Annotated in this window: 44 protein-coding genes (2 of these 44 running past the window's edge); 25 read left to right on the top strand and 19 right to left on the bottom strand. The window is 65.0% G+C overall.

Going from position 1 to position 57,671, the window contains the following annotated elements:
• From ACZ1II_RS03490 to ACZ1II_RS03460, 7 genes are all read left to right on the top strand, one after another.
• Positions 1–158, top strand: the 3' portion of a protein-coding gene (locus ACZ1II_RS03490) for an alpha-amylase family glycosyl hydrolase (protein WP_465144411.1). Its footprint begins 1,435 nt before the window's first position; only the last 158 of its 1,593 coding nucleotides appear in the window; the start codon falls outside the window, past its left edge; its stop codon occupies positions 156–158.
• Positions 159–348: 190 nt separating this feature from the next.
• Positions 349–2,415, top strand: a complete 2,067-nt coding sequence (locus ACZ1II_RS03485; protein ID WP_465144410.1) for a glycoside hydrolase family 97 protein — start codon at positions 349–351, stop codon at positions 2,413–2,415.
• Positions 2,416–2,500: 85 nt separating this feature from the next.
• On the top strand, positions 2,501–3,295 hold the full coding sequence (locus ACZ1II_RS03480) for an AraC family transcriptional regulator (RefSeq protein WP_465144409.1): 795 nt from the start codon (positions 2,501–2,503) through the stop codon (positions 3,293–3,295).
• A 63-nt stretch (positions 3,296–3,358) separates the two neighbouring features.
• Positions 3,359–4,300: a DMT family transporter gene (locus tag ACZ1II_RS03475; protein ID WP_465144408.1), complete on the top strand. Its 942-nt coding sequence runs from the start codon at positions 3,359–3,361 to the stop codon at positions 4,298–4,300.
• 304 nt (positions 4,301–4,604) lie between these two features.
• Positions 4,605–6,128, top strand: a complete 1,524-nt coding sequence (gene proP / locus ACZ1II_RS03470) for a glycine betaine/L-proline transporter ProP (protein ID WP_465144407.1) — start codon at positions 4,605–4,607, stop codon at positions 6,126–6,128.
• Between the two features lie 138 nt (positions 6,129–6,266).
• A complete protein-coding gene (locus ACZ1II_RS03465; RefSeq protein WP_465144406.1) occupies positions 6,267–8,537 on the top strand; it encodes a glycoside hydrolase family 3 N-terminal domain-containing protein in 2,271 nt (756 codons plus the stop codon).
• 154 nt (positions 8,538–8,691) lie between these two features.
• Positions 8,692–9,615 carry a Ros/MucR family transcriptional regulator gene (locus ACZ1II_RS03460; protein WP_465144405.1) on the top strand — a complete coding sequence of 308 codons (924 nt, stop codon included), beginning with the start codon at positions 8,692–8,694 and terminating at the stop codon, positions 9,613–9,615.
• 265 nt (positions 9,616–9,880) lie between these two features.
• Here the strand turns inward: ACZ1II_RS03460 and ACZ1II_RS03455 are convergent, their stop codons facing one another.
• The 6 genes from ACZ1II_RS03455 to ACZ1II_RS03430 all read right to left on the bottom strand — a co-directional run bounded on the left by ACZ1II_RS03455 (position 9,881) and on the right by ACZ1II_RS03430 (position 16,619).
• Complete coding sequence (locus tag ACZ1II_RS03455; protein ID WP_465144404.1) at positions 9,881–11,383, bottom strand: hypothetical protein; 1,503 nt, start codon at positions 11,381–11,383, stop codon at positions 9,881–9,883.
• A gap of 18 nt (positions 11,384–11,401) precedes the next feature.
• Positions 11,402–11,692 carry a hypothetical protein gene (locus ACZ1II_RS03450; protein WP_465144403.1) on the bottom strand — a complete coding sequence of 97 codons (291 nt, stop codon included), beginning with the start codon at positions 11,690–11,692 and terminating at the stop codon, positions 11,402–11,404.
• Positions 11,689–12,954: a polysaccharide pyruvyl transferase family protein gene (locus ACZ1II_RS03445; protein ID WP_465144402.1), complete on the bottom strand. Its 1,266-nt coding sequence runs from the start codon at positions 12,952–12,954 to the stop codon at positions 11,689–11,691. Before ACZ1II_RS03445 ends, ACZ1II_RS03450 begins: the two co-directional genes overlap by 4 nt.
• A 12-nt stretch (positions 12,955–12,966) precedes the next feature.
• A complete protein-coding gene (locus ACZ1II_RS03440) occupies positions 12,967–14,424 on the bottom strand; it encodes an FAD-dependent oxidoreductase (protein ID WP_465144401.1) in 1,458 nt (485 codons plus the stop codon).
• 305 nt (positions 14,425–14,729) lie between these two features.
• Complete coding sequence (locus tag ACZ1II_RS03435) at positions 14,730–15,620, bottom strand: GGDEF domain-containing protein (RefSeq protein WP_465144400.1); 891 nt, start codon at positions 15,618–15,620, stop codon at positions 14,730–14,732.
• Between the two features lie 291 nt (positions 15,621–15,911).
• Positions 15,912–16,619: a helix-turn-helix domain-containing protein gene (locus ACZ1II_RS03430; protein WP_465144399.1), complete on the bottom strand. Its 708-nt coding sequence runs from the start codon at positions 16,617–16,619 to the stop codon at positions 15,912–15,914.
• Between the two features lie 205 nt (positions 16,620–16,824).
• Here ACZ1II_RS03430 and ACZ1II_RS03425 point away from each other — a divergent pair, with 205 nt between their 5' ends.
• The 7 genes from ACZ1II_RS03425 (at position 16,825) to ACZ1II_RS03395 (ending at position 25,092) form a co-directional block, all read left to right on the top strand.
• Positions 16,825–19,635, top strand: a complete 2,811-nt coding sequence (locus tag ACZ1II_RS03425) for a bifunctional diguanylate cyclase/phosphodiesterase (protein ID WP_465144398.1) — start codon at positions 16,825–16,827, stop codon at positions 19,633–19,635.
• Between the two features lie 69 nt (positions 19,636–19,704).
• Entirely contained in the window at positions 19,705–20,475 is a 771-nt protein-coding gene (cobA, locus tag ACZ1II_RS03420; RefSeq protein WP_465144397.1) for a uroporphyrinogen-III C-methyltransferase, read from the top strand.
• On the top strand, positions 20,472–20,768 hold the full coding sequence (locus ACZ1II_RS03415) for a DUF2849 domain-containing protein (RefSeq protein WP_465144396.1): 297 nt from the start codon (positions 20,472–20,474) through the stop codon (positions 20,766–20,768). The genes cobA and ACZ1II_RS03415 overlap by 4 nt, the downstream gene beginning before the upstream one ends.
• Positions 20,768–22,402 (top strand): nitrite/sulfite reductase, encoded by a 1,635-nt coding sequence (locus tag ACZ1II_RS03410; protein WP_465144395.1) that lies wholly within the window; start codon positions 20,768–20,770, stop codon positions 22,400–22,402. Before ACZ1II_RS03415 ends, ACZ1II_RS03410 begins: the two co-directional genes overlap by 1 nt.
• Positions 22,395–22,829 carry a DUF934 domain-containing protein gene (locus ACZ1II_RS03405; protein ID WP_465144394.1) on the top strand — a complete coding sequence of 145 codons (435 nt, stop codon included), beginning with the start codon at positions 22,395–22,397 and terminating at the stop codon, positions 22,827–22,829. The genes ACZ1II_RS03410 and ACZ1II_RS03405 overlap by 8 nt, the downstream gene beginning before the upstream one ends.
• 23 nt (positions 22,830–22,852) lie before the next feature.
• Positions 22,853–23,653, top strand: coding sequence for a phosphoadenylyl-sulfate reductase (locus tag ACZ1II_RS03400; protein WP_465144393.1), 801 nt, complete (start codon positions 22,853–22,855; stop codon positions 23,651–23,653).
• 227 nt (positions 23,654–23,880) lie between these two features.
• Positions 23,881–25,092, top strand: a complete 1,212-nt coding sequence (locus ACZ1II_RS03395) for an MFS transporter (RefSeq protein WP_465144392.1) — start codon at positions 23,881–23,883, stop codon at positions 25,090–25,092.
• A gap of 61 nt (positions 25,093–25,153) precedes the next feature.
• Here the strand turns inward: ACZ1II_RS03395 and putA are convergent, their stop codons facing one another.
• Positions 25,154–28,759 (bottom strand): trifunctional transcriptional regulator/proline dehydrogenase/L-glutamate gamma-semialdehyde dehydrogenase, encoded by a 3,606-nt coding sequence (putA, locus tag ACZ1II_RS03390; protein WP_465144391.1) that lies wholly within the window; start codon positions 28,757–28,759, stop codon positions 25,154–25,156.
• A gap of 98 nt (positions 28,760–28,857) precedes the next feature.
• On the opposite strand from putA, the gene ACZ1II_RS03385 reads away from it, so the two are divergent.
• The 3 genes from ACZ1II_RS03385 to ACZ1II_RS03375 all read left to right on the top strand — a co-directional run bounded on the left by ACZ1II_RS03385 (position 28,858) and on the right by ACZ1II_RS03375 (position 32,504).
• Positions 28,858–29,328 carry an Lrp/AsnC family transcriptional regulator gene (locus ACZ1II_RS03385; RefSeq protein WP_465144390.1) on the top strand — a complete coding sequence of 157 codons (471 nt, stop codon included), beginning with the start codon at positions 28,858–28,860 and terminating at the stop codon, positions 29,326–29,328.
• A 216-nt stretch (positions 29,329–29,544) separates the two neighbouring features.
• Positions 29,545–31,656, top strand: a complete 2,112-nt coding sequence (locus ACZ1II_RS03380; RefSeq protein ID WP_465144389.1) for a TonB-dependent siderophore receptor — start codon at positions 29,545–29,547, stop codon at positions 31,654–31,656.
• A 161-nt stretch (positions 31,657–31,817) separates the two neighbouring features.
• Positions 31,818–32,504, top strand: a complete 687-nt coding sequence (locus ACZ1II_RS03375) for an SDR family oxidoreductase (protein ID WP_465144388.1) — start codon at positions 31,818–31,820, stop codon at positions 32,502–32,504.
• 7 nt (positions 32,505–32,511) lie between these two features.
• Here ACZ1II_RS03375 and ACZ1II_RS03370 read toward each other — a convergent pair whose 3' ends face one another.
• Together ACZ1II_RS03370 and ACZ1II_RS03365 are read right to left on the bottom strand one after the other, a co-directional pair.
• Positions 32,512–33,306: a sugar phosphate isomerase/epimerase family protein gene (locus ACZ1II_RS03370; RefSeq protein ID WP_465144387.1), complete on the bottom strand. Its 795-nt coding sequence runs from the start codon at positions 33,304–33,306 to the stop codon at positions 32,512–32,514.
• Between the two features lie 8 nt (positions 33,307–33,314).
• Positions 33,315–34,493 carry an aromatic ring-hydroxylating oxygenase subunit alpha gene (locus tag ACZ1II_RS03365; RefSeq protein WP_465144520.1) on the bottom strand — a complete coding sequence of 393 codons (1,179 nt, stop codon included), beginning with the start codon at positions 34,491–34,493 and terminating at the stop codon, positions 33,315–33,317.
• A 142-nt stretch (positions 34,494–34,635) separates the two neighbouring features.
• Here ACZ1II_RS03365 and ACZ1II_RS03360 point away from each other — a divergent pair, with 142 nt between their 5' ends.
• Positions 34,636–36,273, top strand: a complete 1,638-nt coding sequence (locus ACZ1II_RS03360) for an AMP-binding protein (protein ID WP_465144386.1) — start codon at positions 34,636–34,638, stop codon at positions 36,271–36,273.
• 25 nt (positions 36,274–36,298) lie between these two features.
• On the opposite strand, the gene glpK is transcribed toward ACZ1II_RS03360, so the two are convergent.
• Both glpK and ACZ1II_RS03350 read right to left on the bottom strand, forming a co-directional pair.
• Positions 36,299–37,789 (bottom strand): glycerol kinase GlpK, encoded by a 1,491-nt coding sequence (gene glpK / locus ACZ1II_RS03355; protein ID WP_465144385.1) that lies wholly within the window; start codon positions 37,787–37,789, stop codon positions 36,299–36,301.
• Positions 37,790–37,961: 172 nt separating this feature from the next.
• Positions 37,962–38,813 (bottom strand): MIP/aquaporin family protein, encoded by an 852-nt coding sequence (locus ACZ1II_RS03350; protein WP_465144384.1) that lies wholly within the window; start codon positions 38,811–38,813, stop codon positions 37,962–37,964.
• A gap of 116 nt (positions 38,814–38,929) precedes the next feature.
• On the opposite strand from ACZ1II_RS03350, the gene ACZ1II_RS03345 reads away from it, so the two are divergent.
• Together ACZ1II_RS03345 and ACZ1II_RS03340 are read left to right on the top strand one after the other, a co-directional pair.
• Positions 38,930–40,483: a glycerol-3-phosphate dehydrogenase gene (locus ACZ1II_RS03345; protein WP_465144383.1), complete on the top strand. Its 1,554-nt coding sequence runs from the start codon at positions 38,930–38,932 to the stop codon at positions 40,481–40,483.
• Between the two features lie 33 nt (positions 40,484–40,516).
• The gene (locus tag ACZ1II_RS03340; protein WP_465144382.1) at positions 40,517–41,320 is read left to right on the top strand and encodes a DeoR/GlpR family DNA-binding transcription regulator; all 804 of its coding nucleotides are present in this window, start codon (positions 40,517–40,519) and stop codon (positions 41,318–41,320) included.
• 15 nt (positions 41,321–41,335) lie between these two features.
• Here ACZ1II_RS03340 and ACZ1II_RS03335 read toward each other — a convergent pair whose 3' ends face one another.
• From ACZ1II_RS03335 to ACZ1II_RS03325, 3 genes are all read right to left on the bottom strand, one after another.
• Complete coding sequence (locus tag ACZ1II_RS03335; protein WP_465144381.1) at positions 41,336–42,022, bottom strand: CDP-alcohol phosphatidyltransferase family protein; 687 nt, start codon at positions 42,020–42,022, stop codon at positions 41,336–41,338.
• Positions 42,023–42,286: 264 nt separating this feature from the next.
• Positions 42,287–43,075: a sulfite exporter TauE/SafE family protein gene (locus ACZ1II_RS03330; RefSeq protein ID WP_465144380.1), complete on the bottom strand. Its 789-nt coding sequence runs from the start codon at positions 43,073–43,075 to the stop codon at positions 42,287–42,289.
• Complete coding sequence (locus ACZ1II_RS03325; RefSeq protein WP_465144379.1) at positions 43,072–44,448, bottom strand: ATP-grasp domain-containing protein; 1,377 nt, start codon at positions 44,446–44,448, stop codon at positions 43,072–43,074. The genes ACZ1II_RS03330 and ACZ1II_RS03325 overlap by 4 nt, the downstream gene beginning before the upstream one ends.
• Positions 44,449–44,883: 435 nt before the next feature.
• Between ACZ1II_RS03325 and ACZ1II_RS03320 the strand changes: the two genes are divergently transcribed.
• Positions 44,884–46,929 (top strand): carbon starvation CstA family protein, encoded by a 2,046-nt coding sequence (locus ACZ1II_RS03320; RefSeq protein WP_465144378.1) that lies wholly within the window; start codon positions 44,884–44,886, stop codon positions 46,927–46,929.
• Positions 46,926–47,108, top strand: coding sequence for a YbdD/YjiX family protein (locus ACZ1II_RS03315; protein ID WP_465144377.1), 183 nt, complete (start codon positions 46,926–46,928; stop codon positions 47,106–47,108). The genes ACZ1II_RS03320 and ACZ1II_RS03315 overlap by 4 nt, the downstream gene beginning before the upstream one ends.
• Before the next feature lie 151 nt (positions 47,109–47,259).
• Here the strand turns inward: ACZ1II_RS03315 and ACZ1II_RS03310 are convergent, their stop codons facing one another.
• Entirely contained in the window at positions 47,260–47,469 is a 210-nt protein-coding gene (locus ACZ1II_RS03310; RefSeq protein ID WP_132267633.1) for a hypothetical protein, read from the bottom strand.
• A 54-nt stretch (positions 47,470–47,523) separates the two neighbouring features.
• Positions 47,524–48,432, bottom strand: coding sequence for a LysR substrate-binding domain-containing protein (locus tag ACZ1II_RS03305; RefSeq protein WP_465144376.1), 909 nt, complete (start codon positions 48,430–48,432; stop codon positions 47,524–47,526).
• A gap of 104 nt (positions 48,433–48,536) precedes the next feature.
• Between ACZ1II_RS03305 and ACZ1II_RS03300 the strand changes: the two genes are divergently transcribed.
• From ACZ1II_RS03300 to ACZ1II_RS03290, 3 genes are all read left to right on the top strand, one after another.
• Positions 48,537–49,808: an MFS transporter gene (locus ACZ1II_RS03300; protein WP_465144375.1), complete on the top strand. Its 1,272-nt coding sequence runs from the start codon at positions 48,537–48,539 to the stop codon at positions 49,806–49,808.
• 138 nt (positions 49,809–49,946) lie between these two features.
• On the top strand, positions 49,947–51,008 hold the full coding sequence (locus tag ACZ1II_RS03295; RefSeq protein WP_465144519.1) for a glycoside hydrolase family 43 protein: 1,062 nt from the start codon (positions 49,947–49,949) through the stop codon (positions 51,006–51,008).
• A 13-nt stretch (positions 51,009–51,021) separates the two neighbouring features.
• A complete protein-coding gene (locus ACZ1II_RS03290) occupies positions 51,022–51,888 on the top strand; it encodes a polysaccharide deacetylase family protein (protein WP_465144374.1) in 867 nt (288 codons plus the stop codon).
• Positions 51,889–52,037: 149 nt separating this feature from the next.
• On the opposite strand, the gene ACZ1II_RS03285 is transcribed toward ACZ1II_RS03290, so the two are convergent.
• The 3 genes from ACZ1II_RS03285 to ACZ1II_RS03275 all read right to left on the bottom strand — a co-directional run.
• On the bottom strand, positions 52,038–53,258 hold the full coding sequence (locus ACZ1II_RS03285) for an SGNH/GDSL hydrolase family protein (RefSeq protein WP_465144373.1): 1,221 nt from the start codon (positions 53,256–53,258) through the stop codon (positions 52,038–52,040).
• An 85-nt stretch (positions 53,259–53,343) separates the two neighbouring features.
• The gene (locus ACZ1II_RS03280; protein WP_465144372.1) at positions 53,344–56,283 is read right to left on the bottom strand and encodes a TonB-dependent receptor; all 2,940 of its coding nucleotides are present in this window, start codon (positions 56,281–56,283) and stop codon (positions 53,344–53,346) included.
• A gap of 135 nt (positions 56,284–56,418) precedes the next feature.
• Positions 56,419–57,671, bottom strand: the 3' portion of a protein-coding gene (locus ACZ1II_RS03275) for a GH35 family beta-galactosidase (RefSeq protein ID WP_465144371.1). Its footprint extends 427 nt past the window's final position; only the last 1,253 of its 1,680 coding nucleotides appear in the window; its start codon lies off the right edge, out of view — the gene reads right to left on this strand; the stop codon is at positions 56,419–56,421.

The raw sequence follows: 57,671 nt of genomic DNA, 5'->3' as shown, positions 1-57,671 counted from the left end.
AGGCGGAGGGGCGGTCGGTGCTGGCCGTGTTCAACATCGGTGAACGCGATGCGGCGTGGCCGCAGGAGGTGCCTGCAACGGGCAAAGTCCTCGCCGCCGTTAATGACGCCGCACCCGGCTCGCTCCCCGCATGGGCGGCCATCTGGATCGAGGAGTGACCTCCAATTCAGCCCGTCGCCCCCGCGAAGGCGGGGGCCCCGCTTCCTTCTGCCACCTTTCGTTTGGCCGCAAGAACAGCGGGATCCCCGCCTACGCGGGGATGACGGGATTTTTTGGGTGCGAGGAAGCGGTTGGACGCATCGCATCGGCCGCCGCCGCATCAGTACAAATTTCAAAAGGAGATCAGGCATGAAGCCTTTCCGCCTGCTGGCAAAAGCCGGCATCCTCGCCGCCGCTCTCGCGCCGCTTGCCGTGCATGCGCAGGACACGCCCCCCAGCGTCACCGCCGCTTCGCCCGATGGCTCCATCGTGCTCACCGTCAGCACCGACAACGACAGCCGCCCCACGTGGTCGCTGTCGCGCAAGGGCAAGTTGCTGATCGCGCCGAGCAAGCTGGGCTTCGTGCTGACCGACGGCGTCAACATGGTGCGTGGTTTTGCGATCTCCGGCAGCGAGACCGGCAAGCAGGACGATACCTGGGAACAGCCCTGGGGTGAGCGCCGCTATGTGCGCGATCATTATAACGAGGTGACCGTCCACTTCCGCCAGTCCGCCGCGCAGGGCAGCCGGTTGATGGACGTGCATTTCCGTCTGTTCGATAACGGCGTGGGCTTCCGCTACGAACTGCCCGAGCAGCCGGCGATGAAGACGATGAAGATCGCCGACGAAACCACCGAGTTCGACATCGTCCCCAAGGGCGAGGCATGGTGGATCCCCGGCGGCGAGTGGAACCGCTACGAGCAGGTCTACCAGAAGACCGCGATCGACGCCGTTTCCACCGCGCATACGCCGATCACCATGAAGCTGGAGGACGGCACCCACCTGTCGTTCCACGAAGCGGCGCTGGTCGATTATGCCGGGTACTGGTTCAAGCGGACCGATGGGCAGAAGTTCCGCACCACGCTCTCGCCCTCGTCACGCGGTGCGCGGGTGGTGCGCGATCTACCGTTCAATACGCCCTGGCGCACGATCCGCATTGCCGACAATGCGGCGGGCCTTGTCGAGAACGATCTGGAACTCAACCTCAACGAACCCAACAAGCTGGGCGATGTCAGCTGGGTGAAGCCGATGCGCTATATCGGCATCTGGTGGGGCATGATCCGCGGCGACTGGACCTGGGCGACCGGTCCGCAGCACGGCGCCACCACCGCGCGCGCCAAGCAGTACATCGACTATGCCGCTCGCCACAATTTCGGCGGCGTGCTGATCGAAGGCTGGAACAAAGGCTGGGACGGCGACTGGTTCGGCCACGGCGATTTCAGCTTCACCGAAGCGACGCCGGACTTCGATATCAAGGCCGTGACTGACTATGCCCGCAAGAAGGGCGTGGTGCTGATCGGCCATCACGAGACCGGCGGCAATATCGCCATCTACGAAAAGCAGATGGATGGGGGCTTCGCGCTCTACGAGAAGCTGGGCGTCACTTCGGTGAAGACCGGCTATGTCGCCGATGGCGGTGGCATCATCGCCGACACCTGGCACTACGACGAAAAGCCGGGCGAAACGCATATGGAATGGCACGATGGCCAGCGTCAGGTGAACCACCACTTGGACGTGGTGAAACTGGCCGCGCAGCACCACATCTCCATCGATGCGCACGAACCGGTCAAGGATACCGGCCTGCGCCGCACCTATCCGAACTGGGTCAGCCGCGAAGGCGCGCGAGGCATGGAGTACAATGCCTGGGGCGCCTTCGCCAATGGACCGGACCATGAGCCGACGCTGGTCTATACCCGCATGCTCTCCGGTCCGATGGACTTCACGCCGGGCGTGCTGAGCCTTGAAGGCGCGAAGCACGATCCGCTGGCCTCCACGCTGGCCAAGCAGCTTGGGCTTTACCTTGCGATCTATTCACCGATCCAGATGGCGGCGGACTTCGTCGAGAACCTCGACAAGCATCCGCGCGAGATGGAGTTCATCAGCCACGTCCCCACCGACTGGGCCGAAAGCCACCTGATCGCTGGTGAAGTGGGCGATTACGCGATATTCGCGCGCAAGGATCGGGGGAGCCCCGAATGGTTCGTCGGCGGCGTGAACGATGCGACGGCGCGCACTGTCACGCTTTCGTTCGACTTCCTTGAACCGGGCAAGACCTACAAGGCAACGATCTGGAAGGACGGGGAGGGCGCGACTTACCTCACCGATGCCCGCCACCGGATCGCCTATGACACGCTCACCGTGAAGAAGGGCGACACCTACACGCTCTGGCTGGCGCCGGGCGGCGGCGCGGCGATGCGTCTGGTGCCGGGGACGTAAACGGCAAGCTATCGGGGTCGTCCGATGCGGCCCCGATAGCAAATCTGTCTGTCGCTCCGCCCGCGATCGGTGATAGACGAAGGGCATGTCGTCGCTATCCCCCCTCTCCCTCGACCTGCGCAGCTATGGGCAGGACAGCACGATGGACAGCCACGGCTTCGCGCAGATCGTCCTGCCTCTGGAAGGCACGCTGTCGATGGAAATCGATGCGCGCGGCGGCGCGGTCGCGCGCGGAAATCTCGCTTTCGTCGAAACCGACGTGCGCCACGATCAGGTCAGCGCCCACCCCAACCGCGCCTTTATCCTCGACCTCGATCCGGCCATGCTCTCCCCTCGCCTGCGCGAGGAACTCGGCCGCCGCCCTTACGCCGCGCTGTCCCCGGCCGCCGACAAGCTGGTCGACTTCATGGCACTGATGGCTTCGCAGCAAGGCGCCTCCGGTGACGCTGCACAGTCCACGGTGGAGCGCTGGGCACCGCTCCTGTTCGAGACGCTTGCCGGCGGAATGCCCAAGGCCCGCCTGCGCCTTGCAGCCCTGCTCGATCGGCTTGAAGCCGCACCGGGGCAGAACTGGACTGCTGTCGCCATGGCACGACATGCCGGTGTCGGCGTCAGCCGCCTCCACGAACTGTTCCGCGAAGAACTGGACACCACGCCGCGCGCCTGGCTATCGGAACTGCGCCTGAAACGGGTACGCGATGCGCTTGTATCGGGGCATCTTTCGATTGCCGAACTGGCCTATCGCTTCGGCTATTCCGACCAGAGCGCCTTGACGCGCGCGATGCGCAAGGCCACGGGCCTGCCTCCAGCCGCCTATCGCCGCCAGATGCAGGAAGCCGTTCCGCCCGCCGAACCGGAGCCTGCGTCAAAACCGGCGTAGACGCGGCCAAGACCCCGGCGGCATTCCGGTTCAGTCTGCCACTCTTTCTGGACGGAGCCTGCAGTGTCGGATGCGCGGAATACGGTTGTCGGGGTGGGTTTCGGAGCCGCTGCAGGCGCGGTCTGGGGCCTGGTCTTCCTCGCGCCCGAACTGGCAGGCGATTTCGGTCCGCTCCATCTCGCAGCCGGGCGCTATCTTGCTTACGGCCTGATCGCCGCCGCCCTGCTCCTGCCCCGCTGGCGCACGCTGATCCGTCACCTTGGCCGGGCCGAGTGGATCGCCCTCGCCTGGCTGAGCCTGCTCGGCAACACGCTCTACTACATACTGCTGTCCAGCGCCGTGCAACTGGCCGGTGTCACCGTGACCTCGCTGGTGATCGGCTTCATCCCGGTCGTGGTGACGGCCGTGGGCAGCCGCGACGCGAGCGCGCCTTCGCTGGCCCGGCTCGCCCCCTCGCTCCTGCTCGGCTTCGGCGCAGTGGCCTGCATCGGTTGGCAGACGCTTGGCAATGTGCGGGCAGAAGCAGGCATCATGCCGCTGATCGGGCTGCTCTGCGCGGTGGGGGCACTGGCCTCCTGGGCCACTTTCGCGATTCTCAACAGCCGCTGGCTGGTCCGCCTGCATGACGTTTCCGCCCACGAATGGAGCCTGCTGCTGGGCATCGTCACCGGATTTCAGGCGGTGCTGCTGGTTCCCTTCGCGCTGCTGCTCGAACCCGCCGCGCATGATGCCGCCGCCTGGTATCGCTTCCTAGCCGTTTCGGGCGCGGTCGCGCTCTTCGCCTCGGTCGTCGGCAATGCCTTCTGGAACACCATGAGCCGATTGCTGCCGCTTACCATGGTCGGCCAGATGATCCTGTTCGAAACCGCCTTCGCGCTGCTCTACGGCTTCCTCTGGGAAGCGCGACTGCCGACCGTGCCCGAACTGCTGGCGATCGCCTGCATGGGTGCCAGCGTGGTCACCTGCCTGACCGCTCATGGCCCGAAACGCACCGCATCGGCCTGATCGAACGGGCATTCCGCACTTCGATCGAGGTCCGTTTGGGCCTCCCCCAAAACCGGAAAAAAACACCACCAGAAGCATGGAAAACCGTTCGCGTTCACTGTTGAACACAAATTCGATCCATCGCCGCAGGGCCACGGCTCGGCCATAAACTCCCCCTTTTCAAGCAAAACATGTCTATGGGGCGCCCTCCCCGCTTGATGCCCGATACGGCATCGCATCCTTTCACGGCCGTTCGACGGCCGCCTCCCGTCCGGCGATAGTGGTGCCTTCCTGTGCGCCTGCCCGGGCGTGCACGGAGACAGACATGCACAATCCCGTTGCGCCACCGGCGCAATTAGGCACCGTTGCGCAGCATGCGCAATTCGGCTGGTTCAAATCCCGCCGGGAACTGGCCATCGACGACATTACCGTAGTCGACCGCTCTCAACTGAACCGGGCAGTCGGTGCTGCGGCACTGGGCAATGCCATGGAGTGGTTCGACTTCGGCGTCTACGGTTATATTGCTGTCACTCTGGGCCATGTCTTCTTTCCATCCGGCAATCCTACAGTACAGCTCATCGCGACCCTGGCGACATTTGCCGCGGCCTTCGTCGTGCGTCCGCTGGGCGGGCTGGTCTTCGGCCCGTTGGGAGACCGCTACGGCCGCCACAAGATCCTGGCGCTGACGATGGTGATGATGGCCGCCGGCACCTTCGCCATCGGCCTCATTCCCTCCTACGATCGCATCGGCATGGCCGCGCCGCTGCTGCTGCTGGTCGCCCGCCTCGTCCAGGGCTTCTCGACAGGCGGAGAATATGGCGGCGCCGCAACTTTCATCGCCGAGTACTCGACCGACCAGAAGCGCGGAATGATGGGCAGCTGGCTCGAATTCGGCACGCTCGGCGGGTACATCGCCGGTGCGGGAACCGTGACTGCCCTGCAGATGTCGCTCAGCGATGCCGACATGCTCGCCTGGGGCTGGCGTGTGCCGTTCCTGATCGCCGGGCCGCTGGGCCTGCTAGGCCTCTACATGCGCCTCAAGCTGGAGGAAACGCCCGCGTTCCAAGCCTATAACGAACAGGTGGACGAGCGCGAAGCGGACCGCCCGAGCCTGTCCGACATGTTCCGCCTGCACTGGCCCCAGTTGCTGAAGTGCATGGGACTGGTCCTCGTGTTCAACGTGACCGACTACATGCTGCTCACCTACATGCCCAATTACCTGACGGTGACGATGGGCTATGCCGAGAGCAAGGGCCTGCTGCTCATCATCCTGGTGATGCTGGTGATGATGCCGCTCAACGTGGTCGGCGGCCTCTTCAGCGATCGCCTGGGCCGCCGCCCAATGATCATCGGCGCCTGTGTCGCGCTGATGGTGCTCGCGGTGCCCAGCATGATGCTGATCGGCTCGGGGAACGACGGCCTCATCTTCCTCGGCCTGATGACGCTGGGCATGGCGCTCGTCTGCTTCACCAGTTCGATGCCCTCGACACTGCCCGCACTGTTCTACACACCGGTGCGCTACAGCGCGCTGTCGATCGCCTACAATGTCTCGGTCTCGCTGTTCGGCGGCACCACGCCGCTGGTGACGGCATGGCTCGTCAGCCGCACCGGAGACCCGCTAATGCCTGCCTATTACCTGATGGGCGCAGCCGCGATCGGCATCGTCACGATGCTCACCGTGCGCGAGACCGCAGGCCTGCCCCTGCGCGGCTCACCGCCTTCGGTGGAGAGCAAGGCCGAAGCGATCGCTTTGCTCAGGAGCGACCAGGACATCACCGTCGACGATGCCATCCCGGCCATCGCAACCGTCCCGGACGATGCGCCGCAGCCGCGCATGGCCCTGACCTGATCCACACCGCTGGCAGCGCCGACGGCCGGTTGTCCCAAGCGGCAACCGGCCGGTCGCTTTTACGCCGCAGTGCAACAAAAAGCGTTCTAGCGACGTTTCGGGGGCGTCGCTTGTTTCACGGACCCTGTTCACGCTCTCATGACCATGCACCGCCGCGCCGTTCTGTCCGGCATCCTCGGAGGGGCCGCCGCCTTCGGCCTGCCGCGCATCACTTTCGCCGCCAGCGAAGTACAGCACGTGGACGACCTGATCGCCCGCATGACCATCGAGGAAAAGGCCGGGCAGATGACCTGCCTCGCCGATGCCTTCCGCCCCTTCAACCCGCCCAATCCGCAAGCCGGTATCCAGGACGAGAAGCGCCTTTCCGAGGAAATCCGCAAGGGCCGGGTCGGCTGCCTGTTCAACGGCATCGGCGTCGCCGGAGCGCGCCGCGCGCAGGAACTGGCGGTCAGGGAAAGCCGCCTTGGCATTCCGCTGCTTTTCGCCGGTGACGTGATCCACGGCCTCAAGACGATCTTCCCGGTACCGCTGGCGGAGGCCTCCTCCTTCGACCCCGAACTCGCCCAGAGCACGGCGCGCGCCATGGCCGTGGAAGCGACCGCTGCCGGTCTCCATCTCACTTTCGCACCGATGGCCGACGTCGCCCGCGACCAGCGCTGGGGCCGCGTGGTGGAAGGTTCGGGCGAGGACGTGACCCTCACCGCCCTGCTCTCCGCCGCCCGTGTGCGCGGCTTCCAGGGGCGTGACTTGCGGCGGGCGGACTCGCTGCTCGCCTGCCCCAAGCATTTCGCCGCCTATGGGGCGGTGGCGGGCGGGCTGGAATACGGCAGCGTCGACATCAGCGACGAAACCCTGCGCGAAACCCACCTGCCGCCTTTCGCCGCCTCCTTTGCAGCCGGCGCCCTGACGACGATGGCCGCCTTCAGCGAGATCAACGGCGTCCCCGCGACCGCCGACCGCGCCCTCCTCACCGACACCCTGCGCGGCGAGATGGAGTTCCGCGGCTTCGTCTTTTCCGATTACACCGCCGACGAGGAACTGATCGCCCACGGCTATGCCGAGGACGAACGCGATGCCGCCCGCCTCGCCGTGCTGGCCGGGGTCGACATGTCGATGCAGAGTGGGCTTTACATCCGCTACCTGCCGGAGCTTGTGAAATCCGGCGCCGTCCCGATGGGCACGGTCGATGTCGCCGTTCGGCGCATCCTCTATGTAAAGCTCGCCATGGGCCTGTTCGACAATCCCTGGCGCTCGCTGGATGAGGAGGCCGAGCGCACCCATATCGCCACCCCAGCCCACCGCGCGCTGGCACGGGAATCCGCCGGTCGCTCCATCGTGCTGCTCAAGAACAGCGGCGTACTGCCGATCGATCCCGCGCAAGGACAGAAGATCGCGCTGATCGGCCCCTTCGGCGAAGACCGCGACAACGTCTACGGCCCCTGGGCCTTCTACGGCGATCCCGGCAAGGGCGTGGACCTCGCCGCCGGTCTGCGCGCCGCCCTGCCCGATGCAACGAAACTGGCCGTCGAACACGGCTGCAACATAGACGGTCCGATCGACGGCGGCATTGCCAGAGCGGTGGAAGTCGCCAAATCGGCTGACATCGTGCTGCTGGCCATCGGCGAATCCCAGACCATGTCCGGCGAAGCGCAATCGCGCACCACGATCGAGATTCCCGCCGCCCAGCAGGCGCTGGCGGACGCCGTTGCGGCGGCCGGAAAGCCGGTCGTCGTGCTGCTGCGCCACGGCCGCGCACTCGCGCTGCACGGCGGCGTCGCCGATGCCCAGGCGATCCTGGCGACGTGGTTCCTCGGCTCGGAAAGCGGCCATGCCGTGGCTGACGTCCTGCTCGGCAAAGTCAATCCCTCGGGCAAGCTGCCCGTCAGCTTTCCCTGGGAATCCGGCCAGGAACCGTTCTTCTACGACCGCAAGTCGACCGGCCGTCCGGTCGTGGACAGCCGCACCGAGTATCGCGCCCGCTATACGACGACCGACAACAGCGCGCGCCTCCCGTTCGGCCACGGATTGAGCTATACCGAGTTCGTGCTCGATAATCTCAAGCTGTCGGATAGCGCCATGCGCTGGGACGATACGGTGGAGATTTCGGTTCGGATCACCAACAAGGGCAGTCGTCGCGGCAGCGAAGTCGCACAGCTCTACATTCACGACCGCGTCGCCAGTCGTACCCGTCCCATTCGCGAGTTGAAGGCCATGCAGCGCGTGTCCTTGTCGCCGGGAGAGAGCAGGACGATCCGGTTTTCACTGATCCGCAAGGATCTGGAATTCATCGGCCAGGGCAGCAAGCGGATTGCGGAACCGGGCATGTTCGACGTATGGGTCGGCCAGTCCTCGTCCGGAGGATTGCATGCACAGATCGAACTTTATGCTGCTGCACTGCCGCAAAACTGATCCTGCACTGCAAAAAAGTCATGACGATCTCAGGGCAATCCGTCAAAGTTCTCGATATTCCAAGGAACCTTCTTCGTATTCCCCCTTTACTTACGACTGTATTGCCGTGATGTAGCACGGACAATCGACTTTGGAATATCTGAAGGAAGATGCGATGCCTGACAGTGAACAGAACGACCTCGCCCGGCTGACGGTCGATCTCCTGAGCGCTTATTTCGCCAACAACAGCGTACCGAGCAGCGAACTTTCTGGCCTGATCGAACAGACCCGAGCAGCGCTTGCGGGCGGAACTGCATCTGCTTCGAGCAGCGAGACCGTCCACACCCCTGCCGTCTCGATCGAGGACAGCATCGCTTCGCGCGATCATATTCTCAGCCTGCTCGACGGCAAACCCTACAAGAGCCTGAAGCGCCACCTTGCCAACAATGGACTGACGCCGGCCGAATATCGCGCCCGTTACGGCCTGCCGGGCGACTACCCGATGGTGGCACCGTCCTATTCGGAGCATCGACGCGCAGTCGCGCAGCGGATGGGTCTTGGAGGCCGTCCGAACAAGGCGAAGGCATCCACAGCGAAGGCCGTAACCGAGCCGGTCGCTCCGGTAAAGGAAGTGGCTGCAAAGCCTGCCAAGGAAGCGCCCGCGAAGGAACAGGCATCCAAACCCGCACCGTCCAAGGCGAAGGCCGGCGCGGAAAAGAAAGAAGCCGTCAAGCCGGTAGCCGCAGCGAAACCCCGCAAGCGCTTCGCCCGCGAACCCAAGGCCGCAGCACAGGATGCGGCCAAGGTAACGCGTGACGCGGCAATTCAGACCCCGACAAAGACCGCTTCGGAAGCGCCCAAAGCGAAGGCGAAGACCCCGCGCCGGAAGGCCGCCACAGCACCGAAGGAAACCGTTCCTGCGGCCACCTCGGCTTCACCTGCAGCAGCCGTTTCCAGTGACGCGACTGTCAAGCCCGCGGCGACCAAGAAGGCCAAGGCGGCCAAGAACTCTGCCGGCACTGCTGGTGCCAAGACGGCCAGCGCTACCCCTCGCCCTCGGCGGGCCAAAGCTGAAGCGGTCGAAGCCCCCGGCAAGTAACGCATTCTGACGCGAAGCATCCGGCAAACCCGATCTTGTCGGGTTGCCGGATGCTTATTTGCTCGACAGGCGGACATGCGGTTCATGCCGGCCTGCGATGACCGCGCTCGATATCTCCGAAATAACCACCTCGGCTTCGCGTAGAATTACAAACACAGCTGAGGCCGGTCACAACAAGGCTGCACATTCACAAGAATTATGAAGAAGCATCGATCCCATTCCTGCGCGTGAATATCGGGTCATTACAACATCCGGACAGCGCCGTTCATAAGCCCGCACTGTGACGGCTCTTCGGATCGATCATTGCCGTGGTTGGGCAGGCCGCCTTGTCATAGATGCGAATGCGATACTTCGTGATATCGCCACGCACGGTTCCTCCTGCATCGATAACGAAGACCAGAGCCTGACCGGATCGGACCCGCTCTTCACGCTCGATTGCGAGACTTGTCCGCGTTCGTTTTGCAACCAGCAAGCGCCCGTCGATCGAAAAGCTCGCGCCGATGCCGTCTTCCGTCGCGCCTTCCAGGTTGAAATCAGCCTGAACCTTCAGGTCGGCATCGGCACGCGCAACGTACTTCAGAAAAATCGCATTCCGCATCAGATCGGGACCGGGGAGCAGGAGGTCTGCCGTCACGCGGGGAAGAATACTGTTCCTGCGTCCAAGGTACGGAGTCCAGGGCACTCCGTTCGCCTGTTGACCCGGTAGGGTTTCCAATGCGTTTCCGCGATTTGTCGCCCCCGCATAAGCAAGGAAGCCGGCGGGTGAATCGGTTCGGCCATCCGCCGCCGGATAGGTAAATCCGTAATAGCTGTCGGCGACCAAAGGCGTGCAACCCAAAGTAACATTCCCGCCCAGCTGCAGTGGTGCCTTGCCCTTGAGGATCAGCGCCCGATCCTCGCTCAGGTCCAGACGCACATCATCGAGCGGTTTGCCAGTTGCCGAGAATGCCGAAACGGTGCGCCTGTCGATCGTGACCTGTCGCGGCGCCCCCCAGAGAACCCAGGTCTCAGGCCCGAAGGCATGGAGAACAGTAAAGGGGTCCGGACTCATGTCCCGCCCCCTAAAGCCGGACAACAGTTGCGTGACGAACTGAAATGCGCGCCCCGCATCGGTCCTGCTTCCATCACGAAGCAGCAAGGGCACGAAACCATCCCCCCTTTCGCTAAGCGGATACCAGTCGAGTTCGGCCGCGCCGAGGGAGGATAGCGTTGCGTAGGCCCTCACCAGGTCATCCGCAGCGACCCTTTCATGAAGACTTCCGAATTCGGTAATGTACAGCGGGATTGAAGAAGTAGCGGGATGCCGTCGCAACACACCGATCTGAGCGCGAAGCTGATCGATCGGCGTCGTATAAGGATGAAGGGAAAGACCACTCAGATCGGCAGCTTCGGGCTCATCCAGAAGGGGCCAGAGGAATCCTGCCGGCAAGGAATGGGTGGAGCCGCCGATAACTTTCACTGACGGTTTTACGGATCGGACGGCTGCAGCGGCGCTGCGCACCATCGCCAGATGATAGCGTATCCGCATCGCCGGGTCCGCCTCTTTCATGGGACCGGTGACGAATGCGCTGGCGTTGATTTCATTCCCGATTTCCAGTGTGTCCACTGCGGGATAACGACGCAGAACTTCAGCCACGAAGCGACCGAAGGCAGCAAGACCTTCGGGAGAATAAGGGGTATATCCGCTGTCATAGAGCGGATTCCCCCAGTTTAGCGTCAGGGTAAGCCTTGCTGAATACTCTGACAGGCGCTCCGGATAAAGCGTCATCGCGGATTCGAAGGTGTATCATCCTTTCACCGTCTCCACATCGGTCCAGCGAATACTGTCGCGCCAGTTCGTCAGCGGAAGAGCAAGGGCAGACTGGAAAACTCGGGGGTTCCAACCTTGCGAGAAATTCGAGGCCGCGCCGATGCGCATGGGCGCCTGAATATCTTGGCGATCGGCCGGCATCGTGGAGACCTGCGACAAGCCGATCGGGCTACTTGCCTGTACGCGACCTTCCTGCTGCTGGAAAGATATTCGGCTGAGGCTTCCCAGGGCCGCCAATCCAACCAGAAACAGGATCAAAGGCTTCAATGCCGCTGGCCCGAAAGGGTTCGCTCGATTTCGGAGAAAAGGGTTTCAACTCCTTGGTGCGCCGCAACGAGCGTCCGGCCATGCTCGTTCGGCGCGATGCCCCGGGTCATGGCGCCTTGTAATTCGTCGATGACCGTTGTTGCCGGGCAGGCAAGAGAATCCACCAGCCACGCCGCGCGATCCACCGAACGTACAAAGGAATCCAGCTTGGGATCCCAGCGTAGCGCCAGAAAGGGGATGCGGCAGGAATAGGCCGCGATCACGGCATGCATGCGAAATGCGATCAACCCCTGAAGGCCGCCGATAAGCCTGACCAACTCTCCCGGCGTATCGGGCTCGGGAAAAGACACCGGCATGAACTTGCCAGCGCTCTCGATGACCGAACGCAGGCGCTCTGCGCAAAGACGATCTTCCGGGCTGCCGTTGGTAAAAACGGCGACATGATGCCCGGCAGCGAGCAAGCCGTGAATCACGTCGAGATACCATTGCTCCAGATCGCGCGTGTCCGGCTTGTCGATCGAGTGATAGCGCACCGCGACGGGGCTGGTAATATTGAGACCGACAGTGGAGGAGGGACCAGAAGTGCCAGCCGATGCCGCGGACACTCCATATCGAAGGCTGGCGAGAAGACCGGGATCGGGCGCGACTGCGGCGGGAAGATCGAATGCGTTACCGAACTCTTCATCCCAAAGTTGGCGGGATCGCTCGTCACGCACGAAGACTTTGCGCACCACTCCCCGATCAAGCGCCCGCGACATCCGCATCCGCCCTTGCCGGCTCCATCCGCCGGAAACGCCGCAGCCATAGAGGAAGGCGGGAAGGCCGCACCGATCGGCCTCCTCGACCGCGAGCGCGATCTTCGTGGGAAAGTTAAGGTCGAGATCGACCAGCAGATTGCCTCCGCCGATAACGATGCAGTCGGCATCCCGCAACGCACTGCGATAGTGTGGCCGCCATCGCCGGCGGGACTGGACAGCCAGCGGCAGGCTGACCGCCAGTCTGCGCGCCGGTGGTGGAAGCAGATGAAGCGTGCGGATCAGCGCCCCGCGCCCTGCCGCACCGGGACCGTAGCTGCGCCGTCCCGCGAGATCGACCGACCATGTATCTCTATCGGCTCCGCTGTTGATCAAAGCCTGTTCGAGGCATTCCGACAACAGGCCATCGCCCAGGTTGGGGCTATACTTGACGTTGAAAATGCGAACCCGAGGGGATGAACGAGGGCAGGATTCCGGCATTTCCTGAAGCGCATTGTACGCATTCATGATCAAGGCTCCTCATGCGGCGAGTTCGGATGGGTCGGCTACGGGGGTCTGCAGGCCGATGTGCCTATGCACCTGGGCGATGACGCCGGTGGAGGTCGGCAAGTATTCGAAACGCCCCTGCCGGCCCGCTGAGATGATCCCGGCTTCCAGGATGCGCTTCAACGCGGCGTCGAGTTTCGTCTGGGCGCCGACGAAATGAAGCGGATAGCAATTCTCGACAAAGTCATGGCCTTCAAGTTGCAGTCCACGAGCCAGCCCGAGGTCTTGGACATGGTGCCGAAACGCTTCGAACAATGCTTGGAGTTCATAGGCAGTGCCGGATCTCAGCGTCGTTTCGACGGCGAGAAACTCACGCGGGAGCTTGGGCGCATCGTAGATGCGCGAGTAGATGGTCGCCCGCTTCCAGTCGCCCCGCCCATGGAAGTTGAACAGCACGTTTCCGGCGTCGGGATGGAGCCATTGCGCGGAAACATGAAGCGTTGCCATGTCGAGGCATTGCAGGCCCGAAGGTTCGCCGAACAGCGTGCGATGAAGAGCGTCTATAGGGATGGTGCTTATGACGGCGACCGCGCGCCGCGTGCTACGATCCGTGCGGATGCGGAAATCGCTGCCTTCCCGCGTAACCGCGGTCAATTGCTCTCCGAAGGCGAACTCCACCCCACTTGCCAAAAGCCGCTCCACGATTGCGGAGAAGACGGTTTCGAAACCGCTTCTGGGGCGTACACGCATCGGCCATTGCTTCCGCGCTTGCGGAGCACTTCCGGAAACCAGCGTTCTTGCGGCATTGCGCGCCAGGCTTTTCATGCGCGTGAAGCGTTCGATGATGGCCATGCGGCGAAAGAAGAACTCTTCATCGATTTCCGAAGGAGGCGCATGATGGAAACGGGTTATGTAGTTCCGCAGTCCGGAATCCTCGAAGAACCCGCGCCCCAGTCTTTTGCGGCACAGGGTTTCCAAGGTGCCGTCCCGCTTCAGGCTGGCGCGTGAAACGAGCAGTTCCAATGCCGACCTGCCAAGGCGGTGCCAGGACTGCCGGAGGAAGTCGCGCGGCTCGATGGGGTAGAGCAGAAGGGAGCCGTCCGGCGCGATCCGGCGCTGGATGCTCAGAACCTGGGGGCAAAGGTCACGTATGCCGGGCGCAAGGTCGAAGATCTTCGCATCCTCTTCGTAGAATATGCTGCCTACATCGAATGTATAGGGACCTATCTGCCGGCTCCTGTGCATGCCGCCTGCGACATCGCGCTGCTCGACGATCGTGACGTGGTATCCCAGGGAGGTCAGCCTGTCGGCCGCGGCCAGCCCGGCAACGCCAGCGCCCAGAACAATCACCGCAGGAGAACCCCCGAAAGCGGCCATGCTTTTCATACAGAGACCGAGGCCGGTGAAGCGGCAGGAAAGACTTTGGCCATCGCGTTTCTCCCGGTATGCGCGGCCGTATTTCCGCACCTGCTGATCTAGCGCCATCTTCATGGATGCCGCTTGCAGGAGCAATCGGATCAGAATCCGTAGTGGATCGTGGTGGATCGATTTTGGAGGAACTTTGGGGCGCAAGCCTCAGGCAGGCCCGCGGTGATTTCCCTAACGGCACTCCCTGAGCCGCACGGACATGGAGGAACTTGGTCGATCGCGCCCCGGCATTGCCTGCGATCTTCATTTCTTCTGTAGATGAAGCCGACCGCTCAAGCGGCGCCCATCAGGCGATCTTCGATTCAGGCGACAGGATTGGCCGGAAACTGCCCCGACTTTTCGGCCCTGAACTTTACGGCCCCGAACTCTCAGGCCGTGATGCGGCGGGGCTTTTCCATCTCAAGGCGGTTGCGCCCCTTGGCCTTGGCGCAGAACAGCGCAAGTTCGGCGCGTTCGATAGTGCTGTCCATGCTGCCTGCAATCCGCGCGACACTTCCGCTGGTGGTGATCGCAAGGCGGCCGTCGCCCACTTTCTGGCGCAGATCGGCCAAGGTCGTGACGATGCGCGCACAGATCGACTGGGCCTGCTCAGGCGTGGTGCGCGGTAGAAGGACCGCGAAGCGCTCGGAACCTATACGTGAGATGATATCGTCAGACCGGAGCATTTCACGCAGCAGATCGGCAAAGACACGCAGCACTTCGTCGCCCGCGGTCTGGCCATGCCTCATGTTGATCGTGCGGAAGAAATCGATGCTGAACATCGCCAGGCAGCCTTCCATGCCCTGGGCAATCATATGCTCCAACATGGAGATGAACGCCGCACGGTTGGTGAGCTGGGTCAAGGGGTCGGTATAAGTCGCCGCGAAAAGCTGATCGCGCAGGCTGCGCCGCTCATCGATCGTGCGCATCACGGCAAGCGCGCCGTAGACATCCCCGGCATCGTCGGTCAGCGGGCGAATGCGAATTTCGAACCAGCTTTCGCGTGCATCGGCCGTAAGCGCCGGGAATTCCACCCATTGCACACTCCGTCCGCCCGCAACCGCCGCCTCCAGCGCGCCCGCCACCGCCGCGCGACCCTGCTCCGCCACGAAGTCGAGGAGATGGGGGCCGATTTCCGCGTGGAATTCCACGCCCAGCTTGCGGATTCCGGGCGACGCATGGACGATCATGCCGTCCCGATCGGTCTTGAGAATAATGTCGGACGATGTTTCCGCCAGCAGCCCGTACAGCGCGGAGCTATCCTGAACGGTAAAATTCATGCCCATCTTCGTAATGCCCCGGATCAGACGGACCGCAGAACGATCCAACGCAATTCGGGCCGATGATTCGAAGCGCGTTAGCAAACGTTCGAATGTTCAAAAGATGACATCCAAACGTCAGACTTCCGGTTTCCGGCGACCCTGACAATAACCATCAACAAGGAAAGTTAGCCCCGTTACCTAACGTTCTTTATTTCAAGTTATTGTTATCAATACATTTACCATCACTGAATTGAGTCGGAAAGCGCGTTTACCCTGTTCCTGCACAGAACCGGGCACAATTCTCGATCGTTAGAGTTCGATCATGATCCGGACCTTGTCCGGACTGGTTTCCACCGCGGCGGCGATCTGGTCCCGGCAGCGGGCGATCAGTTCGGGCAGGCCGACCACGGTGCGGCCGGGCCGCAGTTCCGCGGCAGTGACACCGAGCTCCTCGGCAATGGCATCGAGCCGTTCCTCGATCGGGCGAGCGCGCCCCTGCTCCCAGGCCCAGACCGTCGGCTTGCTGACGCCGAGGCGCGAGGCCAGTTCGCCCTGGGTGAAACCGCGCAGCTTGCGCAGGCGGTGAAGGCGCTCGCCGAAGCTCTCGCCGCCAATGGCGGCGGGCGCCGGCACTGCCGGAGCGGGCGCCAGATCGATTTCCTGCGCCGTGCTGCGCAACTGAGCAGCACTGAGGATAGCGGGATGAAGCGGCACTTCGAAAGCGCAGCCGTAGAGCCGCCCGCTGGCCCAGACCACGCGGGCGCGGGTCAGGCCGGCTTCGGGGAGCTGGATATCGAGCGCTTCGTCGATCTCCATATCCACCTCGGTTTCCAGCAGAAGGCCGGTTTCCGAGAAGTTGTGGATCGTCACCGGCGCCTCGACACCGGAAGGCAGAGCGCCTTGCGTCTCGATCATCAACCGCCTGCGCGCAGCGCGCGGTTTGCCGGCCTGATGGCCGTTATCGGGCGACTTGATGCCGTCGGTGGACTTGTCTTCAAAGTGTGCCGTTATCGGCATGGCGCATTCTCCAGGAGAATCGCAAATTGTCCGCACAGGAATTAAGAAACCGTTAGCATCTTGGCTAATTTTTTGCCGAATTCCATCCACAGAAACCCTCAGTTTGACCCTAACGCCCTGCAACAGCGCCAAATGGAACGAATTCAACGTTAATCGATTGCTAACCCGAATATCCGTAGTTCTCGTCGAAAGAATCGGGGTTGCGGTGTTCGATATCTACCTTTGCATCCGCGACGGGCACGACCTGAAATTTGTCGTGCTCGCCGCATTGATCTGCCTGCTTTCTTCATTGACCGCACTGGCCTTGCTGCGGCAGGCCCAGTCCTGCGCCGGCAAGGCACGGCTACGCTGGTGCTGCATGGCGGGTGCAAGTGCCGGATTCGGCATCTGGGCGACGCATTTCGTTGCCATGCAAGGCTATGCGCCAGAGATCGTCACCGGCTTCGAACCCGCCCTGACGCTGGCCTCGCTCGCCATACCCATCGTGGCCATCTCCGCCGCCTTCGCAATCGCCCTGAAGGGTATGAACCGCCCGGCCCTGCTGGCCGCTTCCCTCGTGGCTGCCAGCGGCATCGCCGCCATGCACTACACCGGCACCCAGGCGCTCCAGCTTCCGGCCATCATGTCGTGGAAACCGGGCTTCATCCTGGCTTCCCTGATCCTCGCCTGGCTGCCGCTCTACCCCGCCTTCGCACTTGCGCTGGAAGACCGCCGCCTGCGCGGACTGCTCGCGGCGACCGGCCTGCTGACCGCATCGGTCGTCGGGCTGCACTTCACCGGCATGACCGGGCTGACGCTGATCCCGACCCGCACGGCGCCGCCCGAACTGCTGATCTCGCCGCGCGAAATGGCAGGGGCAGTCACCGCCGTCACCTTCCTTCTCATCGCGATTTCCGCGATTTCGCTTGTCGTGAGCCGCCGCACCGCCGCTGCACTGGCCATGAGCGAGCGCAACTTCTCCTTCCTCGTGCGCGGCATTTCCGATTGCGCGATCTACATGCTCGATCTCGACGGCCGGGTGGTCAACTGGAACGCCGGAGCCCAGCGGCTCAAGGGCTACAACGAAGCGGAAGTGCTAGGCCTTCACGTCTCCAGCTTTTACACACCGGAAGATCGCGCCACCGAACTCGACCGGATCGCCCTGGGCAAGGCCCGAAGCGAGGGACGCTACCATGGCGAGGGATGGCGCGTGCGGCGCGACGGCACGCGGTTCTGGGCCCATGTCACGATGGAAACGATGCTGGACGATCTCGGCCAGCCGATCGGCTTCGCGAAGATCACCCGCGACATGTCGCGCTTCAAGGAAGCGCAGGACCGCATCGCCGAAGCAAGCCGCCAGCGCGACGCCGCTCTCGGCCACATGCACCAGGGCCTTTGCCTGTTCGATGCGGACGAGAAGCTGGTGCTCTGCAATCCGCGCTACCTGGAAATGTACGGACTGGAGCCAGGCACCCTGGTTCCCGGCATGCACCTTTCCGAGGTGATCCGCCTCAGCAGCGCCTGCCGCTTCGCCGCGGACCTGATCCCGGAGCGGATCGAGGTCTCGCAGCGGGCCATCCGCGAGAATCTGGCGACAGCGCCCCACCCGCCGATCCTGTTCGAATATCCCGACGGCACGGTCATTTCGATCGCCAGCCGGCCGATGCCCGGCGGCGGCTGGGTCTCCACCTTCGACGACATCACCCGCCAGCACGAATCCGAGGCGCAGATCGCCCATATGGCGATGCACGACGGATTGACCGGGCTGCCCAACCGCACCCGCTTCAACCTCTGGATCGACGAGATGCTCGATCACGCCTTGCGCCATGGCAAGCGCCTCGGCGTGGCCGCTATAGACCTCGACCGCTTCAAGGAAATCAACGACACTTACGGCCACGCCTGGGGCGATGTGGTCCTGACCGAACTTGCCCGCCGCCTTGAATCCATGATCGGCGAGGACGAGATCGCCGCACGCCTCGGCGGCGACGAATTCGGCATGGCCAAGCTGTTCGACACCGACGATCAGCTTGCTGAATTCCTTTCCCGCGTCGGCCCCTGCTTCGACGAACCTGTCGAACATGAGAAGCAGGAACTCAGCTTCGGCGCCAGCCTGGGCGTGGCCGCCTATCCGCACGACGGCGGCGATCGCGAGGCCCTGCTCAACAACGCCGACCTCGCCATGTACCGCGCCAAAGTGCAGATCGGCGAGCGCATCTGCTATTACGAACCGAGCATGGACGAGACCGCCCGCGCCCGGCGCCAGCTCGCCAACGACTTGCGCCTCGCCATCGAACGCGAAGAACTCGTCCTGCTCTACCAGCCGCAATGCCAGCTGCGCAGCGGACAACTTTCCGGTTACGAAGCGCTCGTGCGCTGGCACCATCCCATGCAGGGGCTCGTCTCGCCCGCCGAATTCATTCCGATCGCCGAAGAATCGGGCGCGATCCTCCAGATCGGCGAATGGGTCCTGTCGCAGGCCTGCCGCGAAGCCGCCAGCTGGCATTCGGACCACCGCATCGCAGTGAACGTCTCGCCGATCCAGCTTGTCCAGCAGGACCTTGCACCGATGGTCGCAAGAGTGCTGGAAGAGACAGGACTGCCCGCCTCGCGGCTCGAACTGGAAATCACCGAAAGCGCGATCATCACCGACAAGGCCCGCGCGCTCAACAACTTGCGTCAGCTCAAGGACCTCGGCGTGGCCATCGCCATGGACGATTTCGGCACCGGCTATTCCTCGCTGGACACGCTGCACTCCTTCCCCTTCGACAAGATCAAGATCGACAAGTCGTTTCTGCTGGAATCGGACGAGAACGAACAGGCCCGCGCCATCATCCGCGCAGTCCTCGCCCTCGGCCAGTCGCTGCGCATCCCGGTGCTGGCGGAAGGCGTGGAAACGCAGAGCCAGTTCAATTTACTCATCAGTGAAGGCTGCGAGGAAGCTCAGGGCTATTTCCTCGGCCGTCCCGACCGCGCGCCCAGCACCAAGCCCGACGCGCGAGACATGCGCTCCGAACAGCGCCTGCACGAGGTCGCCTAAAGACTCCCTTGCCCCGGACAAAGCCAATATCGCTGGCAATCCGGGGCGCAGAGGATCATCTGCGCCACCATGCAAGCGAATCCTGCCTCCTCAGGTCGAGTCTTTCTGGTCGGCGCCGGTCCCGGGGACCCCGATCTCCTGACCCTGCGCGCCGCGCGGCTGCTGATGAATGCCGCGCTGATCGTGCATGACGGGCTCGTCGATCCGGCGATCCTGGCCATGGCGAAGCCTTCGGCCCGGCTGATCTCGGTGGCCAAGAGCCGCGCCCGCCACACGATGAAGCAGGAAGAGATCAACGCCCTGCTCGTGCGCGAGGCGCTGGCGGGGCACGATGTCGTGCGCCTCAAGGGCGGCGATCCCTTCGTGTTCGGCCGCGGCGGCGAGGAAGCCGAAGCCTGTCATGCCGCCGGAGTTCCGGTGGAAGTGGTGCCGGGCATTTCCTCGGCGCTCGGCGCCTCGGCCGCCGCGCAGATCCCGCTGACCCACCGCGACCATGCCTCGATCGTCACTTTCGTGGCCGGCCAGTGCAAGGGGCTAACCGATCAGGACTGGTCGGGCCTTGCGGGCAAAGGTCGTACACTGGTGATCTTCATGGGCATCGCCACTGCCGCCCAGATCGCCGAGAAGCTCATGGCTGACGGCCTCGCGCCCGACGTGCCGGTGGCGGTGATCGAGAACGCCACCCGCTCGGCCATGCGGGTGCTGCGCGGGCCGCTCGCCGGACTGGCCGACCTGATCGCGGATGCGAAGGTGCAAAGTCCCGCGCTTATCGTTATCGGCCACGTCACCGCAGAACCCGACAACACCATTCGCGCCATGGCGCTGGAGGCAACAAAGTGAAGATTCTGACGGGCAACGACCTGAAGACCGGAGCGGTCATCTGGTGGACCGGCGTGGGCTGGTCGCTCGACGTCGATGAATCCGCCGACGTGGGCGAACATGGCGCCGCTCTCGCCGCGCGCGAGGAAGGCGCCCAGAACGTCGTCGGCGCCTATGTCGTCGATGGCGAGAAGACCTCCGAAGGCATTCGCCCGGCCCACATCAAGGAGCGCATCCGTGCCCTCGGGCCGACCGTTCGCCTCGACCTGACGCTCAAGCCGTCCGACCCCGCAGCCGCAGACTGGGTGATCTGATGTACAAGTACGACGAATACGACCAGCAGATGGTCGATACCCGCGTCGCGGAATTCCGCGACCAGGTGCGCCGCCGCCTTGCCGGTGATCTCACCGAGGACCAGTTCAAGCCGCTGCGCCTGCAGAACGGCCTCTACCTCCAGCTCCACGCCTACATGCTGCGCGTCGCGGTGCCCTATGGCACGATGAATTCGGCGCAGATGACGCTGCTGGGCGACATCGCGGACAAGTACGACCGCGGCTACGGCCACTTCACCACCCGCCAGAACATCCAGTACAACTGGATCAAGCTGGAAGACACGCCCGACATCCTGGCCGAACTCGCCAAGGTGGAGATGCATGCCATCCAGACCAGCGGCAACTGCATCCGCAACATCTCTTCCGACCAGTTCGCCGGTGCCGCCGCCGACGAGATCGTCGATCCGCGCCCTTACGCCGAATTGCTGCGCCAGTGGTCCAGCTTCCACCCAGAATTCCTGGTGCTGCCGCGCAAGTTCAAGATCGCCGTCATCGCGTCCGAAAAGGACCGCGCGGCGATGCGTCTGCACGACATCGGCATCAAGATGGTGCGTAACGACGCGGGCGAGATCGGCGCCCAGTTCTATGCCGGTGGCGGCATGGGCCGCACCCCGATGATCGCCCCGCTGATCCGCGACTTCGTGCCGCTGGACCAGCTCATCACCTTCTCGGAAGCCTGCCTGCGCGTCTACAACCGCTACGGCCGCCGCGACAACAAGTACAAGGCGCGCATCAAGATCCTCGTCCACGAACTGGGCCGCGACGAATATGTCCGCCAGGTCGAGGAAGAGTTCGCGCATCTGCTCACCCAGCCGATCGAGCCGCCGCTCGCCGAACTGGAGCGCATCAAGGCCCACTTCACCGGCCCGGCCTACGATAGCGCCGCTTCGGACGATCTGGACCTCACCGATCCCGACTTCCGCCTCTGGGTGGAGCGCAACACCCATGCCCACAAGCAGGCGGGCTACGTGATCGCCACGGTCAGCCTCAAGCCCGTGGGCGGCATTCCCGGCGACGCCACCGCCGACCAGATCCGCCTGATGGCGAAGCTGGCCAAGGACTACAGCTTCGACGAACTGCGCGTGACCCATGCCCAGAACATCGTCTTCCCGCACGTTAAGAAGGCTGACCTCTACACGGTGTGGCAGGCGCTGGACGAAGCCGGTCTCGCCACCGCCAACCTCGACACCGTGGGCGACATCATCGCCTGCCCCGGCCTCGACTATTGCTCGCTGGCCAATGCCCGCTCGATCCCGGTCGCGCAGAAGATTTCCGAGCGTTTCGGCAGCGCCAAGCGCCAGGCCGAGATCGGCGAACTGAAGCTCAAGATCTCAGGCTGCATCAATGCCTGCGGCCACCACCACGCGGGCCACATCGGCATCCTCGGCGTCGACAAGAAGGGTCTGGAAAACTACCAGCTCCTGTTCGGCGGCAGCGAGGGCGCGGATACCTCGCTGGCGAAGATCATCGGCCCCGGCTTCACCGAGGACGGCGTGGTCGATGCCATCGAAAAGGCCACCGAAGTCTATCTCGCCAACAAGCAGGGCGAGGAACGCTTCCTCGACACCTATCGCCGCATCGGCATGGACCCGTTCAAGGAGGCCATCTATGGTTGACGTCCAGTTCCGCTTCCGTGACGACGAAACCGTCAACGACCCGGCCGTCACCGTGGATTCGTTCTCCGAACAGTCCAACGCCACCGCTGTCCGCCTCGAACCGGGCGACGACGCGCGCGAGCTGCTGCCTCACCTCGACCGGCTCTCGCTGATCGAAGTGAGCTTCCCGGCCTGGACCGACGGACGCGGCTATTCCTCGGCTCGTATCCTGCGCGAAGCGGGCTACGCGGGCGAATTGCGCGCGGTGGGCGATCTCGTGATCGACATGCTCCATCACCTGCGGCGCTGCGGCTTCGATGCCTTCGCGCCCGAAAAGGCCCTCAACGAAGAGGACGCCCGCACCGCGTTCGATCGCTGGGAAAACGTCTACCAGGCCACCGTCGTCGACGGTCGCCCGGCGATCTGGGCGAAGCGCCACCCGGCGTAAGCGTCCACCGGAAGGGAATAGAAATGCCCCACACCGAAGCTGCACGTATCCGCGACCTGATCGACACCGGCCCTCGTTTCGACGAAGCCGATGCCGTTCGCCTCAACCGCCTCTTCCGCGGCACCGACACGAGCGAGATGCTTGAAACGGTGTTCAAGGAAGGCATGGCGGGCGATATCGCGATCGTGTCCAGCTTCGGTGCGGAATCGGCGGTTCTGCTGCACCTCGTCAGCCGCGTCGATCCCCGCGTGCCGGTGCTGTTCCTGGAAACCGGCAAGCATTTCCCCGAAACGCTGGCCTATCGCGACCTGCTGATCGAGCGCCTCGGCCTGACCAACCTCGTCAACCTCGTCCCCGATGCCGAGGAATTGGCGAAGAAGGACGAGAACGGGCTGCGCTGGTCCTACGACCCGGACGGCTGCTGCGAAATCCGCAAGGTCAAGCCGCTGGAAAAGGCGCTGCTCGGCTTCGACGCCTCGCTGACCGGCCGCAAGGCCTTCCAGGCCTCGACCCGCGCCACCCTGCCCCGTTTCGAGATCGATACCACCGACAGCCAGGGCCGCCTCAAGGTCAATCCGCTGATCGACTGGTCGCCCGACCGCATCGCCGCCTATATCGCCGAGCATGACCTGCCGCCCCATCCGCTGGTGTCGCAGGGCTATCCCTCGATCGGCTGCATGCCCTGCACCAGCAAGGTCGCGGAAGGCGAAGACCCCCGCTCGGGCCGCTGGCGCGGCTGGAACAAGACCGAATGCGGCATCCATGTCGCCACCCATTCGGACTACACGACCAAGAACGCGCCGGAGTTCGATCCGGGGCTTTAAACGGCACCGGCAGTCCCTCTCTCCACCCGTCATCCTGAAACAAGTTCAGGATGACGTTGCGCGTTCGAGTGAGGTTACTTTTCCCGGCAAGCCACAAAACCTCGGCGCAACCGCCCGCAATACATTGCAACAAACGAGACCGCGGATGCAATTATTGCACCTCTCAGCGGGTTGGCATGGCGAAGCGGTCCACTAGATCGCAAATGCCCCCAATATTGCAGTGCAACATGACCAGACAGCAGAACGCCCAGCTTCATACCCATCCCGCCCTCGTCATCCTGGCGCTGGCGATGGGTGCCTTCGCCATCGGCACCACCGAATTCGCCGCGATGAGCCTCGTGCCCTATTTCGCGCGCGATCTCGGCTTGACCGAGCCTGAAGCGGGCCATGCGATCAGTACCTATGCACTGGGCGTGGTCGTCGGCGCGCCGGTGATCGCGGTGCTGGCCGCCAAGCTGCCGCGCCGGGCGCTGCTGATCGGGCTGATGGCGCTCTTCGCGGTGGGCAACGGGCTTTCCGCCATGGCGCCGACTTATCCGCTGCTCCTGCTGTTCCGCTTCATCAGCGGCCTGCCCCACGGCGCCTACTTCGGCATCGCCGCGCTGGTCGCCGCCTCGATGGTGCCTGCCAACAAGCGCGCGCAGTCCGTCGCGCTGGTCATGTCGGGCCTGACCGTCGCCACGATCATCGGCGTTCCGCTGGCCAACTGGCTGGGGCAGGCCTTCGGCTGGCGCACCGGTTTTGCGATCGTCTCGGTGCTCGCGATCATCACCATGGCGCTCGTCGCGCTCTATGCTCCGCACCAGAAAGCTGCCGAGGGCGCCAGCCCGATGCGCGAACTCGGCGCCCTGCGCCGCCCGCAAGTGCTGCTGACCCTGCTGACCGGGGCCATCGGCTTCGGCGGCCTCTTCGCCGTCTACACCTACATCGCCTCGACGATGATCGAAGTGACCAAGGTTTCCGAGCACCTCGTGCCGGTGGTCCTCGCGGTCTTCGGCGTCGGCATGACGGTGGGCAACCTGTTCTGGGCCTGGGCCGCCGACCGCTCGCTGAACAAGGCCGCGATCGGCGCCCTGCTGTTCAGCGCCTTCGCCCTCGCGCTGTTCCCGATGGCCGCCAGCAACGTGTGGACGCTCAGCGTGGTCGTCCTGCTGATCGGTTTTGCGGGCGGTCTCGGCACGATCCTCCAGACCCGCCTGATGGACGTGGCTGGAGACGCCCAGGCGCTCGCCGCCGCCGCGCACCACAGCGCCTTCAACATGGCGAACGCGCTCGGCCCCTGGCTCGGCGGCCTGGCAATCTCGGCGGGCTTTGGCCTGACCTCGACCGGCTGGATCGGCATGTGCCTCTCGCTCGGCGGTCTTGCGATCTTCCTCGTGACCCTCGCCCTCCACAAGCGCGAGAGCGACGTGAGCGGAGAACCTGTCCCCGCTTGCTGAGACGGTTTACCCCACCTCATGAAAAAGGCCCGCGAGTGATGAACTCGCGGGCCTTTTCGTATCAGCCGATCATCATCAGGCTGGCATTGCCGCCCGCCGCGGTAGTGTTGATCGAGGTCGAGACTTCCTCCAACAGCCAGACGAGGTTCGGTCCCGCCGAAGTGTGGACCGGAACGATCGGCCCCGACAGCTCTGCCACCGCCTTGCAGGCCGCGCGGACCGCTTCGGCATCGCCTTCCACCAGACAGGCCGCGAAGTGCTCGCCCGCATCCGGCGCAAAGCGCGCCGCCACCGCTTCCGGGAGTCCTGCCGGAAGCGCCATGCCCTCGACCGTCGCGGTATTGCCGCTGGCGAGCACTGCCGCCATCTGGCCGTAAAGACCCTCGGCGGTCGCCGGACGCAGCAGCACCCGGCCACGCGGGTGGAGAGCATAGAGGTTGGTCTCGCCGACCGGCCCCGGCAGCGCCAGTTCGAGACCCAGCGCCGAAGAGGCCGCCATCGCCCGCGCCGCCACCGCCGAGGCCGCGTCACCCTGTCCGCTCAGCCAGGTCGCGAAAGCCTCGACCAGCGGCGCCGTCTGCGCCGGCGCATCCAGCACTTGCGGCGCCAGCGACGCAAGGCGGCCCAGATAAAGCGGCCCGCCCGCCTTCGGCCCAGTGCCCGAAAGCCCGCGCCCGCCGAACGGCTGCACGCCGACGATCGCGCCGATGGTATTGCGGTTGACGTAGAGGTTGCCCGCGCGGATCGCCGAAGTCACCTGCTCCACCGTCGCGTCGAGGCGGGTGTGGAGGCCGAACGTCAGACCGTAGCCGGTATCGTTGATCGCCTCGATCAGCGCGGGCAGGTCGTCGCGCTTGAAGCGCACGACGTGCAGTACTGGCCCGAACACCTCGCGTTCGAGCTGGGCGATGCTCGCGATCTCGACGATGGTGGGCGCGACGAAAGTTCCCGCCTCGCAGGTCGCCGGGATCGCCACTTGCTCGACCTTGCAGCCGCGCGACTTCATGCGGGCGACATGGCCGTCGATCATGCCCTTGGCCTCGGCGGTAATGACCGGGCCGATATCGACCGCGAGTTCCTGCGTATTGCCCACGCGCAGCTGCGCCAGCGCGCCCTTGAGCATCGTCAGGGTGCGGTCGGCCACGTCTTCCTGAAGGCAGAGGACGCGGAGCGCCGAGCAGCGCTGTCCCGCCGAGTCGAAGGCCGAGGCGATCACGTCCGCCACCACCTGTTCGGCCAGCGCCGAGGAATCGACGATCATCGCGTTCTGACCGCCAGTCTCGGCAATGAACGGGATCGCATGGCCCTGAGCCGAGACCCGGCCCGCAAGCTGCTTTTGGATCAGGCGCGCCACTTCAGTCGAGCCAGTGAACATGACGGCGGCCACTTGCGGCGCGGCGACCAGCGCGGCGCCAAGCATGCCCTCGCCCGGCAGCAGCTGGAGCGCGTCCTTGGGAACGCCCGCCTCATGGAGCAGGCGCACCGCCTCGGCGGCGATCAGCGGGGTTTCCTCGGCGGGCTTGGCCAGCACCGGATTGCCCGCGACCAGCGCGGCGGCGACCTGTCCGGCGAAGATCGCTAGCGGGAAGTTCCAGGGACTGATGCAGACCACCGGCCCGAGCGGCGCCTGATCGGCACCAAAAGTCTCGCGTGCCTGCTTCGCGTAATAGCGTAGGAAGTCGATCGCCTCACGCACTTCGGCAATGGCATTGGCCGCGGACTTGCCCGCCTCGCGGATGACGAGGCCCATGAGCAGGCCGATCCGCGCCTGCATGGCATCGGCGGCGGCATCGAGCATCGCGGCGCGCTCGGCCACCGGCACCTGACCCCAGCGGCTGATCGCGGCACGTGCGACGGCGACCGCAGCCGCTTCGGGGGCGACCTCGATCACCCGGCCAACCACGTCCTCATGGTCCGCCGGGTTGAGCACGGCGCGCGCCTCGCCCTGCGCATTGGCCGGCATGGCGAACCATTCGCGCGCAGCGGAGCGGCGCAGGTCTTCCGAAAGCACGGCGAGCGCGGTCTCGTCGGCCATGTCGATGCCGTCCGAATTGCGACGACCGGGGTAGAGGTCGGCGGCCAGCGGGATCAGGTCGTGACGGGCTCCGGGATTGGGCATGGCGCGCACGACCTCGACCGGATCGGCGACCATGTCTTCAACCGGCACGGCGGGATCGGCGATGCGGTTCACGAACGAGGAGTTCGCGCCGTTTTCCAGCAGGCGGCGCACGAGGTAGGCCAGCAGCGTCTCATGAGTGCCCACCGGCGCATAGATGCGGCAGGGGCGGTCGAGATTGTCCTTGCCCACGACCTGCGAATAGAGTGGCTCACCCATGCCGTGGAGGCACTGGAACTCGTAGCGGCCGATCACGAAGTCCGGCCCGGCGAGGTGGTAGATCGTCGCCAGCGTCTGCGCGTTATGCGTCGCGAACTGCGGGAACACTGCGTCCGGCGCCGCCAGCAGCTTCCTGGCGCAGGCGACATAGGACACGTCGGTGTGGACCTTGCGGGTATAGACCGGGAAGTCGGCGAGGCCGTCCACCTGCGCGCGCTTGATCTCGGCGTCCCAATAGGCGCCCTTGACCAGACGCACCATCATCCGGCGACCGGCGCGGCGGCCAAGGTCGATGATCCAGTCGAGCACGAAGGGGCAGCGTTTGCCATAGGCCTGCACCACGAAGCCGAGACCGTCCCAGCCCTTGAGGTCCGGATCGAGCGCCAGCGCTTCCAGCAGGTCGAGCGAGAGTTCTAGGCGGTCGGCCTCCTCGGCATCGATGTTGAGACCGATGTCGTAGCCCTTGGCGAGCACCGCCAGCGCCTTCACGCGCGGCAGCAGTTCGCCCATCACCCGGCCCGCCTGCGCGCGGCTGTAGCGCGGGTGGAGCGCGGAAAGCTTGATCGAGATGCCCGGACCTTCGTAGATGCCGCGACCCGCGCTGGCCTTGCCGATGGCGTGGATCGCGTTCACGTAGTCGTCGTTGTAGCGATCGGCATCGGCGGCGGTGGTCGCCGCTTCGCCCAGCATGTCGTAGCTGTAGCGGAAGCCTTTCGCTTCCAGTTCCTTGGCGCGCTTCACCGCCTCGCCGATGGTCTCGCCGGTAACGAACTGCTCGCCCATCAGGCGCATGGCGAGATCGACGCCGCGCCGGATCACCGGCTCGCCCGCGCGGGCGACCAGACGGGTCAGCGCAGCGCCGAGGCCCTTGTCATCGACCGAGCCGACCAGCTTGCCGGTCACCACCAGACCCCAGGTCGCGGCATTGACGAACATCGACTTGCCGCCGCCGAGATGCGCGCTCCAGTCGCCGTCGGAAATCTTGTCGCGGATCAGGGCATCGCGGGTGGCATTGTCGGGAATGCGCAGCAGCGCCTCGGCCAGGCACATGAGCGCCACGCCTTCCTGGCTCGACAGCGAATATTCCTGGACGAGGCCCTCGACGCCGGTGCCCTTGTGATTGGCGCGCAAGGTGGTGACGAGCGCGCTCGCGGTCTCGCGCACATCGCGGCGCTGCGCCTCGGGCAGGGTCGCGGCTTCGAGCAGCGGCGCCATGCAGGCGGCCTCGTCGCGGCGGAAGGCATCGGTGATCGCGCGGCGCAGCGGGGTCGGTTCGCTGACAGCGGGGGCGAAGGCGGCGAAAGGCGCGTGAGCGGGCGAGGTCTGGGTCATGAATCGCCAATATCGCAAGCCCGCTTGGCAATCCGACTTTTCAGAGGCACAAGACGATCCATTCGGACTTATCTTCGTCTCATCGGCAGTTCAATCGCATGGCAAAACGCACCGATCCGGTCATTCTGGACGACTACGACCGCAAGATCGTCGCCGCGCTGCGCGAAGACGGCCGGATGAGCGTGACGGACCTTGCGCGAGTCGTCGGACTTTCGAAAACGCCCTGTCAGGTGCGCCTGCGCCGCCTGACCCAATCGGGCGTGATCCGGGGCTTTCGTGCCGTCATCGATCCGGTCGCGCTGGGGCTGGACCATGTGGCTTTCACCGAAGTCAAACTCTCCGACACCCGCGAACAGGCGCTGCGCGAATTCAACGCGGCGATCCAGCGCATTCCGGAAGTGGAGGAGTGCCATATGCTCGCCAGCCACTTCGACTACCTCCTCAAGGTCCGCACCCGCGACATCCATCGCTACCGGGCCGTGCTTGGGGAGAAGCTTTCCAGCCTGCCGCATGTCTCCAGCACCTCTACATATGTGGCGATGGAAACGGTGAAAGACGCCAACAGCTAGGCTGTCTGCGGCAGACGCCGCTCTTTCAGTTATCACGACAAATCGCTGAACCGGCACGCTTTATCGCGTGTTGGCCACTGACATCGCGCCTGCCTTGCTCCCTAAACTCACGTATGGTTGCAAATGCTTCGCAAATGCATCAATGCGCTGCACTGCAACATATGTATCAAGGGTGCGACAATTTCCATTTCCCGGTTTTCCAGCGCGGCCATCGCCATGATGGCCACTCCTCTCATCGCGATTCCAGCCATGGCCGCGGAAGAGGACGATTCGAACTCGATCGTCGTCAACGGCGTCACCGAAGGACGCTACGGCGTCTCCTCGGCCACGACCGGCATGAAGATCGACGTGCCGCTGCTCAAGACGCCGCAATCGGTAGCTGCCGTCACCGACGAAGTGATTCTCGAACAATCCGCCCAGACTCTCACCGACGTGCTGCGCAACGTCAGCGGGATCACCGAGGCCAACAGCTTCGGCAATACCGGTGACAACTTCATGATCCGCGGCTTCGAAAGCGGTCAGGGCACGATCCTGCGCGACGGCTATACCAGCGTCCAGGTTCGCGCGCTCAATGCCTCGACCGAGAGGGTCGAAGTGCTGAAGGGGCCTGCCTCGCTGCTCTACGGGCGTTTCGAACCCGGCGGCCTCATCAACGTCATCACCAAGAAGCCGCTGGACAGCTTCCACTACAACCTGAACACCAATTTCAGCTCGCGCGGCCAGAGCCGCCAGGTCGCCGACGTGACCGGCCCGCTCGGCGGCGGCTTCGCCTTCCGCGTCGTCGGTGAATACGAGGACAGCGACTACTGGCGCCGCCATGGGCACGATGTCGAGCGCACTTACGTGGCCCCCAGCCTGTCGTGGACCGGCGGCAAGGTCAGCGTGCTCGCGGCTTACGAATATACCGACAGCACCCAGCCGTTCGACCGGGGCCGCGTCTACTTCAACGGCAAGCGGGTGGACACGCCCTCGACGCGCTATTTCGGCGAATCCTTCACGACGCTCAAGCAGCGGCTGCATTCGGGCAACCTGCTGCTGACCTATCGCTTCGCGGAAGGATGGCGGGTCGAGGCGAAATACGCCCTCCAACGCACCTCGGGTTCCGACCTTCAGGTCCGTCCGCGCAGCCTCGTGGTCGGCCCCGACGGTCAGCCGACCGGCGAACTGATCCGCAGCCTCGACGGCAATCGCGATCTCAGCGACGACCGCGACTACGTTTCGCTCAACCTGCACGGCGATCTCGGCTGGCTTGGCCTGCGCCACAAGCTGCTGTTCGGCGCCGACTACGAGAACTACCGCAGCCGGCGCGGATATCAGGTCGATTCCCCGCGGCGCGGCGGTTTCAACGTGTTCGATCCGGTCTACGGCCTGCTCGACCAGAACTACGCCAACCTCACGGTCACACCCAATTCCGCGACGATCGACAGCTACAAGACCACGGGCCTCTATTTCCAGGACCTCGTCATGCTGGACGATTCCTGGACCTTCGTGTTCGGTGGACGCTACGAAACGTTCAAGGACTTCCAGCGCGAAGGCACGCTGGCCCGTCCCCGGAACCAGTCGAAGAGCGACACCTTCCTGCCCCGCGTCGGCCTGGTCTACCAGCCGCGGCAGAACGTCTCGCTCTACGCCAGCTATGCGCGCGCCTTCGCGCCGAACCCTTCGGTTCCCGCTCAGGGCGACCAGCCCGCTTCCGGCCCCTTCCCGCCGGAAAAGAGCCGCAGCTACGAGATCGGCATCAAGGGCGAAGTCCTCGACGGCGTGATCGCGACGCTCGCCGCATACGACATCCGCAAGAACAACGTGCTGGAAACCGTCGACATCGGCGACGGCAATTCGATCACCGAAGCGCGCGACAAGGTCACCTCGAAGGGCATCGAGTTCGATCTCGCCGGCGAGATCACCAGGCGGCTGAGCGCGATCGTCTCCTATGCCTATACCGACGCCCGTAACCCCCAGAGCACGCTGGCCGACGAAGTGGTCAACGTCGCCCGTCACACGGGCAGCGCCTCGCTCTCCTATCGCCCCGGCGGCGTTCTGGAAGGCCTGTCACTGGGCGGCGGGGTATTCCATGTCGGCCGCCGCTACGGCGGGCTGTCGCAGGCCCCTAACGGCACGACGACGGTGCCGTTCCATCTGGCGGCCTATACGACGTTCGATCTCAACGCCGGCTACGTCATGCCCTTGCGTTCGGGCCATAGCGCCTATGCCCGCTTGACGCTGCGCAACCTGACCAACCGCAACTACGACCAGTCCTCGGGCAACGCGCTGCGCGTCGTGCCTGGACAGGCTCGTACGCTCTTCGCCACGGTCGGCCTGCGCATGTGACGCAATCGGACCCGAGCCGGGCGCGCCCTGCCCCGGCTCGGGATTCCGGTGCCTAGATATTGGACTTCCGAACCGGCCTGACCGAATAGGCAGGTCAACCTCGCCCGCCCCTTTGCTAGGCTCGCCGACATGAAGCGGGACAGCATGAAGAAGGGAATCCGATGGCCAACGTCGCAATCACCGGAGCAGGACGCGGGATCGCGCTAGAACTCGTCAGGCTGCATCTCGGCAGAGGAGACCGCGTCTTCGCCCTCCTGCGCAGTCCGGACAGTGCCGAGGCGCTAAAGGCCCTCGCCGATAGTTCCGATGGGCAGTTGACGCTCCATGCCATGGACGTTGCCGACGATACATCGGTCAGGACCGGCGCCGCCGATACCGGCGATGCAGCGATCGACGTGCTCTACAATGTCGCGGGCGTTTCCGGCAACACCGCGCCGGAACTGGAAAGCGCCGACTTCGCTGCATGGCTCGATGTGTTCAACATCAACGTCAACGGCCCGATGCGCGTGTTCCAGGCGTTCCTGCCGCGCCTGAAACCAGGTGCGAAAGTCGTCAGCTTCGGCAGCCAGGTCGGCGCCTCGACGTGGCCCTATGGGGGCTACGAGGTCTATGCGGCCTCAAAAGCGGCGCTGCACCGGCTCATGCTTTCCATCGCGCTGGGCACGAAGGATCGGGGCATCATCGCGATCAGCGTGCATCCGGGCTGGGTCCAGACCGACATGGGCGGCGCCGGGGCCGATCTCACCTCGCAGGAAAGCGCCGCAGGCATCGCCGCGCTGACAGACGGGCTGACACCGGAAATGTCGGGCGGTTTCTACAAATGGAACGGCGAGCCGCACGCCTGGTAGCGCGCGCTCAGGCGAGGCTCTCCAGCCAGCCGCGTGTCGCATCCAGCACCGCCTTGGCGCGCAGGATGGGATCGCTGAAAGCCTCGCGCAACGCGGCAGAGCGCAGTTCGATGGACAGCGGCACGTCGCGCGGCAAGGCTTCGAGCAGCGCCGCCAGCGGCAACGCCCCCTCCCCGCACTGCTCGCGCAAGTCCACCGCATCGGCAATCACGGCGGGGAAGTCGGTGGGATCGGGGCGCTCCGCACGCGCATCGCAGAACTGGGCATAGGGCAGCAGCGCCGGATCGAGGGCGGCGATCTCCGACAGTCTGGTGCCCGAACGGTCGACATGGATCGGATCGACCAGCAATGCCGCCAGCGGATGATCCACCTGGCCGATCACTCCCAGCGCCTGCCCCAGATTCTTCACCTCGGTGAAAATACCGAATTCCAGCGCCACGCGCATGCCCGAACCCTCGGCATGGCGGCAGAGTGCGGCGAACTGCGCCACCGCTCTGCCATGTTCGGGATCGGAGGAAACGCACAGGACATTGGCCGCGCCGAGGTCAGCGCCCACATCGATCACCTTGCGGTGGTCGTCGAGCACGGAATCCGGCTTGATCCACACCACTTCGACATCGAGGACGGGCATCCCGGATCGCACCAGCGCCGCGCGGGTATCGCGGGTGTGCTGCGCGGTCCATTCCGCCGGGTCGACCCACAGGCCGACCGCGTCGAAGCCGCTTGCCGCCCCCGCCTCCACCACGTCCACCGCGCCGAATTCGGGCAGCACGCCCGAGGCGAGCGAAAGCCTGCGCGCCATGGTCCGCCCTACATCTGCGGTTCGGGCAGCGAGGCGTCGTCCTGCAAATACCAGTTCAGCCATTCGTGGAAATACTGGTTACCCCTTTCGTTTCGGCCGAAAGTAAGCTCGTCATGCGCCCCGGATTCGAGGCCCTTCTGGATTTCCAGCCCGATGACGTAGTCCTCCTGATAGGTCACGTCGCGGAAGAAGTTCATCGCCGCTTCCGCTTTCTCGCGGTCTGCCTCGTCGCGGACGGGGTCGCGGCGCAGGTAGTTCAGCACGGTGCGGTTGCGATCGGGCGTAGGTCCGGGGAACAACTGCGCGACCTGGGTGATTTCCGGCGCGATGAAGATCGAGACGTTGGGGAAGAAGATGCGCACGAAATCGTAGCCGTAATTCTCCTTGAGCCCCCATTCCGCGCGCGGCACGTCCTTCAACTGCTCGGCGATCGAGTGCTGCGGAAAACCAATGCGGATGTTCGGGCCGAAACCTTCGTAATGCGTGCAGTTGGACGGCGTGCGCGGGAAGATCGTTTCCGGGTGGAGCGACTGGAAGTGATAGCCTTCCAGATAGCCGTCGAAGGCGATCTTCCAGTTGGCCCCCTCGATCGTGCGGTTGCCGAGATAGGTCCAGCCCGCGAAGTCCAGCGCCTCGAAATCCTCAAGAAACCCGCGAAAATGATGGTCTAGATCCATCGGCGCATTGGGCGTCAGGCAGACGAAGATCATCCCCGCCCGCTCCTCGCAGGGAAGCTGGCGCAGGCCCATTTCGCCCTTGTCGACCTGACCGAAGGTGCTCGCCTCGGAAATGCCCAGCAGTCGGCCGTCCGTCGCATAAGTCCAGGCGTGATACTTGCAGGTGAAGCGCGCACAGTTGCCGCGTCCCTCGGCGGCAACCGGCGCGCCGCGATGCGAGCAAACATTGAGAAAGGCGCGGACCTGCCCCTGCTTGTCCCGCGTTATCAGCACCGGCAGCCCGACGGCTTCCATCGCCTTGTAATCGCCGGGATTGGGCATTTCCGCCGTAAAGGCCAGCATCAGCGGCACGCGCTTGAACACCAGCTCCATCTCGGCGTTGAATTGATCCCTATCGGTATAGCTTGCGGTGGGGACCTTGAATGTCCGCTCGGTCTGGAAGGTCTTCCTGTTCTCGACGTAGTCGAGCATGATCTCGGCGACGTCGCCAATCTGCTGCACGCGGTCCACTCGGTCCTCTCCCGCATCGTTATCGACGACGATCCTGTGCCCGTGGGCCAATGGCGGCAACCTGCGCAAGGTGATAGGTGCATTCCGCGGCTTGGCACTTTGGCCAGTTGGCCGCGACCTTCGGCAAGGGCAGTCATCGGCGATGATGGAGAGGAACAACAGCCCCTGGGCGTGGCTGGAAACGCCGCCGCCGCACCTTGCCGCCTATGCCGGGACCGGCCTTTGGGACGAACGCACGATCGCGCGGCAGGCAGAGGCACTGACCGATGCGGCCCCCGATTTCGTGGCCCTGATCGACGGCGAGGTCACCATGACCCGCGCAGAAGCGCTGGCCGATGCCGAGGCGCTCTCGGCCGCGCTCCATGCCCGCGGGCTGCGGCCCGGCGACGTGCTGGCCTTTCAGGTGCCCAACTGGCGGGAGGCGATGGTCATCAATCTGGCCGCCGCAATGTCGGGCCTTGTCGTCAATCCCATCGTGCCGATCTACCGCGACCGGGAAGTGACGCAGATGCTGGCCGATTGCCGCGCCGCCGCGCTGTTCGTGCCTGCCACTTTCCGCAAGTTCGACTATGCCGCGATGGCCGCGCGGATCGCAGCGGACCTGCCCGACTTGCGGCATGTCTTCACTGTGCGCGGAGAAGGCGACGACGACTATGCCGCGCTGGTCGCCGAAGGACGCGGCAACCGTTTCGCCCGGCCTGCCGTCGATCCGCTCGGCGTGAAGATGGTGCTCTACACTTCGGGCACGACGGGCAAGCCCAAGGGCGTGCTGCACAGCCACGTTTCCATCGCCCGCATCCTGCGTCAAAGCGCCGCGCACTGGGGCCTTGCCCCCGGCGAGGCGACGCTGATGCCCTCTCCCGTCACCCACGTCTCGGGCTATGCCAACGGACTGGAGGCGCCCTTCGTCTGCGGCACCCGCACCGTGCTGATGGAAAGCTGGAACGCGGCCGAAGCGCTGGCCCTGATCGACCGGCACGCGCTGGTCGGCACTGTCGCCGCCACACCCTTTCTGGTGGAACTGGCGGCAGCGGCGCGCGCGGCGGGCAATCCGCTGCCCTCGTTCCGCTTCTTCGCCTGCGGCGGCGCAGCGGTGCCGGCGGACCTGATCCCCGCCGCCAATGCCGCCTTCGCCCATTGCCGCGCCTTCCGCGTCTTCGGCGCATCCGAAGTGCCGCTGGTGACTTTCGGCTGGCCGCGCGTCGAGGCGCTGGCCGCCGTGACCGACGGCGAAGTGGTCGATTACGAAGTGCGGATCGTCGACGGCGAGGACCGCGACTTGCCCCAAGGCCGGGAAGGCGAGATTCTCGCACGCGGGCCGGGCATGTTGCTGGGCTATGCCGACGCAGGCCAGACGCGCGAGGCGATCACGGCGGACGGCTTCTTCCGCACCGGAGACCTTGGCCTGCGCTCCGCCGAAGGGGCGATAACGGTAACCGGCCGCAAGAAGGACCTCATCATCCGGGGCGGCGAGAACATCTCCGCCAAGGAAATCGAGGACGTGCTACACGCCCATCCGCTGGTACGGGAGGCCGCCGTGGTCGCCATGCCCCATGCGCGCCTGGGCGAAGGCGTCTGCGCCTATGTGATCGCGGCAGAGGCTGTGTCAGGCGAAGACCTCGCCGCCCATGTCGCTGCGAGCGGATTGGCACGGCAGAAAATCCCGGAACGCTTCGAATTTCGGAACGACTTTCCCCGCACTGCCTCCGGCAAGGTCCGCAAGGACCTGCTGCGCGAGGATGTGCGGGCGATCCTGTCGGTTCGCAGCGGGATCGAATGACCCGAAAGTCCCATGATCTCGATCGTCAACGGGTCAGTGTGCGCCGCACCGCATCGTGCCAGCCGTCGATGAGCTGCCTGCGCGTCTCGCCGTTCATCTGCGGCGTGAACAGGCTGCCCTGAGTCCAGGTCGCAGCGAGCGCGGCGAGATCGGGCCAGACGCCGGTCGCGAGCCCGGCATGGAACGCCGCGCCGAGCGCCGTCGTTTCGAGATGGACGGGCCGCTCCACCGGCGCTTCCAGCATGTCGGCCAGGAACTGACAGAGCCAGTCGTTCGCCGCCATGCCGCCGTCCACGCGCAGCTTGGCCAATTCCTCGCCGCCGTCGGAGACCATCGCGCGGGCGAGGTCCATGGTCTGGTAGGAGACCGCTTCCAGCGCCGCCCGCGCAAGGTGCGCCTGGGTGGCGCCGAGCGTCAGGCCGAAGATCGCCCCGCGCGCCTCGGGGTCCCAATGCGGCGCACCAAGGCCGACGAAGGCAGGGACCATGTAGACGCCGTGGTTGTTCGGCACCTTCGTCGCCATGTCGTTGGTCTCACGGGCATGGGTGATGACACCGATACCGTCACGCAGCCATTTCACCGCCGCGCCCGCCACGAAGATCGAGCCTTCGAGCGCATAAGTCATCTTGCCGCCGAGCCGATAGGCTGGGGTCGTCAGCAGCCGATTTTCCGAGGCCAGCGCTTCCGATCCGGTGTTGAGCAACATGAAGCAGCCGGTGCCGTAGGTCGACTTGGCCATGCCCGCCTCGAAGCAGGCCTGCCCGAACAGCGCGGCCTGCTGGTCCCCGGCGACGCCCGCCAGCGGAATTTCCGCGCCGAACAGGTTCTTGTCGGTCATGCCGAAGATATGGGCATTGTCGTGGACTTCGGGCAGCATCTGCATCGGCACGCGGAACAGGCGGCAGAGTTCCTCGTCCCAGCGCTGTTCGCGAATGTTGTAGAGCAGCGTGCGGCCGGCATTGGTCACGTCCGTCGCGTGAACCTTGCCGCCGGTCAGGCGCCAGAGCAGGAAGCTGTCGATCGTGCCGAACGCCAGTTCGCCGCGCTCCGCCCGCGCGCGGGCATCGCCCACGTTGTCGAGAATCCAGGCGAGCTTGGTGGCCGAGAAATAGGGGTCGATCAGCAGACCGGTGCGGGCGCGCACGTCCGGCTCGGCGCCTTCCGCCTTGAGGTCCGCGCAGAGCCGCGCGGTGCGCCGATCCTGCCACACGATCGCCCGGTGGATTGGCCTGCCGCTCTCGCGCTCCCAGACCACCACGGTCTCGCGCTGGTTGGTGATGCCGATCCCGGCGATCCCCGCGGCGCCCAGCCCGCTCCGCTCGATCGCCTCGCGCGCCACTTTCACGGTGTCGCGCCAGATATCCTCGGCATCGTGCTCGACCCAGCCGAGATCGGGATAGTGCTGCTCGAACTCGCACTGCGCGGTGGCGACCGGATGGGCGGCATCGTCGAAGACGATCGCGCGGGTCGAAGTGGTGCCCTGGTCGATGGCGAGAACGTGGCGGGGCTGGGTCATGAAATTCTCCGAGAATATCTTGTCGTCTTAGGGCGTATGGGGATTCAGCCCATGTGGGCCTGCGAACGGCGGCCTTTCGCGCTTCCGGTGCTCACGTACCTAGAGTACGCTGCGCTCCGGGTCACGAAAGTCCACCATTCTCGGCTCCGCCTGGACTGAATCCCCACACACCCTAGTCAAGCGCAGCGTCCTGCTTCGGCTTGCGGCTCGAAGACGAGTGGGCCGAGGGCAGGTAGGGCTTGATCGCGATCTGGTAGAGACCGGCTCCCGCCACGCCGCCCAAAAGCGGCCCGGCGATCGGAACCCACCAGTAGTTGCCGGGGCTGGGGAACGCCGAGGCATCCCAACCGGCAAAGTATGCGAAGAGACGCGGCCCGAAATCGCGCGCGGGATTGATAGCCCAGGCCTCCAGATAGCCGCCCGAGGCACCGATCATCGCGACCAGCAGGCCGATCATCAGCGCACCGGAATTGGCGCGCGGGGCGATATCGTTGAACTCGTCGGTGATCGCGAAGATGCCGAGGACCAGAATGCCGGTCAGGATCACCTGATCCCAGAAAGCATGGATCGGGGTGATGTGCTCGCCGGGATGGGTGAAGAACACGCCCGCCGCGCCGCCGCCGGCACGGGTCAAGCCGTGGGCAGCATTATAAGCGTCGATCACCGGATGGTACAGTTGCAACACCAACGCCGCGCCGATCACCCCGCCCAAGACTTGCGCGCCCCAGTAGGGCAGAACCTTGCGCTTGGGAAAACCGCGAAACAGCATGAGCGCAAGCGTGACGGCGGGATTGGCGTGGGTGCCCGAAACCGAGCCGGTCACGTAGATCGCCATGGTCACAGCAAGCCCCCAGGCGATGCAGACGCCCCAATAGGCCTGCGCATAAGGACTGGGGTCGTAGAGTGTGATCATCGCCGCGGCCGAATCGCCGATCGTGATGATGATGGCCACCGCCAGCATTTCCGAAATCAGTTCGCCGCGCAGCGCCCGCAGGTTTTCCGTCACTTTCGATCCTCTCGCCATCAGCCTTTCGCTTGACGCGAGCACTTCCTGAACACGCTTTCGAACGAACGTCAACAGTTTCGTTTGCATTTTCGTTTATGCAGTTATATTTTCGGATAACGAAAACCATCCCATCGATGAAAGAGACCGCCATGACGCCCCCCGCCCCCAGCACGCAGGACGAAACCTACGATCTCCTGATCGTCGGCGGCGGCGTGAACGGTGCGGGCATCGCCCGCGATGCCGCCGGGCGCGGTCTTTCGGTCTTGCTGGTCGAGCAGGACGATCTTGCCAGCCACACCTCCTCTTCCTCGACCAAGCTGATCCACGGCGGCCTGCGCTACCTCGAATATTACGAGTTCCGGCTCGTCCGCGAAGCCCTGATCGAACGCGAGCGGCTGCTGGGCATGGCGCCGCACATCATCTGGCCGCTGCGATTCGTCCTGCCGCAGTCGCTCTCGCCGCGCCCTGCATGGATGGTTCGCCTCGGCCTGTTCCTCTATGACCACCTCGGCGGCCGCAAGAAGCTGCCCGGCACGGAAACGTTCGATCTCGACCGCAACCCGCGAGGCAACGGCCTCAAAGCGCAAAATTCGAAAGGGAAAGGAAAGGCCTTCGCCTATTCCGATTGCTGGGTGGAGGACAGTCGCCTCGTCGTGCTCAATGCCATGGACGCTGCCGCGCGCGGCGCCCGGATCGAGACCCGCACCCGCCTGACCGATGCCATCAGCGAGAACGGCGGCTGGATCGCCACGATCGAGGGCGAACAGGGGCCGCGCCAGGTCCGCGCCCGGATGCTGGTCAATGCGGCCGGCCCCTGGGTCGATGCCCTGCTGCGCCGGATCGGTCGTGCAAAGGACGATCGCGGCGTGCGCCTCGTCAAGGGCAGCCACATCGTCGTACCGCGTCTCTATGAGGGCGATCATGCCTTCATGCTGCAGAATCCCGACCGCCGCATCGTCTTCGCGATTCCCTACGAGCGCGAATTCACCCTGATCGGCACGACCGACGAACCCTGGACCGAAGCCCCCGGCAAGGCCAGGATCAGCCAGGGCGAGATCGACTACTTGTGCGAAACCGCCAATCGCTATTTCGAGCGACAGGTCGGCCCCAAGGATATCGTCTGGAGCTATGCCGGTATCCGTCCGCTTTACGACGATCACGCCTCGAACGCCTCGGCAGTGACGCGCGACTACGTGCTCGACTTCGACAAGAGAGACGCCCGGCAGGCGCCGATGCTGTCGATCTTTGGCGGCAAGATCACGACGTTCCGTAAGCTCGCGGAGCACGCGATGGAGCATATCGCGCAGCTCTTCCCGCAAGTCGCAATGCCCTGGACCGCCGGTGCAGCGCTGCCCGGCGGGGATATCGCGGACGGCGACTTCGAGCGCTTCCTCGCCGATCTCATAGCGCGCTATCCGCAGATGCCCCGCGATCTGCTGCGCCGCCTCGCCCGCGCCTATGGCACCCGCGCGCCTGAAATCCTCGGTCAGGCCAGTACCCCGGACGACCTCGGACAGGACTTCGGCGGCGGTCTCCATGTCCGCGAGATCGATTACCTCGTCGAAGCGGAATGGGCGCGCACCTCCGAGGATATCCTGTTCCGGCGCAGCAAGCTCGGCCTGCACGTTCCGCCCGGCACTGCCGAGGCGATCGATGCCTGGCTAGGCCGCGGCGCCGAGGCACGCTAAGGGTCTGCCCGGAAGGCGACGAGACGGGGACCCATGATCGAGAGCACGGCGGATACCAATGGCGATATCGTGGCCCAGCGCCGCGCCCATATCCTGACCATCGCGCGCGGCGCGGGCAGCGTGAGCGTGGACGATCTTGCCGAGCGCCTCGGCGTGACGCCGCAGACGATCCGCAAGGACCTCAACGTGCTGGCCGGGCAATCGCTGCTCTCGCGCGTGCACGGCGGCGCGCTCATCACTTCGGGCGTGGATAATCTCGCCTACGACAAGCGCCGCGACGTCGCCTCGGACGCGAAGGCGCGGATCGGCGCCGCTGCCGCCGCGCTGATCCCGGACGGCGCCTCGCTCTTCGTCAATATCGGCACGACCACCGAAGCCGTCGCCGCCAATTTCACGCATCATCGCAACCTGATGGTGATCTCCAACAACCTCAACGTCATCGATACCCTGTCAAGCCACCCCTCGCTCGATCTCGTCAGCGTCGGCGGCAAAGTGCGCACCAGCGACCGCGCCGTGGTGGGCGCGCTCGCCATGCGCTTCATCGAGAACTTCCGCGTGGACTATGCCCTGATCGGCATTTCCGCTCTCGACAGCGACGGCAGCCTGCTGGACTTCGCGATCGACGAAGTGGAAGTCTCGCAGACGATCATCCGCAATGCACGCAAGGTGATCCTCGTGGCCGATTCCTCGAAAGTCGGCCGTTCGGCGCCGGTTCGGGTCTGCGGGATGGAGGCCATCGACTTCTTCGTCTGCGACCGCCTCACCGATCCCGACTTGCGCAGCGCCTGCGAGAGAAACGGCGTCAACCTGATCGAGACGCAGCCGCCCGGCGCCTGAGGCGCCGTTCCGTCGTCAGCGATTTTCCTGGGCAAGGATGTTCAGACGCCTGCCGGTTACAAGCGTCTGGATCACGAAGAGCGCCATCAGGATCGTTCCGACCGTGCCGACGAACAGGTCGAAGCCTGAAATCACGCCAAACAAGCCGCGCCCGCTGCCCAAGACCATCATCATCGCGGTCAAGCCGATCAGCATGAAGCGCAGTTCGGTCGGTCCCGCCTGAAGGTAGGAGAGCTTGAATTCGCCAAGCACGCGGGCGGCGAGATAAGCGTGGATCGACAGCAGCAGGTAACCGACCAGCGCCACCATAGCCACGTCCATGGTGACGTAAGGGCTGGTGCCGATACCCCAGACGATCAGTGCCGTCGTCAGACCGTCGCAGCTATGGTCGATGAAATAGCCGTAGGAGGGCCGCTCGATCTTGCGGAAGCGAGCGAGGCTGCCATCCATGGAATCGCCGAACCACTGCACCACATAACCGGCCATCGCCAGCCAGAGCCAGTCAGCCGAGAGGTTGCTCGCGGCATAGCCGCCGAACGTCATGAACGCGCCGACGAGGCCGGTGGCGGTCAGCAGGTCCGGCGTCACCCAGCGCGGCATCCGCGCACAGAGCCATTGCAGAAGCTGTCGCTCGCGCCGGGCCAACAGGTTTTCCTGGATGCGGGTAGGCGGGGCGGGGTGGGCTTCGGTCTTGGCGTTCATGCTGGTCGTCCGGAATTTCTGGCGTTGAGGGGCGTGTCGATCAGGACAGGCCACGGCCAGCCGCTTCCCACGCGCGCGGCTCGCGGGAAATGAATCGAAAAGGATTTGCAGAGTTCCATCGTGGGCTCCTTTATGCGGGAGCGCGTTGGTCTCTCAGTCGCCGGCGCGCAAATTCAGTCGGCGATCCGGCCTCCATAGCGGACCATGTGCCGATTGGCCAGTTGGGCGGGTACAGCCGCCCCGCAGCACTGTCAGTTCACCGATTTAAAGGCGGGAAAACAGTGGGATCGGCGAGAACATCAGCGAGACCAGACCGCCCAGACTGAGCGCCACCAGGATCGCTCCGGTCAGTTCCATCAAGCGCCGGGGTGATATGCGCCGCGTCAGCAGTGCCCCGAATGGCGCGGCGACCACACCGCCCACCAGCAGGCCCGAGGCCGCGATCGTGAAGGATTGCAGGCCCAGCCGTCCGATGAAGGCGGTAAGCACGGTGACTGTCACGAAGAACTCGGCGGCATTGGCGGTGCCGATCGCCATGCGCGGGGTCATGCCCTGCGCCATGAGGTTGCCCGTCACCATCGGCCCCCAGCCTCCGCCCGAGGCATCGAGGAAGCCCGCGATCAGCCCGAGCGGGCCGACCAGCTTCATGCGGCGATAGGACTGCGGGCGCCTTGGCCCCCGCCAGATCAGATAGAGTCCGACCGCAGCGAGATAGACCAGCACCGCCGGACGCAGGATCGCCATGTTCACGCTCGTCAGCACCCAGACGCCGAGCAACCCGCCAACGATACCGGGCATGACCAGCCGCGCGAACAGCGGCCAGTCGACATTGCGCTGCAAGGCATGGGCGATGCCCGAGGCGCCGCTGGTGAAGCCCTCGACCCGGTGCGTAACAGCCGAGGCGGCACCGGGCGGCAGGCCGAGCAGGACCAGCAGCGAGTTGGAAAGTACGCCGAAGCCCATGCCGAGGCCACCGTCCACCAGTTGCGCCAGGAACCCTGCAATGATGAAGGGCGCAAGGTCGGCCCAGGGGATCGCGGACATGTCGATCATCCGCCCATCTTCCGACGCAGCGAAGAGGCCGAGCGCCCAATCCGGCCCGCCGGGGCGGTCGTCATGAACACCAGCGGAAAACAGAGCGCGATCATCGAAAGCAGGACGCCGGGCACCACCGCCACACCCGCCAGCCAGGGCAGCACTGCCGCCCAGATCGCCGCGACGAGCACGATCATCAGCGTCCTTTCCTGCTCCTGATCGTTGAGCGCGGAAAGATCGGCGTTCACCCGGCCGTCGAACAGGGTCCGAAGGCCCCGACCGACCCGGCTCTTGCGATCGGTCAGCACGGGAGGAAGCCCGGCATGGGCGAGGCAGCTCAGCCCCGCGCCGACCATGCGCACGCCGACCGCGCTGGCGAAGCGGCGATAATCGGGATTGCGGTCGCTGAGTGCTCTCAACCCTGCGCGTCCACCGAAAGCGAGGTCCGCCAGGGCATTGCTTTCCGCCGCCGGAGCGACGACCGGCGCGGCTTCTTCCTGCGTCGAAACGACCCATTCGAGAATGGCGGAAGGGACATCGTAGCCGGTCGCCCGCTCCAGTCCCTGGAAACCGGGGGCCGAGTTCGCCTCGCAGATGCGGTAGCCGTCCTCGTCGAAGAGAATGTCGATGCCGGTCACGTCGAGTTCCAGCACGTCGGCGGCCTGAACCGCCAGTTCCGCCATTTCCGGCGGCGGGTTATAGGCGATGCCCACCCCGCCGAGCGAAACGTTGGACTTGAACCCGCCAGTCAGCGAACGCCGCTCCATCGCCGCGACCACGCGCCCGCCCACCACCAGCACGCGCACGTCGCGGCCGTGGCTGGCCCGCACATAGTGCTGGAGGATGAAATCGGCCTGGGCATCGGCGCTTTCGAGCAGTCCTGCCAGATCCTCGAACTGGCTGCGATCCTCGCACTTGAGCACGCCCGCGCCGCGCGTCCCCTTCAGCGTCTTGACGATGACCGGGAAGCCAAGTTCGCGTTCCACCAGGTCCACGTCCATCGGGAAGGTGCCGAGGATCGTGCGCGGTACCGGTAGTCCTGCACGGTTCAGGCTTTGCAAAGTGTGGAGCTTGTCGGCCACCTGTTCGATCGTCGCCGGACCGTTGACCAGCCGCACGCCGCGCCGCTCCAGGTGGCGCAGCAGGGCGAGCGTGAAGTAGTCGGTCTCCGCGCCCGTCCGACAGATCACGAAGTCAGGCCGCTCCACCAGGCGGCCCTGATAGGTCGTGTTCCAGCCTTCCTCGGCGCCGACCACGAGGTCGAACTTGTGTGGATGAAGCACCGAGAGTTCGATGCCCATGACGCCCGCCGCCTCCTGAAAGCGGAGGACTTCCGGCACTTCGGAGTTCGCGGGATCGAGTTCGCGATGAAACAGTATCCAGCCACGCAAGGCGTCAAATCCCCCAGGGTAGACAGCGACGGACCATTCCGCCTTGCCGTGTGCGACATGTCAATCCGTTAAAAACAAAGCATATTAGAGACGTAAACGCACGAAGCACGCCTTGGTGCCATGCCAGCAAGCATCCACCAATGATCCTGCTCGTCTGTCACAAATCTACCTTGTAGCCGCGGATGCCACGTCCCCCCGCAAATCTCCCTTCGCTCCCTTCACGTCGCCCCCGCGAAGGCGGGGGGCCAGCTTTCTTTTTGCCGACCTATCGCCTTGCCGCAAGACAAGCGGGATTCCCGCCTTCGCGGGGACGACGGTGAAGTCAGTGAGTAGAACAGGCGGCAGGCGCCCGGATTTTCCCGGTTCCCTCGTTCGCGCAAGGCTTTATGCACGAAGATACAGGCGCGCGAGTAACGGCGCGAAAAGGAGAGCACAATGATCCGCCACTTGCCATGGCTTCTCACCGGCCTCGTCGGCGCCGTTTCGCTCGGCATCGTCGCGGTTTCGCGCGGAGAGACCGTGAACGCGCTGTGGATCGTGGTGGCGGCGGTCTGCTGCTTCCTCGTCGCCTATCGCTATTACGCGCTGTTCATCGCCCGCCATGTCATGAAGCTGGACCCGTCGCGGCCCACTCCGGCCATCCGCCGCGCCGACGGACTGGACTATGTGGCGACCGATCGCACCGTGCTGTTCGGCCACCACTTCGCGGCGATCGCCGGAGCCGGGCCGCTGGTGGGGCCGGTGCTCGCCGCGCAGATGGGCTATCTGCCGGGCACGCTGTGGATCATCGGCGGCGTCGTGCTGGCGGGCGCGGTGCAGGACTTCATGGTCCTGTTTATCTCGATGCGCCGCGACGGACGCTCGCTGGGCGAGCTGATCCGCATGGAATTGGGCCAGATGGCCGGGACCATCGCCCTGTTCGGCGCTTTCATGATCATGGTCATCATCCTCGCCGTGCTGGCGCTGATCGTCGTGAAGGCGCTGGCGGAAAGCCCCTGGGGCATGTTCACTGTAGCCGCCACAGTGCCGCTGGCGATGGTCATGGGTGCCTATACCCGCTGGATCAGGCCGGGCCGGATCGGCGAAGTCTCGATCCTCGGGCTGGTCGGCCTGCTCGCCGCCATCGTCTACGGTCAACCCGTGGCGCAATCGCCGGTCTGGGGACCGCTGTTCACTTTCACGCCGGTGCAGCTGTGCTGGATATTGATCGGCTACGGCGCGGTCGCCTCGGTCTTGCCGGTCTGGCTGCTGCTGGCCCCGCGCGACTATCTTTCGACGTTCCTCAAGATCGGCGCCATCGCCGCGCTCGCCATCGGCATCGTCATCATGGCCCCGCCGCTGCGGATGCCCGCGCTCACCGCCTTTGCGAGCGGCGGCGGGCCGGTCTTCTCGGGCGGGCTGTTCCCCTTCCTGTTCATCACCATCGCCTGCGGGGCGGTCTCCGGCTTCCACGCGCTGATCGCCAGCGGCACCACGCCCAAGCTGATCGCCAGCGAGACCGACGCCCCGCTGATCGGCTACGGCGCGATGCTGATGGAAGCCTTCGTGGCAATCATGGCGCTGGTGGGCGCCGCGATCCTCGATCCGGGTGTGTACTTCACCATGAACAGCCCCGCCGCGCTGATCGGCACCGACGCCGCCAGCGCCGCCCACGCAGTGACCGCGATGGGCTTCGCGATCGCGCCCGAGACCATCGCCCAGACGGCGCGGGACGTGGGCGAGCACACGATCATCTCACGCGCGGGTGGCGCCCCGACCCTGGCCGTGGCCATGGCGGAAATCTTCTCCCACGTCGTCGGCGGACCGGCGATGAAGGCGTTCTGGTATCACTTCGCAATCCTGTTCGAGGCACTGTTCATCCTCACCGCCGTCGATGCGGGCACCCGCGCCGGACGCTTCATGTTGCAGGACCTGATGGCGCTGGCCGCGCCGCGCCTGAACGAAAGCAAGAGCCAGATTCCCGGCTTCGTCGCAACGGCGCTCTGCGTCGCCGCCTGGGGCTTCTTCCTCCATCAGGGCGTCACCGATCCGTTGGGCGGAGTGAACACCCTCTGGCCGGTGTTCGGCATCTCCAACCAGATGCTCGCCGCCATCGCCCTGATGCTGGCGACCGCCGTGCTGTTCCGCATGAAGCGCGACCGCTACGCCTGGGTGACACTCCTACCGACCGCGTGGCTGCTGGTCTGCACGCTTTCAGCGGGCTGGCTCAAGCTGTTCTCCGCCGATCCCGCCGTCGGTTTCCTGGCGCACGGCGCGAAGTTCTCCTCCGCGCTGGAACGGGGAGAAGTTCTCGCCCCCGCAAAGTCGCTGGAGCAGATGGAGCGGATCGTCTTCAACGACCGGGTCGATGCCGCGCTGGTCGCGGTGTTCCTGGCCGTAGTGGTCTCGCTGATGGTCTTCACCTGCCGCACCTGCATGGCCTCACGCCGCAGCGCCGTGCCGACCGTGAACGAGCTTCCGGCGCATCCGGTGGCGGCATGAGCCTGATCGCAACCTTGCGCCGCATGGCGAGGCTGATGGTCGGAATGCCGGACTACGATGACTATCTCCGCCACATGGCCATGCACCATCCGGACCACCCGGTCATGGATCGAAAGGCGTTCTTCCGGGACCGTCAGGAGGCGCGATATGGTGGCAAGAACGGCGGGCGGTGCTGCTGAGGGGGCCGGAAAAACGGTCGTAAACAAAACGTCGTCATCCCAGCGAAAGCTGGGACCGCTATCGGCCCCGACGAAAACTCAGATCATGGTCACAACGGTCCCAGCTTTCGCTGGGATGACGGGTTGTTTTCTCGATCCACGGGTCGCGGCCTCAATGCCGCCGAATCACCAGCTTGGTCTCGCCGCAGAGGCTGCATTCGTCCTTGCTGCGCACGAAACCATTGGTCCCCACAAGCTCGCGGGTCTGGACATCGGCATGGTGAAGCACGCTGAGGCCCAGCCTCTGCGTGATGCAGTCGTCACAGACCGGCTCCGGAGCGAGCCGGACGACGAGTTTTTCGATGTCTTGCAGGATGGTCATTCGCATTGCCCTCGACCTGCCCGTGCCAGCTTGGCGCGTCCTCGGCAATGGCAATTACGATAGCCACGGTTTCGCTTCGGTAAACTCACCACGAAGGCGATTTGCGAGCCACGCCCCGAAAGCCAGCGCCGCCGCGGCCTTGGCAGGCGCGGCAGCGGGATCGCGAACGAAGTGATAGGCGCCCTCGAACGGATGCTCGATTTCCGACAACCGCACCAGCCGTCCAGCCGCCAGCGCATCGCGCGCAATGACCTTGCGCACCAGGGCAACGCCGTGTCCCGCCGCCGTGGCTTCCAGCAGGAGTCCGGCATCGTCGTAGGGCAGCGAGTCGCTCGGCTCCAGCAGGGCCAGTCCAGCCCGCTGGAACCACGGCGTCCACGGCTGCCAGGCATTGCGCAGGAGACGGCACCGCGCGAGGTCCGCCTCGCTCTCCAGCCCCATGCGTTCCCGATAGGCAGGCGAGCACGCCGGAAACAGCGTGTCCTGCATCAGCCGCTCCACCACCAGTCCCGGCCACAGTCCCGCGCCGTAGCGGATCGCCGCGTCCAGCCCCTGCGGGCCGACCGGGCTGACATCCAGCCGGGGGTCGAGCGCGATGGCGATATCGGGGTGCGCCTCGTGAAACTCGGCAAGGCGCGGCACCAGCCAGTGCGCGGCGAAGGAGGGCAGCACCGCCACCCTGAGCACGACACGTCCCGGCCCCGACGGCGCCGGAAACACGCTGGCGATCAGTTCGAGCGACTGGCGCACGGTCGGTAGAATTCGCAGCGCGGCGAGGGTCGGCTGCATGGAATTGCCCCGCCGCTCGAACATGGCCTCGCCCAGCCGCTCTTCCACTTCTCGGACCCGGTGGCTGATCGCGCCGTGCGTAACGCCCAGTTCCTCCGCCGCGCGCGTGAAACTGCGATGGCGGGCGGCGGCCTCCAGCGCGCGAAGCGTATTGAGCGAGGGCGGGCGATACATGGCGCAAGTTGTTACTGGAATTCACAACCTGCGCCAATCTTTCTCGTTCGGATCGGCGGCCTCTCTCGGTTATCTCACAGGCTCAATCTTCCAGGATTTCGCTCATGCCCCCTGCCCTTCGCCGTCCACATCCCGCGTGGATCGTCGTTGCCGTGACCTTCTTTGCCCTGCTGTTCTCGGCCGGGCTGCGATCGGCGCCGGGCGTGATGATGTTGCCGCTGGAACTGCATTTCGGCTGGGACCGGGCGACGATCTCGTTATCCGCCGCCATCGGCATCCTGCTCTACGGCCTCGTCGGTCCTTTCGCCGCCGCGCTGATGATGAGCTTCGGCATCAAGCGCACGATGCTGGCGGGCCTCGCGCTGATGGCCGTATCGACTTTCGCCAGCCGCTGGATGACCGCGCCCTGGCACTTCATGCTGAGCTGGGGTGTGCTCTCCGGCATCGGCTCCGGCGCGGTCGCCTCGGTACTGGGCGCGGCGGTGGTCAACCGCTGGTTCGCGACGCGGCAGGGTCTCGTCATGGGCCTGCTCAGTGCCAGCACCGCCACCGGCGCGCTGGTATTCCTGCCTTTCCTCGCCTGGCTGTCCGAAGGCGGTGCCTGGCGACCGGTGGCCCTCGCCGTAAGCCTCGGCTGCGCCGCGCTGATCCCGGTGGTCGCCCTTTTCGTGCCCGAGCATCCGCAGACGCGCGGCGTCCGGCGCTTCGGCGAGAAGGAAGGCATGCCCCCCGCCCCGCCGATGAAGCAGGCGGCGACGCCTTGGCTGGCAATCGAGGCGCTCGTGCGCGCATCCCGCCGCCCGGTGTTCTGGCTGCTGGCGGGCAGCTTCTTCGTCTGCGGCCTCACCACCAACGGGCTGGTCGGTACCCACATGATCGCCTTCTGCGGCGACCACGGCATCGCGCCTGTCGCCGCCGCCGGGCTGCTCTCGCTGATGGGTTTCTTCGACCTGATCGGCACGACGGCCTCGGGCTGGCTGACCGACCGCTACGACCCGCGCCGGCTGCTGGCCGTCTACTACGGACTGCGCGGTCTCTCGCTGCTGGCCCTGCCCTTCATCGATTTCGGCACCGTCAGCCTCACGATCTTCGCGGTGTTCTACGGTCTCGACTGGATCGCCACGGTGCCGCCGACGGTGAAGCTGGCCAACCAGTCCTTCGGCGAGCGCGACGCCCCGATCGTGTTCGGCTGGGTGCTGGTAGCGCACCAGATGGGCGCGGCACTGGCGGCTTTCGGGGCCGGGGTGATCCGCGAGCAGATGGGCACCTACACCCCCGCCTTCGCGCTGGCCGGTACCTTTGCTGTGGTCGCCGCTTTGGTCTTTGTGGTCGGCATCGGCAAGCAGCGCGCGATAGCCACTCCGGAATTCGCCTGAACTGGCAGGGCCGATTATCCCGGTTGCCCACGCCTCATGTTAGCGCTATCTTCGCTGACAGAAGGTTAAACCGACCGGGAGATAGATGTGTCGAGGCGAATTTACGCAGCCCTTGCGGCTACCGCTTTCTGCGGCCTGATGGCGGCCTGCAACGGAACCGGCGGCGCGCCCGAAGCCACGGCTTCGGCGGACGCCGCGTCCTCGGAAGCAGCTTCGGACAAGAAGTACCTCTCGCAGCCGCTGGTCAGCGAGATCTACACCGCCGACCCTTCCGCCCATGTCTGGAACGGCAAGTTCTACATCTATCCCAGCCACGACATCGACGGCCCTACGCCCGAGGATGACCTCGGCAGCCACTTCGAGATGCGCGACTATCATGTGCTGTCGATGGACAAGGTGGGCGGCAAGGTCACCATCGGCCCCGTTGCGCTCGACGTGAAGCAGGTGCCCTGGGCCGACAAGCAGATGTGGGCGCCCGACGCCGCCTTCAAGAACGGCACGTACTACCTCTACTTCCCGGCCAAGGACAAGCAGGGCGCCTTCCGCATCGGCGTCGCCACCTCGAAGGACCCGATGGGTCCGTTCAAGCCGCAGGCCGAGCCGATCAAGGGCAGCTACTCGATCGACCCCGCCGTCTTCACCGACGATGACGGCCAGAGCTACATGTACTTCGGCGGCATCTGGGGCGGCCAGCTCCAGCGCAATACCGGCGGCAAGTACGATCCGAACGGCTCGAAGACCGACCTCCAGGCCGACGACAAGCCTGCCCTGCTCCCGCGCGTGGCGCGCATGAGCGGCGACATGCTGGAATTCGCCGAAGCTCCGCGCGAAGTGAAGATCGTCGACGAGAAGGGCAAGCTCCTGCTCGGCGGCGACCATGACCGCCGCTTCTTCGAAGCCGCGTGGATGCACAAGTACAAGGGCAAGTACTACTTCAGCTACTCGACCGGCGACACGCATTACCTGGCCTATGGCATCGGCGATTCCCCTTACGGTCCCTTCACCTACAAGGGCCGCATCCTGGAGCCGGTGGAAGGCTGGACCACCCATCACTCGATCGTCGAGAAGGACGGCAAGTGGTGGCTGTTCTATGCCGACAGCCAGCTTTCCGGCCAGACCCGTCTGCGCAACGTGAAAGTCACCGAACTGCACTACAACGAAGACGGCACGATCAAGACGATCGATCCCTTCGTTCGCTGAGGCAGGAAGGGCGGTGAAGCATCTGCGCCTGCTGGCGGCAGCCCTGCTCGCCGCCCTTCCTCTCCCCGCCTTCGCGGCGCCCGCCCCGCAGATCGCCTTGACGTTCGACGATCTGCCTTCGCACCCGCCCTATCCGGCGGGTGAGACGCCGGTCTCGGTCGTGGACTCGATAGCGGCCGCGCTGAAGCATGCCCGCGCGCCTGCCTTCGGCTTCGCGAATGCAGGCAAGGGCCAGCCGGACGAGCGCGACACCGTGCTCGACCATTGGCGCTCAGCCGGATTTGCTCTCGGCAATCACGGCTACAACCACCTCAATCTCGACAAAGTCGGCGCGGCTGCGTTCGTGGCCGAGATCGACCGCAACCGGACGGCCCTCGCGCCTTACGGAATGAAGCCGCTGCTGCGCTATCCGTTCCTTGCCGAGGGCAAGGCCCCCGCCACCCGCGACACCGTGCGCAAGGCGCTGGCGGAGCGGGGCTATCGCATTGCGGGGGTCAGCTTGTCCTTCGACGACTGGGCCTGGAACGCGCCCTATGCCCGCTGCGCCGCGCAAGGGAACACAGCGGCGATCGCCGATCTGGAAACCCGCTATCTCGAAGCCGCGCGCGCCGATGCCGAAGCGGCGCGCGCGGCGTCAAAGGCACGGTTCGGGCGCGATGTGCCTTACGTCCTGCTGCTCCATGTCGGCGCCTTCGACGCGCGGATGCTGCCGCGATTGCTGGCGCTTTACCGCGAGATGGGGTTCCGCTTCATCCCGCTGGAGCAGGCGCAGCGGGATAAGTTCTACGCCGCTACCAATCCGGCGAAACCGGGGCCGACGCCTGCCTTGCTCAGGACCACGCAATTGCCGCGACCGGGCGACGAGGTCTGCCCCGCATGAAACCCCGATAACCTCGCCCCACCCACCCCGCTCATCCTGAGCTTGTCGAAGGATGTGAGGCACAGCACAGCGCCCCGCCGCAGGGGGCTTCGACAAGCTCAGCCTGAGCGGGTTGGGATAGCCCGGATCATCATCTGACCGAGTTGGGGTTATCGTAGCAGTTCCAGCGGAATCGCCTCGCCCATGGTCTTGTAACCGGCCGGATTGGGATGCAGCGCATCGCCCACGTCGTAGGCCGGGTTCAGCCGGTCCGGCCGCGCAGGGTCGCGCATGACCTTGTCGAAGTCGATCACCCCATCGAAGTTTCCGGGCTTGCGTATCCAGGCATTGACCGCCTGCCGGTCCGCCTCGTTCGCCGCATCGGGGTGGTAGTATTCGGTGCCCATGTCGGGCAGGATCGTCGCGCCGTAGACCTTGATGCCGTGCGCGTGAGCGCGGGCGACGATCTGGGCATAGGCGCCGGTGATCTGCTCGACCATGGCCGCGTGTTCCTCAGCGCTCACCGGCTTGAGGCGCGTCAGGTTGCCGAGGTCGTTGATCCCTTCGAGCACGATCAGGTGAGTGACACCGGGCAGCGCCAGCACGTCGCGGTCGAGCCGGGCCAAGGCATTGGGGCCGAGACCGTCCAGCAGAACCCGGTTGCCGCCGATCCCCTGGTTGATGACGGCCCGCTTGCCGCCGAGACGACGCGCGAGAACGTCGGTCCAGCGGTCGTTGCCGTTGGTGGTCGTGCCCCGCCCGTCGGTGATGGAATCGCCCAAGGCCACGACGGCTCCGGCCCCGCAAGCCCGCGCCTCGATACCGGAGAGCATGTACCAGTGATCGACAGGCTTGGCCGAGGCCAGTTCGCTGTCGGCGATGTGATCGCCCGCCAGCCAGTAGGACGTCGCGCGCGATCCGGGATGCGAGGTCTGCCGCTGCGGCACGGCCTGGAGATGGATCGAGACGGCAAGGTCCTCGAAAGCCTTCACCGGCAGATCGACGGGATCGGACAGCCAGTCGGCACCGGGCGGGATCACCACGCGGGCCTTGCCGGAAAAGCGCAGGCGGGTGATCGACGCGGCATCCACTGCGGCCTTGTCCGGCTGCAGCGCACGGGCCAGCGTCGCCGCCTCGATCACCAGTGGCGTCTGGCCGAAAGCGTTGGAAAAACGCACCCGCAGCCCGCTGCCGCCGATCGAGGGGCGCACGATCTGCCGCAGCGTCACGTCGCGCAAAGCCTCGGCAGGCAGCGCATTGTCGGCGCCCGGCTCCATTTGCGAAGAACCCCAGGCGGCAACCCATCGGCAGGCCGCTGCCCAGGACGGCGCAGCCCATCCGCTCGCCAGCAGCGCGGCAGTCAGGGCAAGAGGACGAAATTTCGGCGGCATCGCATGACCCTCAAAAGAAATGAGCCGGCGACCGTGGGCCGCCGGCTCGCAGTTTTCAGGGAGGAGGAGTTCCCTGCAAGAACAATCAGAAGTTGGCGCGCAGGCCCACCAGCACCTGACGGCCCGGATAGTAGACCGAATAGGCCGCATTCGAATATTCGAAGGTGGTGCGGATCGGCTCGTTGGTGATGTTCAGCACATCGAGCGTCAGGCGCACGCCATTGTCGAGGAAAGGCAGCTGGTAACCGGCCGAAAGGTCGAGCTGGCCGCGCGAGTCGGAGCGCAGCGCCGCACCCGGAATGTTGTTCTGCGGACCGTTCACTGCAATCGACTTGTCGTTCCAGACGTAGTTCAGGCTGACCGACAGACCATGGTTCTCGTAGAAGCCCTGGAGGTTGTACGAGTACTTCGAGACGCCGGTGGCGACGAGGCCCGAAGACGACGACTGGTCCAGATAGGTGCCGTTGGCCGAGAAGCCGAGGCCCTTGACGAGGAAGTCGAGCGGCTGAACCCAGGTTGCCTCGATGCCCTTGATCTTGAGGTCGGACAGGTTGACCGGGCGGTTCACCGTGATCGGCAGGTCGCTGATCGCGACGCCGGAAGCCGCAGCGCGGTTGCGCAGGGCGTCCTGCTGGGTCGAAAGCAGGCTGTCGAACGGAATGTTCAGCGAACCGAAGCTGGCGCTGGTCACCTGCGTTTCGGTGAAGCCCTGGATGTTCTTCACGAAGGCCGAGAGACCGACATAACCGATGCCGCCGGTGTAGATTTCACCGCCGATATCGTAGTTGTCCGAGGTGTAGGGGGTCAGGTCCGGATTGCCCGCGGTCGCCACCAGCGCCGAGGGGTCGGAGAAGGTGATGCCCGGCAGGATCTGGCCCGCGTCCGGACGGGTCATGGTCCGCGAAGCCGAAGCGCGCAGCTTGACGTTGTCCAGCAGGTCGTAGGTCAGGTTGATCGAGGGCAGGAAGTTGTCGTAGTTCGACTTGGCGGTAATATCGACGATCGTGGTGCCGACCTGGCTTGGGCCGATCACGACCTGGCGGGTGTGGGCATAGCGCATGCCCGCATTCATGTGCAGGTCCCGACCGAACAGCTGGGTGACGCCGTTCAGTTCGAAATAGGCGCCCCAGACCGTCTCGTCCATGTCGCCGGTCGCGCCGCCGGTCACCGCGCCGCGTGCTTCCGGCGCGTTGTCGCGGTAGCTGGCGTAGTTGGTGGCGGCCTTCAGCGCATCGAAGTCAGGCACCACGAAAGCGTTGTAGCCGACGCTGCCGCTGGCAAGATGGCCGAAGTTGCTGACCGGGAACTGCTTCAAGTACTGCGCGATCGCCGTCGTCGGAACCGAGCCGGTGGCGCCGGTGCAGCCGGTGCCGCAGACCGACAGCTGATAGGCCGGGCTGTTGTCATAGGCGCGGATCGAGCGCTGGGCGCGGTCGTAAGCGCCGCCCACCTTGATGCTGAACTGATCGTCACCGATCGTGGTGTCGAGATGCGCGCCCTTGGTTTCGGTGCTGCGACGGACCAGCGCCACGTTCTGACGATACCACTGCCAGCCGAGGTTCGGGTCGTTGAGATCGATGTTCGTGGTGATGAGCGGCTGGTTCGAAGCGCCGGTGTTGTCGTAATAGACATCGACGCCCGAGTTCGGCGCGGTCTGGAACGCGAAAGTCGGCTGCTCGCGGAAGAACTTGCTCTTCGACCAGTTGGCGCTCGCCTCGACCTTCACGGTGTCGGAAGGCTGCCAGGTCACGCTCGGGTTGATGTTCCAGAACTTGGTGGTCTGCTTGAACTGGCTGGCTTCGAGGAAGAACGACGAGTTCGCGAACGTGCCGCTGGTGACGACGCCGTTGTCATCGACGGTAAGGTCGATCGGAACCATGCCGCCGGTCGCCTGGGCGCCGGTACCGGGACCCGAGTTGCGGACCTGCCAGTTCATGTTGACCTTGTTGTAGTCACGCTTGGACTTGGCCCAGATGCCGTCGAGGGCGAAGTGCAGCTCGTCGCTGGGCCGCCATTCGAGCGAGGCCAGTGCCGAAATGCGCGAGCGGTCGCCGCTGGTCAGGCTGTTGCGGCCAAGGCGCGGCAGCAGCGCGGTGCTGAGCTGGCTGCGCGTCAGGCCCGAAGTCGCGACGACATCGACCGGCTGACCAGCGACGAGGCCGTGGCCGGCATTGGCCGGAACCACCGAGGCCCAGTTCCAGTTGTTGTTGCCCGCATCGGTGCAGCCGGTGCCGCAGGACAAGTTGCCGTCGCCCCAGCCCACGGTCTCGAAACCGTCGACACGGGTCTTGGTCTTCACCCCGGCCACGCCGACGAGGATACCGAAGGTATCGGTCGTGTGGCTGGCGACGAGCGCGCCGCGCGGGCTGACCTTGCCGTTGCTGTCGGTGTACTGGCCCTGCGCCACGGCCGTGATATGCGTGCCTTCCTTGTCGAAGGGACGGGCGTTACGCAAGTTGACCGTACCGGCGATACCGCCTTCGAGCGTCGAAGCGGTCGGACTCTTGGCAAGGTCGAGACGGGTGAAGAGTTCCGAAGGGAAGAAGTCGAGATCGACTTCGCGGTTGGCGCTGCCGCCGTTGGTGCCGCCGTCCGACGCCACCTGAAGCTGCGAGCCGTTGAGCAGAACGCGGGTGAAGCTGGGGCCGAGGCCGCGGATGGCGACCTGGGTGCCTTCGCCGTTGATGTCGCGGTTGAGGCGCACGCCGGGCATGCGGTTCAGCGTTTCGGCCAGGTTGGTGGCAGGCAGCTTGCCGATATCCTCGGCGAAGATGGAGTCGCCGAAGGTCACGGCGTCGCGCTTGGCGTTGGTCGCGCTGGCCAGCGAGGCGCGGATGCCGGTGACGATGATGTCCTCGGTCGTCGGCTCGTCCTGCGGCGCGGGTGCGGCTGCGTCGGCCGCGGCCTGCTCCGTACCGGACGGTGCAGGCGTGGCCTCCTGCGCATAAGCGGCGGGAACGACGAAGCCCTGGAGCGCGGCGGCACTCAGGAGAACGGCACGAACGGAAATAAGGTTGGATCGCATTGGATATCCCCTCCCATGTAACTTTGCGTCCACCTCATGGTGGATCACGGCTTGCGCTACTGCTGATAGCGCTATCATTGATACGTACATATGCCCCGATAAGGTGCACGTCAACCGTTATGTTAGCGGTACCTTTTATCTGTACCCATAGAGCTTTACCCGCTGAATCTGCCATTTTCCGGCTTCGAGACGGATATGGCGGCCCTGGTGAGTCTGGTCCCCATTGAGCAACCTGCCGGGCACCCACTTGCCGCTTTGGTCGAATTTGCCCTCGAACGCCGAATCGATCCCGGCCAAGGCGGCTGCATCCGCCTTCGGCTTGAAGGTAACGGTGATCCCCTGCCCGGTAATGAGATACTCCTCCGGACCAATCTGGATAATCATCCCGCCCGCCGCCGCGATCGCCGCCGTCGTGCCAGGCTGCGAAGCATCGGCGCCGGGATTGGCTACCGGCTTCTGGATATCGGCATAGGCGATGGTGAAGCGGTAGGGACCGATCTCGCGCACTTCCGGCTCGTAGACTAGCGTTTCGTCATAGAGCTGGCGCGGCTTGAAACCGGCCATGCGGTCCGTACCCTGCGCGTCGAGGATATAGGGCCTGAGCTGCTGGAGCACGCCGTAGGCATCCTTGAGCGCGCCAGGGTCCGCGTCCACCGAGTCGATCGAGAACGGACCGAAGCCGATCGCGTCGAGCTGGCCGATGGCGTAGAAGGCATTGGCAGGCGCGGTCGGGTTGTTCGCGTTGTGCGCCTCGGGAATGAACAGCACGTTGTCCGGCCGCTTGTAGCCGTTTACGATGTCCACGAAGTTCGGGAAGTAGATATCGGGCGCCAGGAAATCGAGGTGCGGGCCGCCTGCCTTCCAGACGTCGAGCAGGTGCGGCAGCGGGCCGCCGCTGGGGTATTCGCCGGGAATGCGGCCCGGACGGTTGAGCGCCACGTTGACATACATCGGCAGCGGATAGGCCGCCTTGCCCGCTGCGGCGAGCTGGTCGGCAAAGCGGGCGTAGTGCCAGGCGGCAAAGACTTCCGCCGAGGCATCGCCGCCGCCGAACAGGTCCTCCCACGAACCGCTGGTCCGCGCGCCGCGATCGAGCCACATCCTACGCATGCCCGGAACCAGCGAGTCCTTGTGAGCGACGAGGTAGTTCACCAGTTCGGTCGGAACCGGCTCCCGATAGGCGGCATTGGCGGCGGCGCTGTAGTCGCGCGCGACCGGCAACATGCCGATCTCGTTCTCCACCTGCACCATGACGACGGTGTTGTCCTTCGAATCCACCGCCTTCAGGTGCGCCAGAAGCGCGGCATAGGCGCGTTCATCGGCCTTGAGCGTCTCGGTGCCGAAAGTGGAAAGGATTTCCACGCCCTGCCCATTGGGCAGCGCCGCGC

This window comes from Novosphingobium sp. BL-S-20 (genome assembly GCF_055521635.1).
The sequence above is the reverse complement of the archived record's forward strand: the minus strand, read 5'-3'. Positions and strand labels throughout refer to the sequence as shown.

What these genes read in the sequence shown, in the direction of transcription:
- ACZ1II_RS03485 (WP_465144410.1), top strand. Translation starts at nt 349, where the DNA reads ATGAAGCCTTTCCGCCTGCTGGCAAAAGCCGGCATCCTCGCCGCCGCT.
- ACZ1II_RS03480 (WP_465144409.1), top strand. Translation starts at nt 2,501, where the DNA reads ATGTCGTCGCTATCCCCCCTCTCCCTCGACCTGCGCAGCTATGGGCAG.
- proP (WP_465144407.1), top strand. Translation starts at nt 4,605, where the DNA reads ATGCACAATCCCGTTGCGCCACCGGCGCAATTAGGCACCGTTGCGCAG.
- ACZ1II_RS03465 (WP_465144406.1), top strand. Translation starts at nt 6,267, where the DNA reads ATGACCATGCACCGCCGCGCCGTTCTGTCCGGCATCCTCGGAGGGGCC.
- ACZ1II_RS03460 (WP_465144405.1), top strand. Translation starts at nt 8,692, where the DNA reads ATGCCTGACAGTGAACAGAACGACCTCGCCCGGCTGACGGTCGATCTC.
- ACZ1II_RS03455 (WP_465144404.1), bottom strand. Translation starts at nt 11,383, where the DNA reads ATGACGCTTTATCCGGAGCGCCTGTCAGAGTATTCAGCAAGGCTTACC.
- ACZ1II_RS03445 (WP_465144402.1), bottom strand. Translation starts at nt 12,954, where the DNA reads ATGAATGCGTACAATGCGCTTCAGGAAATGCCGGAATCCTGCCCTCGT.
- ACZ1II_RS03440 (WP_465144401.1), bottom strand. Translation starts at nt 14,424, where the DNA reads ATGAAGATGGCGCTAGATCAGCAGGTGCGGAAATACGGCCGCGCATAC.
- ACZ1II_RS03435 (WP_465144400.1), bottom strand. Translation starts at nt 15,620, where the DNA reads ATGAATTTTACCGTTCAGGATAGCTCCGCGCTGTACGGGCTGCTGGCG.
- ACZ1II_RS03430 (WP_465144399.1), bottom strand. Translation starts at nt 16,619, where the DNA reads ATGCCGATAACGGCACACTTTGAAGACAAGTCCACCGACGGCATCAAG.
- cobA (WP_465144397.1), top strand. Translation starts at nt 19,705, where the DNA reads ATGCAAGCGAATCCTGCCTCCTCAGGTCGAGTCTTTCTGGTCGGCGCC.
- ACZ1II_RS03410 (WP_465144395.1), top strand. Translation starts at nt 20,768, where the DNA reads ATGTACAAGTACGACGAATACGACCAGCAGATGGTCGATACCCGCGTC.
- ACZ1II_RS03405 (WP_465144394.1), top strand. Translation starts at nt 22,395, where the DNA reads ATGGTTGACGTCCAGTTCCGCTTCCGTGACGACGAAACCGTCAACGAC.
- ACZ1II_RS03400 (WP_465144393.1), top strand. Translation starts at nt 22,853, where the DNA reads ATGCCCCACACCGAAGCTGCACGTATCCGCGACCTGATCGACACCGGC.
- ACZ1II_RS03395 (WP_465144392.1), top strand. Translation starts at nt 23,881, where the DNA reads ATGACCAGACAGCAGAACGCCCAGCTTCATACCCATCCCGCCCTCGTC.
- putA (WP_465144391.1), bottom strand. Translation starts at nt 28,759, where the DNA reads ATGACCCAGACCTCGCCCGCTCACGCGCCTTTCGCCGCCTTCGCCCCC.
- ACZ1II_RS03385 (WP_465144390.1), top strand. Translation starts at nt 28,858, where the DNA reads ATGGCAAAACGCACCGATCCGGTCATTCTGGACGACTACGACCGCAAG.
- ACZ1II_RS03380 (WP_465144389.1), top strand. Translation starts at nt 29,545, where the DNA reads ATGATGGCCACTCCTCTCATCGCGATTCCAGCCATGGCCGCGGAAGAG.
- ACZ1II_RS03375 (WP_465144388.1), top strand. Translation starts at nt 31,818, where the DNA reads ATGGCCAACGTCGCAATCACCGGAGCAGGACGCGGGATCGCGCTAGAA.
- ACZ1II_RS03370 (WP_465144387.1), bottom strand. Translation starts at nt 33,306, where the DNA reads ATGGCGCGCAGGCTTTCGCTCGCCTCGGGCGTGCTGCCCGAATTCGGC.
- ACZ1II_RS03360 (WP_465144386.1), top strand. Translation starts at nt 34,636, where the DNA reads ATGATGGAGAGGAACAACAGCCCCTGGGCGTGGCTGGAAACGCCGCCG.
- glpK (WP_465144385.1), bottom strand. Translation starts at nt 37,789, where the DNA reads ATGACCCAGCCCCGCCACGTTCTCGCCATCGACCAGGGCACCACTTCG.
- ACZ1II_RS03350 (WP_465144384.1), bottom strand. Translation starts at nt 38,813, where the DNA reads ATGGCGAGAGGATCGAAAGTGACGGAAAACCTGCGGGCGCTGCGCGGC.
- ACZ1II_RS03345 (WP_465144383.1), top strand. Translation starts at nt 38,930, where the DNA reads ATGAAAGAGACCGCCATGACGCCCCCCGCCCCCAGCACGCAGGACGAA.
- ACZ1II_RS03340 (WP_465144382.1), top strand. Translation starts at nt 40,517, where the DNA reads ATGATCGAGAGCACGGCGGATACCAATGGCGATATCGTGGCCCAGCGC.
- ACZ1II_RS03335 (WP_465144381.1), bottom strand. Translation starts at nt 42,022, where the DNA reads ATGAACGCCAAGACCGAAGCCCACCCCGCCCCGCCTACCCGCATCCAG.
- ACZ1II_RS03330 (WP_465144380.1), bottom strand. Translation starts at nt 43,075, where the DNA reads ATGATCGACATGTCCGCGATCCCCTGGGCCGACCTTGCGCCCTTCATC.
- ACZ1II_RS03320 (WP_465144378.1), top strand. Translation starts at nt 44,884, where the DNA reads ATGATCCGCCACTTGCCATGGCTTCTCACCGGCCTCGTCGGCGCCGTT.
- ACZ1II_RS03315 (WP_465144377.1), top strand. Translation starts at nt 46,926, where the DNA reads ATGAGCCTGATCGCAACCTTGCGCCGCATGGCGAGGCTGATGGTCGGA.
- ACZ1II_RS03310 (WP_132267633.1), bottom strand. Translation starts at nt 47,469, where the DNA reads ATGACCATCCTGCAAGACATCGAAAAACTCGTCGTCCGGCTCGCTCCG.
- ACZ1II_RS03305 (WP_465144376.1), bottom strand. Translation starts at nt 48,432, where the DNA reads ATGTATCGCCCGCCCTCGCTCAATACGCTTCGCGCGCTGGAGGCCGCC.
- ACZ1II_RS03300 (WP_465144375.1), top strand. Translation starts at nt 48,537, where the DNA reads ATGCCCCCTGCCCTTCGCCGTCCACATCCCGCGTGGATCGTCGTTGCC.
- ACZ1II_RS03295 (WP_465144519.1), top strand. Translation starts at nt 49,947, where the DNA reads ATGGCGGCCTGCAACGGAACCGGCGGCGCGCCCGAAGCCACGGCTTCG.
- ACZ1II_RS03285 (WP_465144373.1), bottom strand. Translation starts at nt 53,258, where the DNA reads ATGCCGCCGAAATTTCGTCCTCTTGCCCTGACTGCCGCGCTGCTGGCG.
- ACZ1II_RS03280 (WP_465144372.1), bottom strand. Translation starts at nt 56,283, where the DNA reads ATGCGATCCAACCTTATTTCCGTTCGTGCCGTTCTCCTGAGTGCCGCC.